The 55761-nt window shown below is 48.0% G+C and carries 66 protein-coding genes and 1 riboswitch (2 of these 67 running past the window's edge); of the genes, 53 read left to right on the forward strand and 13 right to left on the reverse strand.

The window, feature by feature from the left end:
* Positions 1-164 carry the 3' end of a DNA polymerase III subunit delta gene (holA, locus tag SB752_RS23580; RefSeq protein WP_410717971.1) on the forward strand. Its footprint begins 871 nt before the window's first position, so 164 of the gene's 1035 nt are visible here — the last part of the coding sequence; its start codon lies off the left edge, out of view; the stop codon is at positions 162-164.
* 77 nt (positions 165-241) lie between these two features.
* On the opposite strand, the gene rpsT is transcribed toward holA, so the two are convergent.
* Positions 242-517: a 30S ribosomal protein S20 gene (gene rpsT / locus SB752_RS23585; protein WP_049738049.1), complete on the reverse strand. Its 276-nt coding sequence runs from the start codon at positions 515-517 to the stop codon at positions 242-244.
* A gap of 156 nt (positions 518-673) precedes the next feature.
* On the opposite strand from rpsT, the gene gpr reads away from it, so the two are divergent.
* From gpr to SB752_RS23625, 8 genes are all read left to right on the forward strand, one after another.
* On the forward strand, positions 674-1774 hold the full coding sequence (gene gpr / locus SB752_RS23590; RefSeq protein WP_410717972.1) for a GPR endopeptidase: 1101 nt from the start codon (positions 674-676) through the stop codon (positions 1772-1774).
* A 150-nt stretch (positions 1775-1924) separates the two neighbouring features.
* Positions 1925-3103, forward strand: a complete 1179-nt coding sequence (gene spoIIP / locus SB752_RS23595; protein WP_410717973.1) for a stage II sporulation protein P — start codon at positions 1925-1927, stop codon at positions 3101-3103.
* Positions 3104-3108: 5 nt separating this feature from the next.
* The gene (locus tag SB752_RS23600) at positions 3109-3417 is read left to right on the forward strand and encodes a DUF3679 domain-containing protein (protein ID WP_410717974.1); all 309 of its coding nucleotides are present in this window, start codon (positions 3109-3111) and stop codon (positions 3415-3417) included.
* A gap of 313 nt (positions 3418-3730) precedes the next feature.
* Entirely contained in the window at positions 3731-4699 is a 969-nt protein-coding gene (locus SB752_RS23605; RefSeq protein WP_410717975.1) for an ABC transporter ATP-binding protein, read from the forward strand.
* A gap of 18 nt (positions 4700-4717) precedes the next feature.
* Positions 4718-5689, forward strand: coding sequence for an ABC transporter ATP-binding protein (locus SB752_RS23610; RefSeq protein ID WP_410717976.1), 972 nt, complete (start codon positions 4718-4720; stop codon positions 5687-5689).
* A gap of 111 nt (positions 5690-5800) precedes the next feature.
* Positions 5801-7465, forward strand: coding sequence for an ABC transporter substrate-binding protein (locus tag SB752_RS23615; protein WP_410717977.1), 1665 nt, complete (start codon positions 5801-5803; stop codon positions 7463-7465).
* Positions 7466-7575: 110 nt separating this feature from the next.
* The gene (locus SB752_RS23620; protein ID WP_410717978.1) at positions 7576-8586 is read left to right on the forward strand and encodes an ABC transporter permease; all 1011 of its coding nucleotides are present in this window, start codon (positions 7576-7578) and stop codon (positions 8584-8586) included.
* A gap of 15 nt (positions 8587-8601) precedes the next feature.
* On the forward strand, positions 8602-9495 hold the full coding sequence (locus tag SB752_RS23625) for an ABC transporter permease (RefSeq protein WP_410717979.1): 894 nt from the start codon (positions 8602-8604) through the stop codon (positions 9493-9495).
* A 49-nt stretch (positions 9496-9544) separates the two neighbouring features.
* Here SB752_RS23625 and SB752_RS23630 read toward each other — a convergent pair whose 3' ends face one another.
* A complete protein-coding gene (locus tag SB752_RS23630) occupies positions 9545-10309 on the reverse strand; it encodes an alpha/beta fold hydrolase (RefSeq protein ID WP_410717980.1) in 765 nt (254 codons plus the stop codon).
* A 126-nt stretch (positions 10310-10435) separates the two neighbouring features.
* Here SB752_RS23630 and SB752_RS23635 point away from each other — a divergent pair, with 126 nt between their 5' ends.
* The 7 genes from SB752_RS23635 (at position 10436) to SB752_RS23665 (ending at position 17506) form a co-directional block, all read left to right on the forward strand.
* The gene (locus SB752_RS23635; RefSeq protein WP_410717981.1) at positions 10436-11536 is read left to right on the forward strand and encodes a M24 family metallopeptidase; all 1101 of its coding nucleotides are present in this window, start codon (positions 10436-10438) and stop codon (positions 11534-11536) included.
* 17 nt (positions 11537-11553) lie between these two features.
* Positions 11554-11761: riboswitch (cobalamin riboswitch) on the forward strand.
* A gap of 269 nt (positions 11762-12030) precedes the next feature.
* Entirely contained in the window at positions 12031-13056 is a 1026-nt protein-coding gene (locus tag SB752_RS23640) for an ABC transporter substrate-binding protein (RefSeq protein WP_410717982.1), read from the forward strand.
* A gap of 42 nt (positions 13057-13098) precedes the next feature.
* A complete protein-coding gene (locus tag SB752_RS23645) occupies positions 13099-14136 on the forward strand; it encodes a FecCD family ABC transporter permease (protein ID WP_410718039.1) in 1038 nt (345 codons plus the stop codon).
* Positions 14133-14942, forward strand: a complete 810-nt coding sequence (locus SB752_RS23650) for a heme ABC transporter ATP-binding protein (RefSeq protein ID WP_410717983.1) — start codon at positions 14133-14135, stop codon at positions 14940-14942. Before SB752_RS23645 ends, SB752_RS23650 begins: the two co-directional genes overlap by 4 nt.
* A complete protein-coding gene (locus SB752_RS23655) occupies positions 14939-15943 on the forward strand; it encodes a methyltransferase domain-containing protein (protein WP_410717984.1) in 1005 nt (334 codons plus the stop codon). The genes SB752_RS23650 and SB752_RS23655 overlap by 4 nt, the downstream gene beginning before the upstream one ends.
* Before the next feature lie 67 nt (positions 15944-16010).
* Complete coding sequence (locus tag SB752_RS23660) at positions 16011-16559, forward strand: sigma-70 family RNA polymerase sigma factor (protein ID WP_410717985.1); 549 nt, start codon at positions 16011-16013, stop codon at positions 16557-16559.
* Complete coding sequence (locus tag SB752_RS23665; RefSeq protein WP_410717986.1) at positions 16529-17506, forward strand: hypothetical protein; 978 nt, start codon at positions 16529-16531, stop codon at positions 17504-17506. The genes SB752_RS23660 and SB752_RS23665 overlap by 31 nt, the downstream gene beginning before the upstream one ends.
* Before the next feature lie 79 nt (positions 17507-17585).
* On the opposite strand, the gene SB752_RS23670 is transcribed toward SB752_RS23665, so the two are convergent.
* Together SB752_RS23670 and SB752_RS23675 are read right to left on the reverse strand one after the other, a co-directional pair.
* Positions 17586-18455: a GNAT family N-acetyltransferase gene (locus SB752_RS23670; RefSeq protein ID WP_410717987.1), complete on the reverse strand. Its 870-nt coding sequence runs from the start codon at positions 18453-18455 to the stop codon at positions 17586-17588.
* Positions 18452-18898, reverse strand: coding sequence for an HIT family protein (locus SB752_RS23675; protein WP_410717988.1), 447 nt, complete (start codon positions 18896-18898; stop codon positions 18452-18454). The genes SB752_RS23670 and SB752_RS23675 overlap by 4 nt, the downstream gene beginning before the upstream one ends.
* 189 nt (positions 18899-19087) lie before the next feature.
* Here SB752_RS23675 and lepA point away from each other — a divergent pair, with 189 nt between their 5' ends.
* The 3 genes from lepA to SB752_RS23690 all read left to right on the forward strand — a co-directional run bounded on the left by lepA (position 19088) and on the right by SB752_RS23690 (position 21937).
* Positions 19088-20902, forward strand: a complete 1815-nt coding sequence (gene lepA, locus SB752_RS23680; RefSeq protein WP_410717989.1) for a translation elongation factor 4 — start codon at positions 19088-19090, stop codon at positions 20900-20902.
* 263 nt (positions 20903-21165) lie between these two features.
* Positions 21166-21450, forward strand: coding sequence for a DUF4183 domain-containing protein (locus SB752_RS23685; protein ID WP_410717990.1), 285 nt, complete (start codon positions 21166-21168; stop codon positions 21448-21450).
* Positions 21451-21556: 106 nt separating this feature from the next.
* Entirely contained in the window at positions 21557-21937 is a 381-nt protein-coding gene (locus SB752_RS23690) for a DUF4183 domain-containing protein (protein ID WP_410718040.1), read from the forward strand.
* A gap of 73 nt (positions 21938-22010) precedes the next feature.
* Here SB752_RS23690 and SB752_RS23695 read toward each other — a convergent pair whose 3' ends face one another.
* The 5 genes from SB752_RS23695 to SB752_RS23715 all read right to left on the reverse strand — a co-directional run bounded on the left by SB752_RS23695 (position 22011) and on the right by SB752_RS23715 (position 24261).
* Complete coding sequence (locus SB752_RS23695; RefSeq protein WP_103109090.1) at positions 22011-22100, reverse strand: YjcZ family sporulation protein; 90 nt, start codon at positions 22098-22100, stop codon at positions 22011-22013.
* 174 nt (positions 22101-22274) lie between these two features.
* A complete protein-coding gene (locus SB752_RS23700) occupies positions 22275-22451 on the reverse strand; it encodes a hypothetical protein (RefSeq protein ID WP_410717991.1) in 177 nt (58 codons plus the stop codon).
* 79 nt (positions 22452-22530) lie between these two features.
* The gene (locus tag SB752_RS23705) at positions 22531-22761 is read right to left on the reverse strand and encodes a hypothetical protein (RefSeq protein WP_410717992.1); all 231 of its coding nucleotides are present in this window, start codon (positions 22759-22761) and stop codon (positions 22531-22533) included.
* A 159-nt stretch (positions 22762-22920) separates the two neighbouring features.
* On the reverse strand, positions 22921-23307 hold the full coding sequence (locus tag SB752_RS23710) for a hypothetical protein (protein ID WP_410717993.1): 387 nt from the start codon (positions 23305-23307) through the stop codon (positions 22921-22923).
* A gap of 306 nt (positions 23308-23613) precedes the next feature.
* On the reverse strand, positions 23614-24261 hold the full coding sequence (locus SB752_RS23715) for a L,D-transpeptidase family protein (RefSeq protein WP_410718041.1): 648 nt from the start codon (positions 24259-24261) through the stop codon (positions 23614-23616).
* Positions 24262-24642: 381 nt separating this feature from the next.
* Between SB752_RS23715 and hemW the strand changes: the two genes are divergently transcribed.
* From hemW to SB752_RS23775, 12 genes are all read left to right on the forward strand, one after another.
* Positions 24643-25785, forward strand: a complete 1143-nt coding sequence (hemW, locus tag SB752_RS23720) for a radical SAM family heme chaperone HemW (protein ID WP_410717994.1) — start codon at positions 24643-24645, stop codon at positions 25783-25785.
* Positions 25786-25962: 177 nt separating this feature from the next.
* The gene (gene hrcA / locus SB752_RS23725) at positions 25963-26988 is read left to right on the forward strand and encodes a heat-inducible transcriptional repressor HrcA (protein ID WP_410717995.1); all 1026 of its coding nucleotides are present in this window, start codon (positions 25963-25965) and stop codon (positions 26986-26988) included.
* Positions 26989-27045: 57 nt separating this feature from the next.
* Entirely contained in the window at positions 27046-27588 is a 543-nt protein-coding gene (gene grpE / locus SB752_RS23730) for a nucleotide exchange factor GrpE (protein ID WP_410717996.1), read from the forward strand.
* Between the two features lie 53 nt (positions 27589-27641).
* The gene (gene dnaK / locus SB752_RS23735) at positions 27642-29471 is read left to right on the forward strand and encodes a molecular chaperone DnaK (RefSeq protein WP_410717997.1); all 1830 of its coding nucleotides are present in this window, start codon (positions 27642-27644) and stop codon (positions 29469-29471) included.
* Between the two features lie 155 nt (positions 29472-29626).
* Positions 29627-30757: a molecular chaperone DnaJ gene (gene dnaJ, locus SB752_RS23740; protein ID WP_410717998.1), complete on the forward strand. Its 1131-nt coding sequence runs from the start codon at positions 29627-29629 to the stop codon at positions 30755-30757.
* Positions 30758-30825: 68 nt separating this feature from the next.
* Positions 30826-31767 (forward strand): 50S ribosomal protein L11 methyltransferase, encoded by a 942-nt coding sequence (prmA, locus tag SB752_RS23745; protein ID WP_410717999.1) that lies wholly within the window; start codon positions 30826-30828, stop codon positions 31765-31767.
* Positions 31768-31785: 18 nt separating this feature from the next.
* The gene (locus SB752_RS23750; protein ID WP_410718000.1) at positions 31786-32538 is read left to right on the forward strand and encodes a 16S rRNA (uracil(1498)-N(3))-methyltransferase; all 753 of its coding nucleotides are present in this window, start codon (positions 31786-31788) and stop codon (positions 32536-32538) included.
* 31 nt (positions 32539-32569) lie between these two features.
* The gene (gene mtaB / locus SB752_RS23755) at positions 32570-33928 is read left to right on the forward strand and encodes a tRNA (N(6)-L-threonylcarbamoyladenosine(37)-C(2))-methylthiotransferase MtaB (protein ID WP_410718001.1); all 1359 of its coding nucleotides are present in this window, start codon (positions 32570-32572) and stop codon (positions 33926-33928) included.
* The gene (locus tag SB752_RS23760; protein WP_410718002.1) at positions 33925-34353 is read left to right on the forward strand and encodes an NUDIX hydrolase; all 429 of its coding nucleotides are present in this window, start codon (positions 33925-33927) and stop codon (positions 34351-34353) included. Before mtaB ends, SB752_RS23760 begins: the two co-directional genes overlap by 4 nt.
* A 3-nt stretch (positions 34354-34356) precedes the next feature.
* Positions 34357-35022 carry a deoxyribose-phosphate aldolase gene (deoC, locus tag SB752_RS23765; protein ID WP_410718003.1) on the forward strand — a complete coding sequence of 222 codons (666 nt, stop codon included), beginning with the start codon at positions 34357-34359 and terminating at the stop codon, positions 35020-35022.
* A gap of 123 nt (positions 35023-35145) precedes the next feature.
* Positions 35146-35541: a CidA/LrgA family protein gene (locus SB752_RS23770; protein WP_410718004.1), complete on the forward strand. Its 396-nt coding sequence runs from the start codon at positions 35146-35148 to the stop codon at positions 35539-35541.
* A complete protein-coding gene (locus SB752_RS23775; RefSeq protein WP_410718005.1) occupies positions 35534-36199 on the forward strand; it encodes an LrgB family protein in 666 nt (221 codons plus the stop codon). The genes SB752_RS23770 and SB752_RS23775 overlap by 8 nt, the downstream gene beginning before the upstream one ends.
* Before the next feature lie 6 nt (positions 36200-36205).
* On the opposite strand, the gene SB752_RS23780 is transcribed toward SB752_RS23775, so the two are convergent.
* Positions 36206-37150, reverse strand: a complete 945-nt coding sequence (locus SB752_RS23780; RefSeq protein ID WP_410718006.1) for a Na/Pi cotransporter family protein — start codon at positions 37148-37150, stop codon at positions 36206-36208.
* A gap of 164 nt (positions 37151-37314) precedes the next feature.
* Here SB752_RS23780 and SB752_RS23785 point away from each other — a divergent pair, with 164 nt between their 5' ends.
* Positions 37315-38610, forward strand: coding sequence for a class I SAM-dependent rRNA methyltransferase (locus tag SB752_RS23785; RefSeq protein ID WP_410718007.1), 1296 nt, complete (start codon positions 37315-37317; stop codon positions 38608-38610).
* A gap of 45 nt (positions 38611-38655) precedes the next feature.
* Here the strand turns inward: SB752_RS23785 and SB752_RS23790 are convergent, their stop codons facing one another.
* Positions 38656-38847 (reverse strand): DUF4177 domain-containing protein, encoded by a 192-nt coding sequence (locus tag SB752_RS23790; protein WP_410718008.1) that lies wholly within the window; start codon positions 38845-38847, stop codon positions 38656-38658.
* 71 nt (positions 38848-38918) lie between these two features.
* Positions 38919-39413: a hypothetical protein gene (locus tag SB752_RS23795; protein ID WP_410718009.1), complete on the reverse strand. Its 495-nt coding sequence runs from the start codon at positions 39411-39413 to the stop codon at positions 38919-38921.
* 237 nt (positions 39414-39650) lie between these two features.
* On the opposite strand from SB752_RS23795, the gene SB752_RS23800 reads away from it, so the two are divergent.
* From SB752_RS23800 to SB752_RS23810, 3 genes are all read left to right on the forward strand, one after another.
* Positions 39651-40775 (forward strand): D-alanine--D-alanine ligase, encoded by a 1125-nt coding sequence (locus SB752_RS23800; RefSeq protein WP_410718042.1) that lies wholly within the window; start codon positions 39651-39653, stop codon positions 40773-40775.
* Positions 40776-40879: 104 nt separating this feature from the next.
* Complete coding sequence (locus SB752_RS23805) at positions 40880-41023, forward strand: hypothetical protein (RefSeq protein ID WP_410718010.1); 144 nt, start codon at positions 40880-40882, stop codon at positions 41021-41023.
* A complete protein-coding gene (locus SB752_RS23810) occupies positions 41016-41246 on the forward strand; it encodes a histidine phosphatase family protein (RefSeq protein ID WP_410718011.1) in 231 nt (76 codons plus the stop codon). Before SB752_RS23805 ends, SB752_RS23810 begins: the two co-directional genes overlap by 8 nt.
* A gap of 59 nt (positions 41247-41305) precedes the next feature.
* Here the strand turns inward: SB752_RS23810 and SB752_RS23815 are convergent, their stop codons facing one another.
* Entirely contained in the window at positions 41306-42688 is a 1383-nt protein-coding gene (locus tag SB752_RS23815) for a UDP-N-acetylmuramoyl-tripeptide--D-alanyl-D-alanine ligase (protein ID WP_410718012.1), read from the reverse strand.
* A 190-nt stretch (positions 42689-42878) separates the two neighbouring features.
* On the opposite strand from SB752_RS23815, the gene SB752_RS23820 reads away from it, so the two are divergent.
* The 18 genes from SB752_RS23820 to glyS all read left to right on the forward strand — a co-directional run.
* Entirely contained in the window at positions 42879-43202 is a 324-nt protein-coding gene (locus SB752_RS23820) for a histidine triad nucleotide-binding protein (RefSeq protein ID WP_410718013.1), read from the forward strand.
* 113 nt (positions 43203-43315) lie between these two features.
* The gene (gene rpsU / locus SB752_RS23825; RefSeq protein ID WP_007727630.1) at positions 43316-43489 is read left to right on the forward strand and encodes a 30S ribosomal protein S21; all 174 of its coding nucleotides are present in this window, start codon (positions 43316-43318) and stop codon (positions 43487-43489) included.
* Between the two features lie 17 nt (positions 43490-43506).
* Entirely contained in the window at positions 43507-43953 is a 447-nt protein-coding gene (locus tag SB752_RS23830; protein ID WP_049738098.1) for a GatB/YqeY domain-containing protein, read from the forward strand.
* Between the two features lie 177 nt (positions 43954-44130).
* Positions 44131-45474, forward strand: coding sequence for an NfeD family protein (locus SB752_RS23835; protein ID WP_410718014.1), 1344 nt, complete (start codon positions 44131-44133; stop codon positions 45472-45474).
* A 7-nt stretch (positions 45475-45481) separates the two neighbouring features.
* Complete coding sequence (floA, locus tag SB752_RS23840) at positions 45482-46486, forward strand: flotillin-like protein FloA (protein ID WP_410718015.1); 1005 nt, start codon at positions 45482-45484, stop codon at positions 46484-46486.
* A gap of 11 nt (positions 46487-46497) precedes the next feature.
* Complete coding sequence (locus tag SB752_RS23845; protein ID WP_410718016.1) at positions 46498-47001, forward strand: hypothetical protein; 504 nt, start codon at positions 46498-46500, stop codon at positions 46999-47001.
* Between the two features lie 150 nt (positions 47002-47151).
* Positions 47152-47349 carry a sigma-70 family RNA polymerase sigma factor gene (locus SB752_RS23850; protein ID WP_289142279.1) on the forward strand — a complete coding sequence of 66 codons (198 nt, stop codon included), beginning with the start codon at positions 47152-47154 and terminating at the stop codon, positions 47347-47349.
* Positions 47350-47517: 168 nt separating this feature from the next.
* Entirely contained in the window at positions 47518-47814 is a 297-nt protein-coding gene (gene yqfC, locus SB752_RS23855) for a sporulation protein YqfC (RefSeq protein ID WP_049738103.1), read from the forward strand.
* Between the two features lie 26 nt (positions 47815-47840).
* Positions 47841-49055: a sporulation protein YqfD gene (yqfD, locus tag SB752_RS23860; protein ID WP_410718017.1), complete on the forward strand. Its 1215-nt coding sequence runs from the start codon at positions 47841-47843 to the stop codon at positions 49053-49055.
* 38 nt (positions 49056-49093) lie between these two features.
* Positions 49094-50065, forward strand: a complete 972-nt coding sequence (locus SB752_RS23865) for a PhoH family protein (RefSeq protein WP_410718018.1) — start codon at positions 49094-49096, stop codon at positions 50063-50065.
* A gap of 9 nt (positions 50066-50074) precedes the next feature.
* Entirely contained in the window at positions 50075-50578 is a 504-nt protein-coding gene (gene ybeY, locus SB752_RS23870; RefSeq protein WP_410718019.1) for an rRNA maturation RNase YbeY, read from the forward strand.
* Positions 50579-50587: 9 nt separating this feature from the next.
* Entirely contained in the window at positions 50588-50965 is a 378-nt protein-coding gene (locus tag SB752_RS23875) for a diacylglycerol kinase family protein (protein ID WP_410718020.1), read from the forward strand.
* Positions 50966-51032: 67 nt separating this feature from the next.
* Positions 51033-51431, forward strand: coding sequence for a cytidine deaminase (locus SB752_RS23880; protein ID WP_410718021.1), 399 nt, complete (start codon positions 51033-51035; stop codon positions 51429-51431).
* Positions 51424-52341: a GTPase Era gene (gene era / locus SB752_RS23885; RefSeq protein ID WP_103109121.1), complete on the forward strand. Its 918-nt coding sequence runs from the start codon at positions 51424-51426 to the stop codon at positions 52339-52341. The genes SB752_RS23880 and era overlap by 8 nt, the downstream gene beginning before the upstream one ends.
* 100 nt (positions 52342-52441) lie before the next feature.
* Positions 52442-52597: a YqzL family protein gene (locus SB752_RS23890; protein ID WP_410718022.1), complete on the forward strand. Its 156-nt coding sequence runs from the start codon at positions 52442-52444 to the stop codon at positions 52595-52597.
* Complete coding sequence (gene recO / locus SB752_RS23895; RefSeq protein ID WP_410718023.1) at positions 52588-53364, forward strand: DNA repair protein RecO; 777 nt, start codon at positions 52588-52590, stop codon at positions 53362-53364. Before SB752_RS23890 ends, recO begins: the two co-directional genes overlap by 10 nt.
* A gap of 286 nt (positions 53365-53650) precedes the next feature.
* On the forward strand, positions 53651-54583 hold the full coding sequence (gene glyQ / locus SB752_RS23900; protein WP_410718024.1) for a glycine--tRNA ligase subunit alpha: 933 nt from the start codon (positions 53651-53653) through the stop codon (positions 54581-54583).
* Positions 54576-55761, forward strand: partial view of a glycine--tRNA ligase subunit beta gene (gene glyS, locus SB752_RS23905; protein ID WP_410718025.1) — the 5' portion only. It continues 884 nt past the right edge of the window; only the first 1186 of its 2070 coding nucleotides appear in the window; its start codon is at positions 54576-54578; its stop codon lies beyond the right edge, outside the window. The genes glyQ and glyS overlap by 8 nt, the downstream gene beginning before the upstream one ends.

A 55761-nucleotide genomic window follows, 5' to 3' on the forward strand; every position in this document is an offset into this window, starting at 1 on the left:
AAAAGGCGATGGAGCAAGCCAGACATTTTTCGGAGAGTTCATTGAAAAAACTGCTTGGCATACTGGCAGAGGATGATTTCCGGATGAAGTCCGGGCAGGTGGACAAGCGCCTGGCTCTGGAGCTGTTCATTACTCAGGCGTATGCAGAGCGGCAACAAGCCTGAGGACAAACCATTTTTTCATACAAGAAAGAAAAAACCCCAAGAACATGATGTTCACGGGGTTTTTTGCGGTTGGTCTCTTACGCTACAGGAGCGCTCAGAACGTTAAGCTTTTTCATCAAACGAGACTTTTGACGGTTTGCTGCGTTTTTATGAATGAGACCTTTCGAAGCGGCCTTGTCCAGCTTTTTCACAGCCACCAGAAGAGTAGATTTAGCCAATGCTACATCGGAAGCGGCAACAGCTTTCTCAAAGCTTCTTACGGAAGTGCGCAGATCAGACTTTTGAGAAGCACGTTGAGCGCGACGCTTTTCGATTGTTTTGGTGCGTTTAATCGCGGATTTAATGTTTGGCATGTGTGTCACCTCCTTAGACGACCATAGACATACAGTCATACAACAAAGTAATTCTAGCATGCACAGAACCCATTTGCAAGAAAGGATTCGGAATAAAAATGGGGGATTCAAGCAAGCTAGTAGCAGGAACAAAATGGAGGAGGGAGTCTATACAAGATGGAACACAACATTGATTTGTCGGGATATTCGATTCGTACCGATTTGGCGGTGGAAGCACATGAGCTCGCACAGCAGCAAAACGAAAGCAATATTCCTGGTGTATGGCTGCAAGCAGACGATACGGAAGCAGATATAAGAGTGACACGGCTTCATGTGCAAAATGAAGAAGCAGCAAAACAAATCGGCAAAATGCCAGGGAACTACCTGACAATTGAGGTACCCAAGCTGCGTGACAATGATACAGCCATTGAGGAAAAGGTGGCGCAACGCTTCTCGGTTGAATTCGCGAACTTCTTGCAGCAGCTGGGGATCACTGAGGACAAAAAGGCTTTGGTGGTAGGACTGGGCAACTGGAATGTAACACCTGATGCTCTGGGACCGATGGTTGTAGAAAATTTGCTGGTCACCAGGCACCTCTACATGCTCGCACCAGAGACGGTGGAAGAAGGCTATCGCGATGTCAGTGCGCTATCTCCGGGGGTACTCGGGATTACAGGCATAGAAACGAGTGAAATCGTCTTCGGCGTCGTGGAAAAAAGCAAGCCCGATTTCGTGATCTGTATTGATGCGCTTGCCTCGCGTGCCTTGCACCGCGTAAATACAACGATTCAAATATCGGATACGGGAATCCACCCTGGATCAGGAGTGGGCAACAAACGCAAAGCTATAGACCAGTCGACCCTTGGCATACCGGTGATTGCGATCGGTGTCCCAACCGTCGTTTTTGCCTCAACGATTGTAAATGACGCCATCACCTACTTGCTTGGTCATTTTGGTCAATCGATGGTGGAAAGTAAACGAGCTTACAACAAGCTGTCACTCAGTTCATTGCCTGAACGCAAGGAGCCATACACCGAAGACGATCTGCCGGATATGGAGTCACGAAAGACATTCATGGGTTTAGTAGGCTCGTTGCCAGAAGAAGAGAAGCGGCAACTGATTCACGAGGTGCTAAGGCCGCTTGGACAAGATCTGGTGGTTACGCCAAAAGAAGTAGATGACTTCATGGAAGGGGTCGCCAATGTGATTGCAACAGGCTTAAACCGCTCCTTGCACAGAGCTGTAGACGAAGGAAACAGTGCATCGTATACACACTAACTAGGGAAAATCAATCCGCTAGAGTTGGAAGAGAAAAGCTAGAAAAGGGTTCTATCGTCTCTATGACGCTCATAGGCTAAAGCATAGACAAGCGTGAACGGCTAATAGCCACTGCGCAAGGTCAATGGCTCAGCTAGAGGAGTGAGACAGATGGCGACCCTAATTCAACGCCAATTCGTAGTACTTTCATTTATAACAGCGATTCTATTTGTATTAACCGGGGTACTTTCACTTGGGGGCAGTCGCTTTATTATCGCCTCCTCTACCATTCAACAGGCAGCTTCGCATGTTTCCAGCCTGGCTATACTCAACTGGATGGGAAGAGAGATACCCGTATTGACCGATACCGTACAGGTCAATTCCGATCGACGGACAAATAGCGTGTCAGGCTTTCTATTTCAACTAGCAACAAGCATTCAGCCTGGTGATTTGCGCAGTCTTTTAGGAAGAGAGCTGCCAGGGATGATGACAACGGAGGATGCCAGATATGTCGTAGCGGGGAAAGGTGCCACGCTTGCTGATTTTTACGTGGAGTACCCTCCGCATCCGAAGCAGGTCATCGATGCTTCCCAGTCTATTCCGATCTCGCAGCCGACAGATCAAGACACCCCTGATCAGATGGAAGAAAAGCCCGCACCAATCGCGAAGCCAAGCACTGGTGACAAGAAGATCGTGTTTGTGTATAACTCACACAACAGGGAGTCCTGGTACAGCGAGACAAAGCCTGTCGGAAGCTCTGTTGACCACCCGACAAAAAACATTTCGCTGGTTAGCAAGCGTTTGGCAGAAGCATTGAATGAGAATGGAATCGGGGCTGACGTGAGTACAGAAGACATTTATCAGCAGCTCTTGAACAATAATCAGAACTTCGCACTTTCTTACGCCCAATCTCTCAAGGTGCTAAAAGCAGCAACGGAAAAGAACAGGGAGCTGCACTATTTCTTTGATCTCCATCGCGACACAGCACCAAGAGATCGGACCACTGCTACAATCAAGGGAAAAAGCTACGCCAGAGTGATGTTTGTCATCGGTAAAATGAACAAGAATCATGAGAAAAATGAAGCGTTTGCGACCGAGCTGCACAAGCTGATGGAGAAAATGTACCCGGATCTCTCGCGTGGCGTGATGGAAAAAGGAGCAAAAACTGGTCATGCCGAGTATAACCAGTCCATCTCTCCGGGAAGCCTGTTAATGGAAATAGGTGGAACGGAAAACACGCTGCAGGAAAGCCTGAACACGGCAGAAGCTTTGGCAGATGTCTTCGCCGCGTATTATCTGCAAGCGGAAAAAGTGGAAAAACCGGTAGCGGAAGAGCCGGCGAAGAGGTGACGGGTATGAGTGTGACAGTAAGGCTGACAGGACTTCTGGTGGTACTACTTATCGGTGTAGTTATTGGCTTGCAAACAGCTGAGCGTGGTATATCCAAAGTAAGCGGGATACCAGAAGAGGCGGCGCAGACCTTTTATATTAAAAAAGTAGAGCAGGGACAAATGGAGATTGCGGTCATGGGCAAGCAGGTACAAACGGCTGATCCTAACAAAATGGTCAACTACGTCAGTCGGATGGGCTTGACTCTTGGCGGCAGTATCAAGGATGGCGCGAAAACGTTTGTCGATTGGATAGGCGAATTTTTTGAACCGTAGAGATTGTTTACGCGCAAAAAGATGGGATGTAAAAAGTCTCAGAGACAAAAGGCCCGTTCCGACGGGTTTTTTGCGTGTGAGCCAGTCCTTATCTAAAAACTGGAAAATATTGAGCGGCGTAGGCATGGCTTGACCCCATTACACTATGAAAGGTATTTTTCCTATGCAAAGCGTTAATGGAAACAAGCGAGAATATTGTTGGCAAAAATATAATTTTTTGAATTTATTGTGTTGCCAAAAAATTGAATAAATGTAATAATGTCTACTGATAGATCTTTTTTTACTTCATATTTCGGTGTGAGAGGTGAGCCACGTGTCACATCCTGTCCTTCAAATTGAAAACCTGCAGACGCATTTTTTTACGGACCGCGGCCAAATCCCAGCCGTTGACGGTGTTTCGATCACGGTAAACAAAGGGGAAGTAGTTGGTATTGTAGGGGAGTCCGGCTGTGGAAAAAGTGTTACCTCCCTCTCTGTAATGAAATTGGTGCCAAACCCTCCTGGGAAAATTGTCGGAGGGGCAATCAAGTTCAAAGGGGAAGATCTCGTTTCTGTAGATGAAAAGCGGATGCGAGCCATACGCGGTAACGAAATCGCGATGATTTTTCAGGAGCCGATGACCTCGCTCAATCCCGTTTTTACGATTGGCGATCAAATCGGTGAATCCGTCCGATTACATACGAAGGCTGGCAAAAAGGAAGCGAAGCAGCGAGCCGTTGAAATGCTGAGAAAGGTTGGGATTCCAAGAGCAGAGGCAATCGTGGATGAATATCCTCATCAGCTCTCTGGAGGGATGCGTCAGCGTGTCATGATCGCCATGGCGATGGCCTGTAATCCTGAGCTGTTGATTGCGGACGAGCCTACAACTGCACTGGATGTGACGATTCAGGCGCAAATTCTTGACTTGATGCGTCAGCTCAATCGGGAAGCGGATACCGCCATTTTATTGATTACGCATGATCTTGGTGTCGTTGCGGAGATGTGCCACCGTGTTGTGGTTATGTATGCAGGTAATGTGATTGAGGAAGGTGACGTTCGGAGTATTTTGAAAAGTCCGAAACATCCGTACACAATCGGTCTGCTTCACTCGCTTCCAAGATTGGAAGAATCACAGCAACGCCTGTATTCCATTCCGGGAAATGTACCTATTCCGGGCTCGCTTACCGTTGGTTGCCGATTTGCGCCCAGGTGTGAACAGGTAACAGACAAATGCCGCCAAGAGATGCCTGAGCTGAAGGTCGTCGGGGAAAATCATCGATCCCGATGCTGGCTGGGCGAATAACCCGAGAGGAGCATGCTGGTGACTGAAGAACTTCTTGTTGTCAAAAACTTAAAAAAGTACTATCCCATCACAGGCGGTGTTCTTGGGGGGGAAGTAGGTCTGGTAAAGGCGGTTGACGATGTGTCGTTTACCGTGCGGCGGGGAGAAACATTGGGGCTGGTTGGCGAAAGCGGATGCGGAAAGTCAACGACAGGACGATCCTTGCTGCGATTGATCGAGCCGACAGAAGGGGAGATTACCTTTGACGGTGTCAACGTCATGTCTCTCTCGGCGGATGATATGCGCAAAATGCGTCGAGACATGCAGATCGTTTTCCAAGATCCGTTCGCCTCTCTTAATCCTCGTCATAATGTTGAGAAGATTCTGGAAGAACCACTCATCGTACATAATATCGGAACAGCAGCGGAGCGCAAAAAAAGGGTGCAGGAAATGCTAGAGGTCGTTGGGCTGAGCAGCTATCACGCCAGACGCTATCCTCACCAATTCAGCGGAGGCCAGCGGCAGCGTATCGGAATTGCACGTGCCCTCATGTTAAATCCAAAGCTGATAGTGGCTGACGAACCAGTCTCAGCACTCGATGTCTCCATCCAGTCACAGGTGCTGAACCTGATGCAGGATCTGCAGCGCGATTTGGGTCTTACCTACTTGTTCATCGCTCATGATTTGAGTGTAGTGCGTCACATTAGCGATCGTGTCGGTGTGATGTATTTAGGGCGAATCGTCGAGCTTAGCTCAAGCAGCCAGCTCTACAGCAATCCGCTCCACCCTTACACACAGGCATTGCTGTCAGCCGTGCCCACTCCAGACCCGGACGCTGCGAGAGAGAGGGTAATCCTCCAAGGCGATGTTCCGAGCCCGGCCAATCCTCCAAGTGGATGTACCTTTCATACGCGTTGTCCACATGTGACTGACGAATGCCGCAATGTTCGGCCTGTTTTCCAAGACGTGGGAGACGGACATTTTGTTGCCTGTCATTTATACAAGGCATAGCTTGCGATCATCGTCATTTGTGTAGAAGCGCTTTAAAGGGGGGATGCGCGGGAGATTCTACTCTATCTACCATATGGTACTAGCTGTCATTTTAGAAGAGGGGGTTATTTCATGAAGAAGAGAGTACTCTCCGGAGCTATGACCAGTCTGTTGGCATTGTCCATGCTTCTTGCTGGTTGCAGTGGAGCTCAAACGTCAACAAAGGCGCCGGAACAACCAAAGACAGAAGCTCCGGCAACTACGCCAGCTGCAGAACCGGCAAAAGCTGGTCCTAAGCAGCTGATCATTGGCCGCGGCGGCGATACAGTTGGACTGGACCCAATTGCACAGACGGATGGTGAATCCTTCAAGGTAACGGAAAACGTATTTGATACGCTGGTTGGCTACGCTGAGGAAACGACTGAGGTCGTACCATCCCTTGCAGAGAAATGGGAAATCGCTCCGGATGGTTTGACGTATACTTTCCATTTGCGTAGCGGAGTAAAATTCCACGATGGAACTGATTTCAATGCGGAAGCAGTAAAATGGAACTTTGAGCGTTGGAGCGACAAGAGCCATCCACAACATAACAAGGAAGGCTTTGAGTACTACAACGATATGTTTGGCGGATACAAGGGAGACGAGACTCATGTAATCAAATCCGTTGAAGCTGTGGACGCACAAACCGTGAAATTTACGTTGAACCGTCCATTGGCACCATTTATTCAAAACCTGGGCATGTCCTGCTTCGCGATTGCTTCTCCAAAAGCAGTGCAAGAAGCGGGTCCCGAGAAATTCAATGAAAAGCCTGTCGGTACTGGCCCATTCAAGTTCGTAGAGTGGAAGCGTAACGACACCATTACATTGGAAAAAAACCCCGATTACTGGAATGCTGGCTTCCCGAAACTGGATAAGCTCGTGTTCAAAGTGATTCCTGAGAACACAGCTCGTTTGACAGCGCTTACTTCCGGTGAGATCGACATGATGGACGGTCTGAACCCGGATGATGCTCAAACGGTAAAAGACAACAGTGATCTCCAGCTGATCCTGCGTCCTTCCATGAACCTCGGCTTTGTTGGCTTCAACATTGAGAAAAAGCCACTCGACAATCCAAAGGTACGTGAGGCGCTTGCCTACGCAATTAACAAACCGGCAATCATCGAAGCATTCTTCGCAGGTCTGGGTCAACCAGCAGTGAACCCAATGCCGCCTTCTATTTGGGGTCACAACAACGAAATCAAGGATCGTGAATTCAGCATCGACAAGGCTAAGCAATTGCTGAGTGATGCAGGCTTCCCGAACGGCTTCAAAATCAAGTTCTGGGCTATGCCTGTAGCTCGCCCATACATGCCAGACGGTGTGAAAATTGCCGAAGCGATCCAGCAAGACTTGAAAAAAATTGGCGTAGAAGCCGAAATTGTAACGATGGAATGGGCTACCTACCTGGAAAAAACCAAAAAAGGTGAGCAAGAAATGTTCATGCTTGGCTGGACTGGTGACAACGGAGACCCAGACAACTTCCTCGCAACCTTGCTCGACAAAAACAATATCGGTGGTAACAACCGTACACGTTGGGCAAACGAAGATGCACACAAGCTGCTGATGGCTGCACAATCTGCAACCACAAAAGAAGAGCGCGAAAAACTGTACTATCAAGTTCAGGAAATCATCTTCAAGGATGTGCCAATGGTACCGCTGGCTCACTCCACACCAGCGCTGGCTGCCAGAGCAAACATCATCGACTACAAGCCGCATCCTAAAGGATCGGAGAGCTTGGAAAAGGTTGATCTGAAGTAAAAGCTGTGAAGCAGGGCTAACGTAGTTTATAGGGTAAGAGGAGAAACACCCTCTTCTTACCCTTTCTTTTTTCACCCCAGCACTTATTTTTTTGCAAGGAAAGCGAGGAGATGGCATTGCTATCTTACAGCATCCGAAGAGTTCTTATGCTCATCCCCGTTCTACTGGGCATGTCCATCGTCGTATTTTCCATCATCCGTGCTATTCCAGGCGATCCGGCCCTTACGATTTTGGGAGAAAAAGCAAGTCCCAAGGCTATTGAAGATTTACGAGAAGTACTAGGCTTGAACAATCCGTGGTATATCCAATATTTTGACTATCTGAAGCAAATTATCACTGGCGATTTGGGAGTGTCACTGCACTCGGGTGCAAGTATTACACAGGAAATCGGTCCTTATTTGGCGGCAACCACAGAACTGACGATTGTCAGTATGTTATTCGCTGTAATAATTGGAGTGAATGCGGGGATATTGTCCGCTTGGAAACAAAACTCCTGGTTTGACTACTGTGCGATGTTGATCGCCTTGATCGGTGTATCCATGCCAATATTCTGGCTGGGTCTGATGGAGCAATGGTTTTTTGCCCAAGAACTCAAATGGCTGCCATCAGTTGGTCGTGACAATTCGCGTAATCCCATAGAGGCAATTACGCAGTTTTATATACTGGATACGATAATCGCAGGGCAATGGGATCAGCTGTGGGAAGTAATCAAGCACTTGATTTTGCCTGGAATCGCTCTTGGTACGATCCCGATGGCAATCATAGCCCGGATTACTCGCTCCAGCATGCTTGAAGTGATGCGTGCTGACTATGTACGTACGGCTCGTGCAAAAGGCTTGGCCCAGTTTTGGGTGGTGTACAAGCATGCCTTGAAAAATGCCTTGATTCCTGTGCTAACTGTGATCGGTTTGCAGACGGGCTTGCTGCTTGGCGGGGCCGTGTTGACGGAAACGATCTTTGGCTGGCCAGGCGTTGGTCGATACATTTTCACGGCGATCGGGAATCGTGATTATCCCGTGATTCAATCTGGTATTCTCGTAATCGCTACTATCTTTGTTTTGATCAATCTGTTAGTGGACATGTTGTATGCCTATGTAGATCCGCGCATCAAATACCGCTAGGGAGGTGGAGGAGACATGGCAGAAACTCAAGTACAGACCTTGCCTTTACAAGTAAAAAATGAACAAGTAATCTCTCCTTGGCGGGAAGCATGGAGAACGCTGCGAAAAAACAAATTAGCGATGGTTGGACTTGCGATCATCATCTTTTTCGTCGTGATTGCTGTATTGGCACCGGTGATTGCTCCCTATCCTTACGATCAAGGCGAGCTGGTGATGAAAAACAATCCGCCCTCTGAGGAGCATTGGTTTGGTACCGACTACAATGGTCGTGACGTACTGAGCCGTGTTGTATACGGGGCGAGAATTTCGCTGTGGGTGGGTACCTTTTCGGTCATTGGATCAGTAGTAGCAGGGACGATCCTTGGACTTTTGGCGGGTTATTACGGCAGATGGATCGACATGATCATTTCGCGTGTTTTTGACATTATGCTGGCATTCCCGAGTATTCTCTTGGCTATTGCGATTGTTGCCATCCTGGGACCTTCCCTGCAAAATGCGTTGCTGGCCATTGCGATTATTAACATCCCTACTTTTGGTCGGTTAGTTCGATCACGTGTACTCAGTTTGAAAGAGGAAGAGTTTGTAATGGCAGCACGTGCGATCGGGATGAAAGATTCACGCATCCTGATGCAGCACATTTTGCCGAATAGCTTGGCGCCGATCATCGTTACCGGTACGATGGGGATTGCGACAGCGATTATTGAGGCGGCTGCACTTGGTTTTTTGGGCTTGGGTGCACAAGCTCCCGAGCCGGAGTGGGGAAAAATGCTCTCCGATTCACGTCAGTATATTCAAAAAGCACCGTGGACCGTTATTTTCCCAGGTCTCTCGATTATGCTGACGGTGCTCGGTTTTAATCTGATCGGTGATGGCTTGCGCGATGCACTAGACCCTCGAATGAAAAATTAAGAGAAACGTAAAAAGACAGGAGGGGATCGGCTCTCCTGTCTTTTTTCTTTTATTGCATGAAATCACGGCACAGCTGGTTAAAGGCAGGTGCAGCGTGAGTGATAACTTGGTGATGAACACGTGGGATGTACAGAAGGTTGGCCTCGGGCAGCTGCTTTTTTAACAGCTGAGCGTACGGCAGCATCTGTCTATCTTCTTTGCCGTATACGAGTAAAGCGGGCATGCGCAGCTCGTCCAACCGCTCTGTACAGCGATAGCGATGACCAGCTGCATAAAGAGAGGCAAGACTGCGGGCATCTGTTCGACTGGCATGCTCGACCCATTTGGCATGCATAGCAGGATCGGTTACATGAGAGGATGCAATTGAGCGGGCAAGAAGTGGAATACCGTGTAGCCAGGACATCGTTTGTGCCATGAAAAACCGACCGTGCAAATAGAGATCCTTTACTTCAGAAAACGCACTGACCAAAATGACACCTTTTACTTTCTCAGGATAACGGAGACAGTATTCCAAGGCGATCGATGCTCCTTGGGAATAGCCCAGAATGTAAGATTTCTTAATATCCAGCTCTTGTGTGAGCTGATTCAAATAGTCTGCAAGCTCGCCAATGGAAAAACGCCCTCCAAATGAGGAGCTTGATCCATGTCCGGGCAAGTCTGGCACGATGAGCTGGTAAGTATCAGAGAGAGCATCCTGATAGCTGAAATTCATAGAGCCGATGCAGGGGGCATGAATACATAAAACAGGAGTGCCTTTGCCTGAGAGAGTACATGCAAGCTGACCGTTTTTTAGCTGTACCACAACTTGTTCCACAGATCATATTCACCTCTTTCATATGTTCTCCAATACATGGCAAAATTTTTACGAGAACTCTTCTTTTTTTTATGAGGAAATGTTATCCTCGCAATAGAATATTAGGCGAAAGCAGGGTGAAGTAAGGTGACAAAGGTATTTCAAGAGCGCATTTCGAAGCTGCATGATTTTTTGACGAAGCAAGAGCTGGACGCGGTGCTCATCACCTCTCCCAAGCATGTATATTATTTGACAGGCTTTTTTACAGATCCACATGAGCGCTTTTTGGGCTTGGTCCTTCCTGTGCAGGGCGAACCAGCCTTGATCGTACCAGCACTTGATCGTCAGGCAGCGTCGGAGGCTTCATCCGTCCAAAACATCTACACACATACAGATACGCAAAATCCGTACGAAGTATTAAAACAAACACTGCCAAGCGGTTTGTCTAAGCTCGGTATCGAAAAAAGTCATATGACAGTCGAGCGATTTGAAGCGATGGGACAAGTTGTCTCTGCTACTAGCTTTGTAGACGTGGAAGCACCGCTTCGCGAAATGCGCTTGATCAAATCCGCTGACGAGGTTGAGCGGATGAAGCACGCTGTTGTGCTCGTTGAAAAAGCACTGACAGAGACGCTGAAAACCGTGAAGATCGGCATGACCGAAATGGAGATTGTCGCTGACCTGGAATACCAGATGAAGCGTGTAGGAGCAGAGGGTCCTTCCTTCTCCACAATGGTTTTGGCTGGGGAAAAATCAGCTTTGCCACATGGAAATCCTGGAACGCGCGAGATTCAAGCAGGGGATCTGCTCCTGTTTGATATCGGGGTAGAAGCTGATGGGTACGTCTCTGATATTACCCGTACATTCGCAGTTGGTGAAATTAGCGAACAGCTTCACGAAATTTACGAAACGGTATTGGCAGCCAATGAAGCAGCGATTGCCGAAGTTCGCCCGGGCGTAACCTTTGCGCATATCGACAAAACCGCACGCAATGTCATCGCGGCAAAAGGCTATGGGGAGTACTTTATTCACCGTCTGGGACATGGACTCGGCATGGATGTCCACGAGTATCCTTCTGTGCATGAGCAAAATGAGGAGATACTTCGCCCAGGGATGGTTTTCACTATCGAGCCAGGAATTTATTTGCCAGGCGTAGGCGGCGTCCGTATCGAGGATGATGTGGTCGTAACCGAGACAGGGGTAGAAGTATTGTCGAGCTTCCCGAAAAAATTGACTGTAATCGGTTAAATTGCACGAAATAAACAACTTCATAAGCATTTCATGGTGCTGACTGGACGTATCTAATACGTCCCCTCAGCTTAATAGGGAAGACCGGTGAAAAACCGGCGCGGTCCCGCCACTGTAACGAGGAGTACCTAGCCAAGACCCACTGTTTCGTCTTATTGGAATGGGAAGGAGGCTAGTGTGCGACGATTCGTAAGCCAGGAGACCTGCCATGAAATCAGATACAATCGACCCACGAGGATGGGGCAGATGTGGAATTTAGGCATAATTCTAGAACTAGGCACAAAAAGCCAGATCTATAGCTGTGTCCACGTTTGTCAAGCACCTCCCGATTGAGAAAAAAGGGGGGTGCTTTTTTGTGCGGAAAAGGGGGTTGAAGAAAAGAATTGCAAAAGCATTAACGCACGCGTATAGTGATAAAAGTAAATAAAACGTAATGATTACGATTCGCAAAAATTAATTATCATTTCAAATCCATAAAGAGGGGTTAAGCAAACATGAAAAAAGTTTTACAAGGATTTTGGATTGCAGCAGTAATGGCGCTGGTACTCATTGTTTCGGCTTGCGGTTCTGCTGCACCAAGCACGACTGAGTCGAAAACGGGAACAGAGCAGGCTGCTAAAACGGAAACGAAGACCGAGCAGCCTGCTGGCAATAAGTCTGTCACTATCACGACAAACGGCATTGAAATGACCTATCCAGAAGCGCCAAAACGTGCGGTTACCTTAAACCAACACGTGACGGAAATCATGCTTGCACTGGGTCTTGCAGATAAAATGGTAGGAACAGCATATTTGGACGATCAGATTTTGCCTGAGCTCAAGGAAGCGTACGACAAGGTACCAGTGTTGGCCGATAAATATCCAAACAAAGAAGTGCTGATGGCAGCAAACCCTGATTTTGTCTACTCTGGCTGGAAGAGTGGTTTTGGTGATAAAGGAGTAGGCTCTATGGAGGATTTGGACAAGGCTGGAATCAAATCGTACCTGCAAGAGTCATCCAATAAGCCAGGCCCAACCGTAGAAGATGTCTTTGCAGATATTCAAAACATCGGTAAGATTTTCCGTGTTGAGGATAAAGCCAATGAATTGATTGGAAAAATGAAGCAGGAAATGGATCAAACAGTGAGTAAAATCGGTTCTGTGGACAAGCCGTTGCAGGTTTTTGTATATGATAGCGGAGAAGATAACCCCTTTACAGCAGCGAACAATTACATGACATCCCTGATTAAAATGGCAGGCGGTAAAAACGTATTTGATGATATTCAAAAGGGTTGGGCAGAAGTTAGTTGGGAAGAGGTTGTCAATCGCAAGCCTGACGTGATTGTAGTCGTGGACTACGGGGACAAAACGGTAGATCAGAAAAAGAACCTTTTGCTGACGAAGCGCGAGCTGGCAGATATTCCAGCCATTCAAAATAAAAGATTGATCGTCTTGCCACTGTCCGCAGCATCAGAGGGAGTTCGCGCACCGATTGCACTGAAAATCCTGGGAGAAGGGCTCTACCCGGACAAATTTAAATAAAGAGTTCTACTAGAGGAGGGAATGACTCTGCATCGGATCAAAATGCCTCTCATTATCATCAGCCTGCTAGTCGGGCTGGTGCTTTCCATCACGATCGCTGTCACCTTGGGCTCTGTAGATATCAAGCCTGCGACGGTATGGAAAATTGCCTTGTCGCAAGTTCCGGGAGTGGGTCAGTGGATTCCCATTGATTGGTCAAAGGGTGAGCAAACGATCATCTGGGATATTCGTTTTCCAAGAGTACTGCTAGGGGCAATTGTAGGAGCAGGCCTTTCGGTAGTAGGTGTAGCTATTCAGTCTCTTGTACGAAACTCACTAGCAGACCCGTACATACTGGGAGTTTCTTCGGGTGCTTCGGTTGGCGCCACACTGGTTATTCTCTTCGGAGCCTTCAGCATGTTTGGGCAATTCGCCCTGTCACTTGGAGCCTTTGCAGGTGCGCTTTTGTCTATCCTGTTGATCTTTTCCCTATCGCGGATCGGTGGACAAAACTCGACAGTACGTTTGCTTATGTCGGGGATCGCGATCTCGGCCATTCTGTCAGCAGTTACCAGCCTGATCATCTTTTCCGCACCGAATGAGCACGGTATTCGGTCCGTTCTGTTCTGGATGAGTGGTAGCCTGGCGGGAGGAAAATGGGAATACCTCACAATTCCGACGTTAGTCGTGCTGATCTGCCTGTTTGTATTGATGGCGCAATATCGCTCGCTCAATGCGATGCTGATGGGGGAAGAGTCTGCGGGAACACTCGGTGTCAATACGGTCCAATTCCGCAAGCAGCTTTTGATGATCACAGCTTTGCTGACTGGGGTGATCGTTGCGATTAGTGGAGCCATCGGGTTCGTGGGGTTGATGATGCCGCATATCGTGCGAGTAGTCGTCGGATCGGATCATCGCCGTGTCCTGCCTGTAAGTGCTCTATTTGGAGCAATCTTTCTGATTTGGGCTGACTCCATTGCACGGCTAGCCTTTGCTCCAGAAGAGCTGCCGATTGGGATCATTACGGCTCTATGTGGCGGACCGTTTTTTATCTGGTTGATGCTGCGCAATTCATATTCCTTTGGAGGTAGCGGACGATGAAGCTGGTTGCGGATAACTTATCAGTCAATCTGGAGAAGAAAACGATCCTGTCCAACGTGGGGCTTGAGGTCGCAGCTGGTGAGTTCGTTGGACTGATCGGGCCAAATGGCAGCGGGAAATCCACACTGCTTAAAAGCATCTATCGTACGATGAAGCCTCATGCGGGGTGGATTTCGCTGGACGGAGACGATGTATATAAGCTGTCCGCCAAGGAAAATGCCCAGCGCATGGCTGTTGTCCGTCAGGAGTCTTCGATCGAATTTGATTTTACTGTGATGGAAATTGTCTTGATGGGGCGCGCACCTCACAAGCGGCTGTTTCAGCAAGACACAGAAGCAGACCACGACATTTGCGAGGAAGCGCTTGTACGGGTTGGCATGGATGCCTATGCAAATCGCAGCTTTTTTAGCTTGTCAGGGGGAGAAAAGCAGCGTGTATTGATTGCCCGCGCGCTCGTGCAGCAGGCTAAATTTCTCGTCCTGGACGAACCGACTAATCACTTGGATGTTCGCTATCAGCTGCAGGTAATGGATTTAGTCAGGGCGCTTGGGATCACAGTCTTGTCAGCTTTGCATGATCTCAATATCGCTGCGATGTACTGTGATCGTTTGTATGTGATTAAAAAAGGGGAGATCTTTGCGAGTGGAACTCCTGAACAAATTTTGAGTCCGCCATTAATCCGTGATGTATTCGGTGTGGAGACCGAAGTGACAACGCATCCGATTACGGGAAAAAAGCATGTGTACTTTTTTTCGGAAGCTTTTAGAATCAAGCAATCACCGCAGGAGGTGTCCAAAGCATTATGAGTGTGTATAGCTGCACGGTATGTAAGTTTCGTTACGATGAATGGCTGGGTGATACGAAAAATGGCGTCCCTCCTGGGGTGCCTTTTCCACATTTGGCGGGGTCTGTTTGTACGACCTGTGGCATGGAAGGAGAGGGGCGACATCAGCCACTTTCTGAAACGAAGTACGCCGGGCTGGAGGCAACCTACTATGATCAGTTTGCGGGCAAGGCCGGAATTGCCTTTTATCGCGACTGGCTGCTTCAGGAAAACGAAAAAAGTCCAGTCTCGGTGCTAGAGCTCGGGGTAGGAACAGGACGAATTGCCATCGAGCTCGCTCGAAATGAGCTGCCTGCATGCGGAGTGGATTGGAGCCCGGAAATGCTTGAGCTGGCGGAGAAAAAGAAGCGGCGTATGTTGAAGAAAAAAGAAGACCTGCTGGAGCTGATTGAGCAAGATATGCACGAGCTCGATTTAGGGCGGACGTTTTCCCACATTTTGCTGCCGGAGGGGATCTTTCAGCAAGCCATCTGTAGGGAGCAGCAACGACAATTGCTCGGAAGAATCAGGGAGCACACAACGGAGGATGGCGTTGTGGCGATTGATTTGCTTTTGCCGCCTTTGAAAGACAAATGGTCGTTTTTACAGCGCAAATATGTATTTCCAGATCGCATGGTTTACCAGCGGGTGGAGGGAGAAACCTCGCTGTCTCAGCAGCAGTTTCGTTATACACTTACCTATGAGACGTTTTTGGAACAAGTCGAGCAGCATCGGTATCGTGTTGAACGACAGCTGGCATTGCTTGTGCCGGGGGAGCTTTCGCTTCTACTGGAATCAGAAGGCTTTCAGGTCATCAACAGCTTTGAAAATGTTCCGCGCAGCCAACAAATAGATCGGGATTTGCAGACAGACGGCTATGACATGGATCGCTGGCAGTATGGAGGCTATCCTTTTGCAGAACTGACTGTCTCTGCTGGGACAGCTACTCGCTGGACCATTTTTGCCAAAAAAATAAATCGCTGAGCCTTGTAACAAAATGGTGTCTGCCGCATCTAACCAGTAAGAAACCAAGTGAAGGAGGACACTTCCTTTGGAGAAATTGCAGCCTACGCTAGATGCTGCATTCGAGCAAATCATGCGGGAATACGGGACGCGTGTGCTGCGGCTTGTTACTTTTCTGGTGAAGGATAAAAATCTGGCAGAAGACATCACTCAGGATGTATTCGTGAAGGTGTACCGCCATCTTCCGGGGTTTCGTCAACAGAGCAGCATCCATACGTGGGTTTATCGCATTGCTGTAAATGAATGCAAAGGTTTTTTACGCTCCTGGGCATTTCGCAACCTCCTGTATAGTGCCTGGATCAAAAAGGACGGAGAAGTGTCTACCGAGCACCTTGTGCTGGACCAAGCCGCACGAGATCAATTAGTCGCTCACGTTCTGGAGCTTTCCCCGCCCTATCGCAGGGTAATCGCTTTGCACTATTATGCCGATTTGTCGATTGCCGAAGTAGCCGAGGTTCTTTCTGTATCAGAAGGTACGGTCAGGACGAGGCTGACTCGGGCGCGACAGCAGCTCAAAAAGCGAATGGGAGATGGGAGGGACTGGGAGTGGACGAGACCAAATGGCTCGAGCAGTTAAAGGAGCGGGCGGATCGAACGGTGCTGCGGGACGTACAGTTTACATCCGCTATGGAAGAGAGAGTTCGTGAAAAAATCAGGAAAAAAGCAGGCTGGAGACCGCTTTTGGTACCTGCTGTAGCCGTTATCTTTTGCTTGATCTTGTGGCAAGCCTTGCCCAAAGAGGTGGGAAATGACCAAGCAGCGAAGCCTGGGACAGTGATGAATTCTACACCTAGCTTGCTGCCAGGTGGCGTATTGGAAACCCCGGTGCTTTGGAAGCCATCGACACCAGTGAAATCTACTTATCAAAACCAAACCTTCACCTACCTGGGAGAGAAGCCTGTTCGGATCATTACCGACGAAAAAGGCTTTTATGAAGGGCAGGCGCAGCGCATCGTCTGGTTGTTGGATGAGACCACAGCTTCTACGGTAGAGATTGTTGCCTATAGCAGTGAAGGAAGTAGAGTACCAGTGGGCACCTTTCAAGTCATGGATCCACTGTTTGATGCAAAGGGACATTTCCCAATGCTGGTTGCTCTACCTGATCCAGGTATTTGGAAGCTACAGGCTTTATCAGAGGGGAAGCATTTGGGGCAAGTGTTCGTACAAGTACAGGAGGGAATCTCACCTGCCAATCGCACCTTGGTGGAGCCGCTCATCTACGAATTTCTCAATGCAGAGGGGAAAAAACTGGGATGGCTGGGCCCTGACAGAAAAGTCGAGGTGGAATTGCTTGGTGTTGACGCTCCCAATGCCGAGAGCAGAACGGTGTATGCCTGGGTAAAGATTCTTGGAGAAGCGTCATCTTCATCTGGGATCAGCTCGCCCATGGTTTTTTCGATTGCTTACAATGGAGACAAGTATCGCGTAACGGGTTTTCAGATTCCGAGTGATGGAAGTGAATATCAAAGCAGTATGAAAAAGCTGTTGCCACCGAAAATATTGGAGAAACTGCGCAACAGATAGAAACAAATGATGAAACCGATCCATGAAAAAACGGACCTTTCGTAGAGGGTCCGTTTTTTGATGCACAAAGACGAATGATTTAGCCAAAAATTTGGGCGGCTATGCCAAAATAGGTTCTATTGCGATCGGGTAAGCGATTCGTATTTGCGACCATGACAGGAGGCTCAGAGACTTTCGTAAATCTGTTCTGCTGTAAAAAGTGGAGGAAAGCCTCTTGTCCATTCGGAACATCGATGCGAATCTTCCCTGTATGCCCTGCGGTTAATTGGCAAAGTAGGCGTATGGCTGTGGTGGAATCAGGCGCAACGAGAGGACCGACAATTAGATTGACTGGGCCTTGGACAGCCATGCCATATCCTACGGTTTTACCGCTACCGTCTTTGACAACGAGACATGTAGCTGCTTGCTCCATCCGGGCTTGAACAAAGCGGGAGCGTCTGCTGCCTACAGCAAGACGATCGAGCTCGATGACGTCCGCTACATCTGCGACCTCTATAGGGAGGATGACAGGATAAATTTCGCCCTGTCCACAGGAGCCAGCAGAGGGAGCAAAATGGTCGCTCAAGCATTTGTGAATCGTCTCAGCTGTCGTAAACCCCAAGCTTTCATATAAAGGCTTCCCGGCAGGGGTAGAGACGAGCATGATGTTCGTGTCGCTGGGGACAGATGACATGCATGCCTGCATGAGCTCCCGTCCTAAACCATACCCTCTGCATGAATCGTGTACAATCACCATCCCGATTGTTGCCAGCCGTTCTTCGTAGACGAGAATGGCTGAGCAGGAAACGAGCTGATCGGCTCCGTTTCTGTGTCCAAAAACTTTTCCAGTAGTCAAAATGGTGCGAAGCTCTGCCTCATCATAGTCCCAGCCAACAGAGTCCGAGAGTTCGATCAGAGCAGGGATATCATTTTCCATTAAAGCATGTAGTCGAAACGAAGTGCTATTCAAGTGTAACGATCCTCCTTTAATGCCTGGATAAGCAGGGTACGAGTAGTGGACAAACGAGTTTCTGCCCCATGAGCCTGTATAGTTTCACTCCATGTAAAGCCATCCCCATCGAATCGGGGAATGACATGCATATGAAAATGGGCAAGCTCATTAAAGATGCCGCCATTTTGGCAAATGGTAATGCCTGCTGGCTTGTACACATTTTTGAGTGCTTCCGATAGGAGTGAAGCTGCTTTCGTTATCTGTTCCATCATGAGGGGATCTACTTCTGTCCATTCCTCGTAATGGTGTTTCGGTAGAATGAGTGTATGCCCTTCATTAAAAGGCTCGATATCTAGCAGACAGGTGACCCACTCATTTTCATAAACGATGTGAACGGGCTGGGCAGCATGGGCTAAACGACATCCTAGACAATGAGACTGCTTCTGATAATCCTGCTTCATATCGAAACCTCCCTGTGTCCTCACTCTAGCATAGGGAATAATTGGTGGCGAGAAAAAATCATGTCAACCGCCCAATTCTCTTTTGTTGCTCCGGTTTCCCCCGTTTGTTATAATTACCGTTAGTGTATTTTTTGCGAGACGCAATCTGAAACGTTTGTATGGATTCGCGTGGGAGGGAACGAACAACACATGGATCGCCGTGAAAGACAAAAAAGGATTCGAAATTTTTCCATCATCGCCCACATTGACCATGGCAAGTCAACGCTGGCAGACCGGATTTTGGAATTGACCGGAGCACTGACTGCACGTGAGATGGAAGCCCAGTTTCTGGATACTATGGAGCTGGAAAAAGAGCGCGGGATTACAATTAAACTGAATGCCGTGCGTTTGAACTATAAAGCAGATGACGGAGAGGAGTATATTCTCCACCTCATCGACACCCCTGGTCACGTCGACTTTACGTATGAAGTATCACGCAGTTTGGCTGCCTGTGAAGGAGCTATTCTGGTTGTGGATGCGGCACAAGGTATCGAAGCGCAAACGTTGGCCAACGTTTATTTGGCGCTGGACAGCAATCTGGAGATTATCCCGGTTATCAACAAGATCGATTTGCCGAGCGCAGAGCCTGAGCGAGTCAAGCAAGAGGTTGAGGATGTTATCGGACTGGATGCCAGTGATGCTGTACTGACCTCCGCGAAAGCAGGAATCGGAATCAAGGAAGTGCTGGAAGCGGTTGTACAAAAGGTTCCGGCACCAGAAGGCGATCCGGATGCACCACTGCAAGCGCTTATTTTTGACTCTTATTTTGATGCTTACCGCGGCGTTATTGCTTCCATTCGTGTCCTTAATGGAACGCTGAAAAAAGGCATGAAAATCAAAATGATGGCGACAGGAAAGTCGTTTGAAGTTACCGAAATCGGTACTTCGATGCCACGTCAAACACAAGTGGAAGAATTGACTGTTGGCGATGTAGGCTATGTAGCTGCCTCGATCAAAACAGTAGGGGATACGAGTGTTGGTGATACGATCACAGATGCAAGCCGTCCTGCCGCTGAACCTCTCCCGGGCTACCGCAAGATCAACCCGATGGTTTTCTGCGGACTGTATCCGATTGAGACCAATGAATACAATGACCTGCGTGATGCATTGGAAAAGCTGCAGTTAAACGATGCTTCGTTGCAGTTTGAACCGGAGACGTCCCAAGCACTCGGGTTTGGTTTCCGCTGCGGTTTCTTGGGGCTCCTGCACATGGAGATTATCCAGGAACGCATCGAACGTGAATTTGACATTAGTCTAATCACGACCGCGCCAAGTGTTATTTACCGCATTACCAGAACCAATGGCGAGGTTATCGAGATTGACAACCCGTCGAAAATGCCAGATGCCCAAAAGATCGAAATGGTTGAGGAGCCATACGTGACCGCTACTGTAATGGTACCGAAAGAATACGTGGGCGACGTGATGCAGCTATGTCAGGGCAAGCGTGGCGATTTCCTCGATATGCAGTACCTTGGAGAGAATCGTGTGCAGCTGAAGTATGACATGCCATTGTCCGAGATCGTCTATGACTTTTTTGATTTATTGAAGTCTGGCACAAAAGGGTATGCATCTTTTGACTACGAATTGGCTGGCTACAAGGCTTCCAAGCTGGTGAAAATGGACATTCTCTTAAACAGCGAAGTAGTCGACGCCCTGTCCTTTATTGTTCACAAGGATACCGCTTATGCGCGTGGTAAGGTTATTTGCGAAAAGCTGAAGGAACTGATTCCTCGTCAGCAATTCGAAGTGCCAATCCAGGCAACGATTGGGCAAAAGGTTGTTGCTCGCGAAACGATCAGTGCCCTGCGTAAAAACGTACTTGCTAAATGTTACGGTGGGGATATCTCTCGTAAACGCAAGCTGCTTGAGAAGCAAAAAGAAGGTAAGAAGCGCATGAAGTCCGTTGGTTCCGTAGAGGTACCACAAGAAGCATTTATGGCTGTATTGCGCATGGATGAAAAGTAATAGCAGTAAAAGTAAACGATGCTTTGCCCCCACTCGGTTAAATAGTGGGGGATTTTTTATGTCCATGGTACCGAGTGAGATACCTGATCGACTTATACTGATATTCAATCGTATTTTCAAATATATCCTCAGTTTGACTAGGATTTGTTAGCTAAAATATACGGATCTCTTAAGGATATATGTCCGTTACATAAGTAAGAATCAATTCATTTACTAAAAGGTAAGGATATTCCTTATATTTACAATATAGGGAGGTGTTTTAAATGCCGATTATTAAACCCTTTATCACCTCAGTGAGATTTAATTCAACGATGGGAACCGGGACAGGCACTGGTGCAACATTTGCTATTGCAGCAACTGCTTTTAACAATGATGCAGGAGCAGCAGCCACCGCATTTCCCAGTACGTTTGCTTATTACAATCTCTACATTAACGGAGTGCTACAACAAGGAAATACCTCGACAGTCACAACAACCACTATAACTATTCCAGACGGAGATGCTGAAAATGGAGGTACACCAGTAACTATAGAATTTGTTGTCAACTAAAGAGAATCAAAAGAGTAAACCCGGAGCTGATATTTTATCCAGGGGTTTACTTGCTTGTCCAAGAAAGGAGATTGGAATGAGATACTATTTGGCCAAACAACAAAATATGGTGAATAACGTAAATGCGAGAAGCACGGGTTATCTTATAATCCCACCGTTAGGTTGTCCAGATGTGTATCCGGGACAGCCATGTCCTACTTGTCCTCCTTGCCCCTGTACACCTGGTTTACTACAAACGGAGATATTCCAATATACGGCTATTTCTGACGGCGTGAAAAACGTATATACAAATAGCGATGCTGTCATTCCATTTAGTACGTCTGGAATTCTCGATCCCAACTCAGTATCAGTTGTTAACCTATTTATTAATGGGATTCTTCAGTCATCCAATTTATATACGGTACAACCAGGTGCATTGATTCTAAGTGATGTTCCGGTGCAGGGGGTTCCACTCATTTTGCAGTTCATCAAAATAACCACTTCATAACGAATCTCCAATTTCTCTTGCTTTATACAAGTTGAAAAGGGCAGCTTTATAAGCTGCCCCTAAACATAAAAAATTAGTCACAATCACAACCGACAATAACTAAAAGGACGAAAAGAACTAAGACCAATGCAAAGTTATCACCAAAAAATCCACCCACACCCATTCATATCACCCCTGAAATGAGATTGAGGATAGCCTCAAAACAAGGTATTCAGTAAAACCAATAAGGTACGGGCGTTCGTTTACAAATTTAAAATTTGGGTTTATAGCGTAAGTTATTGGTGGATTTACACAACGCTTAACCAGGTAGGAAAATGCAGTTTCATTCAGGGGAGTGTTAAATTCGTTCTAAATTCATTAATCGGCAAACGATGGCTTGGATTTTTTCATAAATAAAATTCCGCTCATGCCAAGTTACGTCAATAGAGTGGGCATTAGAAGCTAATTCCTCTCTCATTGACTCCAATACGATGGTATCCGTAATTGAATTCAATTCAAGATGAAAATCTTTCATCGCCATATCCCCTTTAATGAATTTACTAACAAGATATGATGAGAGGGGGAGATGCGAATGGACTTATGACCTTCAATTGTTATGTATTTTCAGTAATGAAATAATTGAACAACCAAAGGAGAAAAACTAAGAAAATTGTACCAAAAAGGAACCATACCCAACGAGGCTTTTTCTTATGTTGATCTTGAGTGTGGTTGTCTTCTTGTTGACGTCCATTTCGCAACAACAATGGTATTTGGGATACAGCGATAGCCACTATTCCAGAAACGATCCAAAACCGCATCGTCCTTTTAGTCTCATCTTTTCCCATATAGTTAGACCCCCTATCTATTAGGATTATGTCCATCTTAGAGGGATTTCATTTGGAGTAGGTGAGAGGGAGGGGGACCGTTAGTAAAAGGTATAACCCTGCAGGAGCTTTTCCGCAGGGTTATCCATCAATGTAGCTGAAAGAAACCAGCCGAGTCATTTAAAAAGGTCTTCTAATCACTTTGATTCTCCGTGCTCCATTGCGAAGAAGCCTTTGGGCTTGTTCCCGGTTGATTCTTACAAGTACTGAGGTATCGGTCGAGTTTTCAACGTCAAAGACTGAGAAAAACCGACCATTAGCAAACAATACACCTTTAAATTCAATGTCCAATCCAGGTCTGGGTCGGGGACGTGTATTTTGAATAGTTGTTCGCATCACACCTGCATTTAGGAGTCTTCGCGCTTGCTCGCGGGTTAAACGGACCGCAAATACTGGGTCAACTTCAACACCTGGTACTTTTGCCTCAACCTCAACAATCAGGAAAAAACGGTTGCCGATCCTTGCAATACTATTTGCTCCAATAAAAATTGGCGGGTTCATTGCCATGTTTTACCACCTCCTTGTACCAAAATATGCAGGAGGTGTTAAATTGGACAAGGGCATCTCCGCAACTTTTGATTTTTGGTATTTTGACCAGATGTATTACAGACCACGAGTCTTATTTACTTATTGGAAATTTTGCTAAACAAAAAAGCCCTATTCGGGAAAAATCCTCTATTTCCGTATGTTTCTCCATAAAACAAAGCAGATCAACGCAAGCAAGATTACTAAACTGATCAGAGCAGCTGTAATGGTGATCCCCCCAAAAAGGATACAGTAAGGTTAAAGTCCTTGTGTACTGGGTTTTATTACTTATTCCAGCAATCCCAATTCTTCGTAAACCTTGTTTGAAACAACACCATTTTGTGGTAAATTGCGATCGCGTTGAAATTTTTTTAAAGCTGCTGTTGTGCTCCGACGAAATTTACCGTCGCATGCGCCTTTAAAATATCCAGCACTTTTTAATCGGGACTGAATAAGTTGTACGTCTCCACCTACATCACCTTCTGCTAAAGCTCTTGGATTATGACCTGAATCTCCTAATACATGACCAAAGATCGTTACTTTTGTTCCAAGTGGAATTATCTCGTATAACTCAATAACGTCTCTGTTGAGCATTCGAATACATCCATGGCTTTTATGCTTGCCGATGGAATCTGGTCTGTTTGTCCCGTGTATGCCGTAAGTTCCCCAAGGAACGTTTAAACCGAGCCATCTTGGTCCGAAAGAAGAGCCCCAATCTTTTCCTTTATATACGATTTGGTATTCCCCAATTGGAGTTGGAGTGGAGGGATTTCCGACTGCAACAGTATATGTCTTAATTTTTTGCCCTTGCTTTCGAACGATTAATTGGTGTTTTTGAGGGTAAACCTCAATGGAAATCGTCCCGTGGTCTACTACAATCGGTAAAGATGGTTCAGCATAAGCTGATTTCAGAGCGTATCCTCCAGTTATGATCATAACTAGTAAAGCGATTACTGCAGGTCGAAATAAAGAGGTAACAGTATCTATCTTCATCAGCATTATTACCTTGTAGTTTAGTTTTGGTTATATCTAATCCGTACAATCAGTTTTTAGTTTGGAACCACTTATCAAATTTTATTCAGTAAGTGGAGAGGGAGCTAGTTCAGCATTATTTGCTTTCATTGTTACTTAAAACAAAAAGCTTCATTATATAACAAGCGTGTCACCGACTAGCCAACGCTGTGGGAGGGGAGAACTCTTGTTTGATGCGAAACAATCAAATACAATAGGATGAGGGCTATTAGAAGCATGAGTAGGCCTGACCTTGTGTCAGGTCTTTTCCATTCTGTTATTCGATGAAAAAGGAGGGAAAGGGACATGATGCCTCAATCGGTTTACATCCACATTCCCTTTTGCACAAATAAATGCTATTACTGTGACTTTAACTCGTTCGTGACGAACAATCCCCAGCTTATCTGGGATTACCTCGAAGCGCTGAAGAGAGAGATGGAGTTGACCTTTAGCCAGCAGCCTGCCACACAGGTCAAAACGATCTTTGTTGGCGGAGGGACTCCAACATTTTTAGACCATGAACAGATGCGTGCCTTTCTCGCCAACGTCCAGGAACAGCTCGGCAAGTACTGGACGCCAGATATTGAATTTACGATGGAGGCTAACCCGGGCACAACCGATGTGGAAAAGCTCAGAATCATGCGGGAGATGGGGGTCAACAGACTCAGCTTTGGGGTGCAGTCGTTTGATAATGCGCTCTTGAAGCGTCTGGGGCGCATCCATGATCGCGATGATGTATATCGAAGCATCGACAATGCCAAGAAAGTAGGCTTCGACAATTTCAGCATCGATTTAATGTTCGGCTTGCCTGACCAGACAGTAGAAATTTTCCGTGAGACGCTAGACAAGGCATTTGACCTTGGCACGACTCATTTTTCAGCCTATAGCTTGAAAGTAGAGGAAAACACGCTGTTCCATACCCTTTATCAAAAAGACCAGCTCCCTCTGCCTTCCGAAGACGCTGAGCTCCTTATGTATATGGTCTTAATTGAAGAAATGGAGAAGCACGGCTACCAGCAGTACGAAATCAGTAATTTTGCCAAACCAGGCTATGAAAGCAAACATAATAAAACGTATTGGCTCAATGATGAATACTATGGTTTGGGGGCAGGTGCCCACGGCTACGTTGGTGGAGAAAGACATGTGAATGCTGGTCCGCTCGCCATCTATTTGCAAAAGTGCAAGGAAGGCTTGCCACGTATTGATCAGTTCCCTGTTCCTCGTGAGGATGCGATGGAGGAGCAAATGATTTTAGGCTTACGTCTGCGCGAAGGAGTGGACCTTGAACGTTTTGCAAAACGCTTCGGTACAACCGTAGAGGATGTTTTTGGACAGATTGTTAAAGAAGAGATTGCCAAAGGGATGCTGCAAGAGCAAAACGGCTTCCTGAAGCTGACAAAACAAGGACTGCCCCTTGGAAATGAGGTATTTGCCCGTTTCTTACGCTAATATTTGCATAAAACTGGCGAAATTTGTTTCATTTTGACCTTCTAACTTACTCAAGTCCGTTGACAAATCCTTCTACTATTGATACCTTAGTAAATAGATTTAGCACTCGTTAGCATGGAGTGCTAACAAAGTATTTAGATACTCAAAGTGCACACCACAGGGAGGCGAGCGACATCTATGTTATCAGACCGTCAACAATTAATTCTTAATGCGATTGTCGATAATTACATTCATTCAGCCGAACCTGTTGGCTCCCGAACCATCTCGAAACGGGAGGGCATCGGCTTTTCTTCGGCAACGATACGTAATGAGATGTCCGATTTGGAAGAGCTGGGATACTTAGAGCAACCTCATACGTCGGCAGGACGAGTTCCTTCTACAAAAGGATATCGTTTTTACGTCGACAATCTGATTCAGCCGCATCTTTTGGATGACGGCGAATTGGGTAAACTGAAACAGTTGTTTGCCGAGCGTATTCTCCATTCTGAACAAGTGGTAGAATATACGGCTCAAATTCTTTCTCAGTTAACCAATTACACAGCGGTTGTACTGGGGCCAGAAATCTTTGAGCATCGGTTAAAACATATACAAATCGTTCCTCTCAATGAACAGCAAGCAGTAGCGATTGTGGTTACACATACAGGACGCGTGGAAAACAAGCTGATAGATTTGCCAGAGGGAATTGGAGCTGGAGAAATCGAGCGTCTGGTCAACCTTTTGAACAGCAGACTCGCCGACGTGCCACTATGGCAGCTCAGGCAGCGTCTCTATCAGGAAATATCTGGGGAGATGCGACGCCACGCAGAACAGTATGAGGAAATGCTTCGTGTCCTCGATCAATCGCTGACACAAGAAGAGGATCGAGTGTACCTTCGCGGTGCGACCAAAATCATGAACCAGCCTGAATTCCGGGATGTAGACAAGGTCAAGGACATTTTGGAGCTTTTGGAGCAAAACGATCAATTGCTTCATTTGTTCGGGATGCCAGCGGATGGGCTTACGGTACGCATCGGTCAGGAAAACCAGCTAGACGCGATCAAGCAATGCAGTATTATCACGACATCCTATTCACTAGGTGGCAAGCCGGTAGGGATGGTGGGGATACTTGGGCCAACGCGGATGGAATACGGCAGAGTCATTACTGTGCTCAACTATCTGGCAGAAGGCTTATCGCGCATGCTGACTTCGCAGTTTGAGAAATAAATGGATAGAAAGGCTGCCGGCATGAGGTGCCGGAGGTGAGCCGCAGGAGGTATCGACTTGAGCGACGAAAAATTGACGAAAGATTTGTCTGCCGATGAGGAGCAAGGGACTGCAGCAAGTGAGCAGCAGGAAGCGGTCGACGTAAACTGGGAGCAAGAAGCAGCCCAGTGGAAGGCACAGGCAGAGGAGCACGAAAACCGGATGCTTCGTGCTTTGGCCGACATGGATAACCTCAGAAGACGTGTGCGCAAGGAACAAGAAGATCTGGCCAAGTACGCTTCCCAAAAAATCGTGGAAGAGCTCTTGCCGGTTCTCGATAACTTTGAGCGGGCGCTTGCAGCTGACAAGGAATCGATGACTGTAGAATCACTGTTGACAGGGGTTGACATGGTTTACCGTCAGATGGTGCAGGCTTTCCAAAAAGAAGGCTTGAATGCGATTGAAGCAAAAGGACAGCCGTTTGATCCTCACTACCATCAAGCGGTCATGCAAACGCAAGATCCTGAATTCGACTCAGGTATTGTAGTGGGCGAGCTGCAAAAAGGGTACATTTTTAAAGACCGCGTCATTCGTCCGGCGATGGTTCAAGTAAACGAATAACCATTTTTTCATAATCTATAAATTGACAGTGAAGTGTTAGGAGGACATATTGTATGAGTCGCGTAATCGGAATTGACCTTGGAACAACTAACTCTTGTGTAGCAGTAATGGAAGGCGGAGAACCTGTCGTTATTGCCAACGCAGAAGGTAACCGTACGACCCCATCCGTCGTTGCTTTTAAAAACGGTGAGCGAATTGTCGGGGAAGCAGCAAAGCGTCAAGCAATCACTAACCCGGATAATACCGTAATCTCCATCAAGCGCCACATGGGTTCTACTCATAAGGAAACGCTGGAAGGAAATCCTTATACGCCAGAGCAGCTTTCTGCTATGATTTTGCAAAAGCTGAAATCGGATGCGGAAGCCTATCTGGGTCAACCAGTGACGCAGGCAGTGATTACGGTTCCGGCATACTTCAATGACAGCCAGCGCCAAGCAACCAAAGATGCTGGTAAAATTGCTGGTCTGGAAGTACTTCGTATCGTGAACGAACCAACCGCTGCAGCACTTGCATACGGTATGGAAAAAACAGAAGACCAAACCGTCCTCGTATTTGACTTGGGTGGTGGTACCTTTGACGTATCCATTCTTGAATTGTCCGAAGGCTTCTTCGAAGTAAAAGCAACCTCCGGTGACAACAAACTGGGTGGAGACGACTTTGACCAAGTCGTTATGGATTACCTCGTGAGCGAGTTCAAAAAAGAGCATGGCATCGACTTGTCCAAAGATCGCATGGCGCAACAACGCCTGAAAGATGCAGCGGAAAAAGCGAAAAAAGACCTCTCCGGCGTATTGACTACCACTATCTCTCTGCCGTTCATCACAGCAGATGCGACTGGTCCAAAACACTTGGAGATGAACCTGACTCGCGCGAAATTCGAAGAGCTGACTGCTGAGCTGGTTGAGCGTACAATGGGCCCAACTCGTCAAGCGCTGAAAGATGCTGGATTAACTCCAAGCGAACTCAACCGTGTAATCCTGGTTGGTGGTTCCACTCGTATTCCAGCGGTGCAAGAAGCAATCAAGAAATTCACAGGCAAAGAGCCTCATAAAGGCGTTAACCCGGATGAAGTAGTAGCACTGGGTGCTGCTGTTCAAGCAGGCGTACTGACTGGTGATGTGAAGGACGTTGTTCTTCTCGACGTTACTCCACTCTCCCTCGGTATCGAAACATTGGGTGGTGTATTCACCAAGCTGATTGATCGCAACACGACGATCCCAACAAGCAAATCCCAAGTTTTCTCTACTGCAGCTGACAACCAAACATCCGTAGAAATTCACGTGCTGCAAGGTGAGCGTCAAATGGCGAATGACAACAAATCGCTCGGACGCTTCACATTGTCTGATATCCCACCAGCTCCACGCGGCATCCCGCAAATCGAAGTTTCCTTCGACCTTGATGCCAATGGTATCGTGAACGTGCGTGCAAAAGACCTGGGTACAGGTAAAGAGCAACGCATCACGATCACATCCAACTCTGGTCTGTCTGACGATGAAATCGATCGTATGGTAAAAGAAGCAGAGCTGAATGCTGAAGCTGACAAACAGCGCAAAGAGCAAGTAGAAATTCGCAACGAAGCTGACCAACTCGTGTTCACTACTGAGAAAACACTGAAAGAAGTGGAAGGTAAAATCGATCAAGCAGAGATCGATCGTGCGAATGAAGCAAAAGACAAAGTGAAAAAGGCGCTGGAAGGCGGCAATCTCGAGGAAATCAAGTCTACGAAAGACGCATTGTCCGAGATTATTCAACAAATTTCTGTGAAGCTGTATGAGCAAGCTGCTCAAGCACAGCAAAATGCGCAAGGCGGAGCAGAAGGCCAAGAACCGAAGAAGGACAATGTAGTGGACGCTGACTATGAAGTGGTAGACGACAAAAAATAAATTCGTTGGAAACGGTGAGGGAGGGATCATCCCCTCCCTTGCTCTGTACGATGTGACCCATGAAAGTCAAAGTCACTTAACTGCTGACTTTGACTTTTTTTCAAGTCTGTCACATGCTATGATAACAGTTGACTGTCATGGGAGTGATATAGGAGATGAAACGCGATTTTTACGAGGTACTCGGAGTCTCCAAGGAAGCGGACGCTGAGGAAATTAAAAAAGCGTATCGCAAGCTTGCGCGCCAGTACCATCCAGATGTAAATAAAGCCGCTGATGCGGAAGAAAAGTTCAAAGAAGTAAAGGAAGCGTATGACGTCCTTTCCGAGCCACAAAAGCGTGCACAATACGACCGTTTTGGTCATCAGGACCCGAATCAGGGCTTTGGCGGCGGTGGTTTTGATGCCTCTGGAATGGGCGGCTTCGGTGACATTTTTGACATGTTCTTCGGTGGCGGCGGTGGCAGAAGAGCGAATCCAAACGCGCCTCGTAAAGGTGCCGATTTGCAATTTGGTTTGAGCATAGATTTCACGGATGCTATTTTTGGAAAAGAAACCGATGTGGAAATTCCGAAAGAAGCAGAGTGCGACACTTGTCTTGGTTCTGGTGCAAAACCGGGAACGAGTGTGGACACTTGTAAGACATGTAATGGTACAGGACAACAAGAGGTTGCAGCGAATACGCCATTTGGCCGTATCGTAAATCGCCGCGTTTGTACGGCTTGTGAAGGAAAAGGGAAGGTCTACAAGGAGAAATGCCCTACCTGCCGTGGAAATGGACGCGTCAAAGTACGCCGCAAAATTCACCTCAACATACCAGCGGGTGTGGATGACGGTGCACAGCTGCGCGTATCTGGCGAAGGCGAGCCGGGAGCAAATGGTGGGCCTCCAGGTGACCTGTATGTTGTATTGCGTGTGAAGAGCCATGAGTTTTTTGAGCGGGAAGGAAATGATATCTATTGTGAGGTTCCACTCACCTATGCGCAGGCTGCGCTTGGGGATGAGATCGAGGTGCCGACAGTCGATGGCCGTGTAAAGCTGAAAATCCCGTCTGGAACACAGACAGAAACCTTCTTCCGCTTGCGGGGTAAAGGTGTACCTCACCTCCGTGGCAGTGGTCGCGGGGATCAGCATGTGAAAGTACGCGTAGTGACTCCGACCAAGCTTAGTGACAAACAAAAGGAGCTTTTGCGTGAGCTTGCTGAGTTGTCAGGTGAAAAGCCTGGGCAACACGGTGGAGAAGACGAAGGCTTTTTCGAAAAAATGAAACGGGCATTCCGCGGCGAATAAGTCGCGGATTTTGTCCGATTACTTGATGAAAATCCCGATTGGGAGCTTACGTGGGGAGTGGTAGATTCGTGAAATGGTCAGAAGTGAGTATCCATACAACAGCGGAGGCTACGGAGGCGGTGTCCAACCTCTTGTATGAAATGGGTGCCAATGGTGTCGTGATTGAAGACCCAGAGGTGCTTTATCGCGAGTGGGATACACCGTTTGGTGAAATCTACCAGCTATCTCCTGATGATTTTCCGGCCGAGGGCGTATTCGTCAAAGCTTACTTGCCCGTAGACAGCAGTGAACTGCTTGATGTGGTGGAAGAGCTGAAGGAGCAATTGGCCCAGTTAACAGAGTACGGTCTGGACATTGGCAAAGCTACCATTGCTGTCAACGATGTTCACGAAGACGAGTGGGCCCACGCCTGGAAAAAGTATTACAAGCCGGTGTATGTTTCGGATCGCATGACGATCAAGCCGGTCTGGGAAGAGTATGAGCCGAAAACGCCGGACGAAATCATTATCGAGATGGACCCGGGAATGGCTTTTGGTACCGGAACACATCCAACGACGATTCTGTGTCTGCGTGCATTGGAAAAGTATTTGGCAAAAGGCGACCGTGTCTACGATGTGGGAACCGGAACGGCCATCTTGAGCATTGCGGCTATCAAGCTGGGGGCGGCAAATGTTTTGGCGATGGACCTGGATGAGGTTGCGGTCCGTTCTGCGCAAGCTAATACAGAGTTAAACAAGGTACACGAGCACATCGTTGTGAGACAGAACAATCTTTTGGATGGCATCGAAGAGCAGGTAGAGGTCGTCATCGCCAACATTTTGGCGGAAGTGATTTTGCGGTTTACGGATGATGTATTCCGAGTGCTGAAGCCTGGTGGTACCTTTATTGCCTCAGGGATCATTGAAGCGCGTGCAGACGACGTAAAAGCAGCACTGACAGCTTCTGACCTTCAGATCGTGGAAACCATTTTCATCGATGACTGGGTAGCAATTGTAGCGAAAAAACAGTAGAATAGTGAGGTTGGCGAGATGCAACGATATTTTGCCGAGCCACATCTCTTTACCGAACAGGAGATTACCATTATCGGAGACGATGTTCATCATATCGTAAACGTAATGCGAGCTCGCGTCGGCGAAGAAATTCTTGTTTCGGATGGAGCAGGTAAAACGGTAAGAGCCAAGCTTGTCTCCCTTTCTCCAAAAGAAGTAAAGGCGGATGTGGTAGAGGTGCTCGTAGAAGAGCGCGAACTCCCAATTCGGGTAACGATTGGACAAGGGCTGCCAAAAGGCGAGAAGATGGAGTGGATCTTGCAAAAGGGGACGGAACTTGGAGCGTACTCTTTTTTTCCGTTTTCCTCTGAGCGTACCATCGTGAAGCTGGATGCAAAAAAAGAGGCAAAAAAGCTAGAGCGCTGGCGCAAAATTGTTAAAGAAGCAGCAGAACAGTCCCATCGGGCCGTTTTGCCAGAGCTGCTGTCACCTGTTTCTTTTAGAGAAGCACTGCAAGCGGCAAAGAGCTACACAAGATGTGCCATCGCTTATGAAAAAGAAGGCAGCACGACTCTTCATCACGTGCTGGGGGATATGTCTGCAGATGATTCCTTGCTCGTCTTAGTCGGACCAGAAGGCGGTTTTTCTGTGGACGAAGTAGCACAAGCGGAGAAGATGGGATTTCTAACCGTCTCACTGGGTCCACGCATTTTGCGTACCGAAACAGCCAGCCAGTACATTCTGGCCTGTGCTTCCTATCAGTTTGAACGGAAAGGCACATTACTTCGCTAAGGCCCGAGCAGGAACGAAAGGAGGAATCGCAATGTCTACCGTTGCTTTTCATACATTAGGTTGCAAAGTAAACAGCTATGAGACAGAAGCCATTTGGCAGCTGTTCAAAGCAGACGGCTATGAGAGGGTCGACTTTGAGCAGGATGAGGCAGATGTCTATGTCATTAACACTTGTACCGTTACCAATACAGGTGATAAAAAGAGTCGCCAAGTAATTCGTCGTGCCATTCGCCGAAATCCTGAGGCGATTGTCGCGGTTACAGGCTGCTATGCACAAACCTCCCCGAGTGAGATTGCGCAAATTCCGGGAGTCGATATTGTCGTAGGGACACAAGGCCGCGAAAAGCTGATCGAATACGTGGATCAAATTCGCCAGGAGCGGACACCGATTAATGCAGTCGGCAACATCATGAAAGCTCGTGAGTTTGAGGAGCTGGATGTACCGAACTTTATGGATCGTACACGTGCTTCCCTGAAAATCCAGGAAGGCTGCAACAACTTCTGCACATTTTGCATTATTCCGTGGGCGCGTGGCTTGATGCGCTCCCGCAAGCCGGAAAGTGTAATTGAGCAAGCACAGAAGCTGGTAGAGGCAGGCTATTTGGAGATCGTTCTGACGGGAATTCACACTGGTGGATACGGCGAAGACCTGGAAGATTATAACCTCGCCAAGCTTTTGGTAGACCTGCATCAGGTAGAGGGACTGAAGCGCATTCGCATCAGCTCGATTGAAGCCAGTCAGATTACGGATGAAGTGATTGAGGTTATCAATAAATCTGATCGCGTCGTTCGCCATCTGCACGTACCTCTTCAAGCCGGTGATGACGATGTTCTCAAGCGCATGCGCCGCAAGTACACAACTGCTGAATTCTACGAAAAAATGGTCAAGGTTCGTGAAGCGTTGCCAGGCGCAGCTATTACGACAGACGTGATTGTAGGCTTCCCGGGAGAAACAGAAGAGCAGTTTATGAACGGCTACGACTTTATCAAAAAAATCGGTTTCGCTGAGCTGCATGTATTCCCTTACTCCATGCGAACAGGAACACCAGCTGCTCGTATGACCGATCAAATCCCTGAAGAAGAAAAGCATCGCCGTGTAACCCAGTTGCTGGAGCTGAATCAAGAGTTAACCATGACCTACTCCAAGCAATTTGTTGGCGACGTATTGGAAGTCATTCCAGAACGTCCATTTAAGGATGCTCCAGAAAGCGGCCTTTTAATGGGCTATTCCGATAACTACCTGAACGTCATTTTCCCGGGTGATGAGAGCATGATCGGAAAAATCTGCAAGGTACGCCTTGACGAGCCAAGCTCCGAATACTGCAAAGGAACCTTCGTCCGTGTCGTTGAAAACGATATGCTACCTTACTTGAAGGAGCGGGCGATATGAAAGAGATTTCGGCTGGAGGCGTAGTGTACCGCGAGCAGGATTCAGCGTACATGCTTCTGTTGATCGAAGACCGCTATGGCAAGGTAACGCTCGCAAAAGGCAAGCAGGAGCTGGGCGAGACAATTGAAGAGACAGCTCTTCGAGAGGTGCTGGAAGAAACCGGAGTGGCTGGCCGTCTGGATAAAAAGCTGGATATGATTACGTATGAGTACCATCATCCAGTAACAGGCGAAAACGTGAACAAGGAAGTCCATTATTATTTGGTTGAAGCTTATAACACAGAAATTACCGTGCAGCTGGAAGAAATCAACGATGTGCATTGGCACACGGCTGCTGAGGCGTGGGAGCTCCAGCTTAAACGGGGATACCGCAACAATGATAATGTTTTCCGCCTTGCCTTCCAACAATTAGGGATTGAGGTGTAATTCATGAAAATGAATAAATATATTGATCACACTCTTTTGAAGCCGGAAGCGACGCAAGCGATGATTGACAAGCTGTGTGCAGAGGCAAAAGAACACGATTTTGCCTCCGTTTGTGTAAATCCGTACTGGGTGAAGCGTTCTGCTGAGCTTTTGGCAGGTACAGATGTGAAGGTCTGCACGGTTATCGGTTTCCCTTTGGGCGCCAGCACATCAGAAGTAAAGGCAGCAGAGACACGTGATGCGATTAGAAGCGGAGCTACTGAGGTAGATATGGTACTCAACGTGGGCGCCTTGAAATCCGGTGATCTGGAAACGGTGAAAGCGGATGTTGCAGCAGTAAAAAAGGCAGCAGGAGATGTTCTCCTCAAAGTGATTCTGGAAACAGGTCTTTTGACAGACGAAGAAAAAGAAACAGCGTGCAAGCTCTGTGTGGAAGCAGGTGCTGACTACGTGAAAACGTCCACCGGTTTTGGTCCTGGTGGGGCAACAGTAGAAGATATTGCTCTCATGCGCAAGACGGTTGGCGCTAATGTAGGCGTAAAGGCTTCTGGTGGCGTACGTGATGGCGAAGCAGCCTTGGCGATGATCGAAGCAGGTGCGAGCCGGATCGGGACTAGCTCTGGTGTGTCTATTGTCACTGGTGCAAAACCGACAGGAAGCGGATACTAGTAAGTGGAGAAAAGCCTGGCCAAGGATAGGCCGGGCTTTTTCCGTGATCAAGGCTCCATTCAGTTTGCTACAAATTTACAATAGCTTAAGAGAGGCAGGAGTTTGGGAGAAGGGGGAACAGCAATGAAGATCGTTAAAGGGATCATGATCTTGCTTGCCTTTTATGGAGCGGGAATCGCTGCGAGCAAATGGCTTCACATCCCTCTGCCAGGAAACCTGACGGGGATGCTGCTATTGACACTAGGGCTTTGTATGGGTTGGATACGCATGGATTGGGTCGAGCAGGCAAGCTCCTTTCTTATACGACACATGATGCTTTTTTTTGTGCCGATCATTGTTGGTGTTGCCTCGTACATGAATTTGATTTCCCAAGATCCATGGCCAATTCTGATTGCGCTTGTCGCAGGTCCGATGCTTGTCATGCTAGTTACCGGTCGAGTGGTTCAATGGTATCTAAAGCGACAAAGGCAAAAAGAGAAGCCGTCCATACAGCAAGAAGGGAGGGCTCTCGATGTTTAGTCAATTGTTTGCGATCTTAGTTACGCTCGCAGGTTACAGAGGCGCTACGTCGATCTCAGCACGCTTCCCCCGCTTGCAACCCCTGATTGTTGCGGTTGTCCTCGTATGGGTATTGTGGTGGGCGCTCAGTGGCGACTGGGAGGCGTTTTCTGCTGGAGGCCAATGGATCTCGTTTTGGCTTGGTCCTGCTACTGTAGCGTTGGCAGTACCTTTAGCAAAACAAATCAGAGAGTTCGCGCATATTTGGCGGGGCGTTGTGCTCGGTATTTGTGTTGGCTGTGCGGTAGCGATTTTAACGGTCTATGTGATTCATTGGTGTTTTGGGTCAGATGAAGTCCTTCTTAAAAGCATGCTCAGCAAGTCAGTGACTACACCCATCGCGTTGGAGCTTGCGCGCTCGGTAGGTGGAGTCCCCGCATTGGCAGCCTTTTTCACTGCGCTGACAGGAATGATCGGGGTTCTCATCGCCCGACCTGTTCTCAAATGGGGTGGGATCACAGACGATTGGGCAATCGGGATTGCAGTCGGCACAAGCGCTCATGCGATCGGTACTGCCAGCTTGAACCGGATATCCCCTGTCCAGACGGCAGCCTCTAGTGTCGCAATGATTGTAGCGGGTGTAATCACTTCGCTCTATTTGATTCCATTTACGCTGTAGCACCGCTTATCTGCTGAATTTTCGTTTATCCGGAATTAGCCACTGGATAAAGCGAGCGATGTGCGCAGCAAAAGGCAAGGCGACAAGGGAGCAGACCAAATTAAAAATCGTCTGGGAGTGGGCGATCTGCATCGAAGGATTATCCGTTAAAAAAGCACTCACCAGGGCAAGCTGGGGAAGTATGGGTAAAAAGACGAGTGCACCTGCGACATTAAATAACGTATGGCACCAGGCGACTTGCTTGGAGGCAATATTGGTTCCGATGCTGGCGATGACTGCAGTAAAGCAAGTGCCGATATTGGCGCCAAGTACGATCGCGAGAGCAGTTTCCATCGATAATACTTGATGCGTCAACAGCCCCATCGTAATCACGGTAGTTGCTGAACCACTATGAATCAGAGCGGTAAAGACAATCCCAGTGATGAGCCCGACCCATATGGAATGACTGCTTTCCATAAACAGGGATCGGAAAGTTTCAGATTGCTCCAAAGGCTTTGCCATGATCTTCATGGTGTCAATACCGAGGAAAATCAGTCCGAACCCGGCAACAACGAGCCCGATGCAACGGATGTTTCGGCGGGGCATCAACCATAGTGCGACACCTACGAGCAGCATAGGTATGGCAAAGGACTCCAGCTTGAGCGCGATCAGCTCGGTGGTAACGGTCGTACCTAGATTCGTACCGAGTATAATTCCGACGGTCTGCGTAAATTGGATCAATCCCGCATTGGTCAGCCCGATAGTCAAAACAGTTACGGCGCTGGAGCTCTGCAAAACAAAGGTGGTCAAAAGCCCAATCCAAAAGCTGTGGACTGGTGTTCGTGTGAAGCGTGACATCCATTCTTCCATTTTCTTGCCTGCGAGATTTTGAAAGCCAGTCCGCATGGCATACATACCGAACAGAAAAAAGCTAAGCCCGAAGGTAAAAGGAGCGAGGATGGAAACGATCACTGCTATGGGTCCTCCTTCTTTACAGGGTCAAAAGAGATACTATAACGCTATGCCTGTACCAGGTCGGGCATGACAATTGCCTGTACAAAGTCAGGCATGAGTATTGCCTGACCAGGTCAGCGAGGAATCGCATAGGAAAGCCAGATCAGAGGAGGATTAACAGCATGGCAAAAGTATTGTTGAACCAACATCGTAAAAAGCGATTGGAAACAGGGCACCCATGGATTTTCAAATCAGAGGTGCTGGAAATTCAAGGTGACGTCGTACCAGGTGACATTGTTGAAGTTGCCAATCATAAAGGGCATTTTCTTGCAAAAGGATATATCAACCCGGCTTCGCAGATGATTGTACGCATCCTCAGCTACGACCAAAAAGAGACGATTGAATACGATTTCTTTCTGAATAAAATCAGACAAGCAGCTGAGTTTCGTACCCGTTTTGTGGACAACCCTAGAGCGTGTCGCGTCATTTACGGGGAAGCAGACTTTTTGCCAGGACTGATCGTCGATCGCTACGAAGATATTTTGGTGGTCCAGGTTCTTTCACTCGGAATGGAGCAACGTATTACTTGGATTCGTGATGCTTTGGTTGAAGTGTTTTCGCCAACGGGGATCTATTTGCGTAATGATGTACCAGTGCGGGAGCTCGAAGGCTTGACGCAAAGCAAAGAGGTGCTCTACGGCGAGTGTCCGCGTGAGGTCATGATTGAGGAAAACGGACTCAAATATTTCGTGGATATCGTTGAGGGACAAAAAACAGGCTTTTTCTACGATCAGCGGGAAAACCGTGCTTCGATCGCACCGCTTATGAAGGGCTGGGGTGACAAACACGGCATCACGCTCTCGAATGTAGAAGTAGAGGGAGAACAGAAGCTGCTTCCTGTCGACAAGCGTGGCAAAGTCGTTAAAAACCCGTTTTGGGACGGAGCAGAGGTGCTGGAGTGTTTTACCCATACTGGTTCCTTCACGCTGAACGCGTGCAAGCACGGGGCCAAAAAAGTGACTGCATTGGACATTTCCGAGCATGCGATTGAAACTGCGAAACGCAATATTACGCTCAACGGCTTTTTACATCGGGTCGATTTTGTAGTAGCTAATGCTTTTGATTACCTGCGTGAAAATGTAGAGGCAGGGAAAAACTGGGATGTTGTGATTCTGGACCCACCAGCCTTTGCAAAATCTCGTGGCGCAGTAAAAGGGGCGATCCGTGGATACAAGGATATTAACCTGCACGGTATGAAGCTGGTTCGGCCAGGCGGGTTCCTCGTAACCGCATCTTGCTCCTATCATATGTCCCCTGAGCTGTTTCTGGATACAATTCAAGAGGCCGCTGTGGATGCGAAGAAAATTTTGCGTCTGATTGAATGGCGTGGGGCGGGCAAGGATCATCCTCAGATTAGCGGGGCTGATGAAGCGCATTACCTCAAGTTTGCCATTTTTGAAGTACGGGATCGTCGCTAGTTGGACGATAAAAGGAAAGAGCGCCTCATAACGGGGCGCTCTTTATCATCCTGCTTTAGGTTTTTCAAAGATCAGCTCAAAATAATTGGCCATTCCGTCACCGCCAGTGCTAGGGGCAAATATTTGCACAAGCCGCCAGCCCTCTTCTGCATGCTGGTTCACGATGGCCTGATAATCTTCTTTTGGGCGTCTGCGAAAGGATGACAGCTCCACCCGCACAAAATGATATTCGTACATAAACGTACCCTCCCGAGGAAAATAGTCTCCCTTTCTTATACGGGAATTGTGTCGGAAGGGTTGCAAATCCGTCATTCTGCAAATTGCTTATCGTTTATGACACGATGCACCAGATCGAGCGATTGCTTAATGCCAAGCTCTTTTCCGAGAATAACTTGTCCTTCTGCCGGGGTAGCAGCCCGTACATGACTCAAGGCTTCCAGCTCGTGCGAAATCAAATGCTCAATAAGATATAGCTGTACCTGGCCAATTTCCCGCTCGCTTTTTCGATCTCGTTCGTAGTACTTTGCACGGTCTCGGCTTTCTTCCACGTATTTGTCTATATCGTTCTCCAAAAAACGGGAGGCAGTGCAAATAATTTCACGGTAGTCGTCCGTTTGCGAGGGAATGCTTCGGATCGTATGGCCAAGATGCGCTAGTAAGAACTTGTTTAGCACGATGCTGTTTCGTGTGTACTCGTTGTGCAAAAGGGAATACTCCCCCAAAAAAGACCCACTTTCTTTGTCAAAGCTGTGCAAGAGTGTGTAAGAAGAGCAATACGAGCAAAACAGTAGATAGTCTCTCATGGACATTCCCCCAACCCAAGTGCTCCATGACAGCAAGTTTATTACCCATGATATGATAAAGGTAGTCGTTGGGTGATACTTGTGTCTCTTGTATTTGACGTTTGGTTTGTGTATGCTAAATGACGTACTTTAGCCTGATAAAAGAGCATCTGATGGGCTTTTGCATAGCATAGGAGAGGAACCGAAACGGGATAGACGCTTTTGTGTGTCCGTGGAGAGGAAGGGAGCATGGCACAGATGGGAAACGAAAAGATTCGCCTGGGCATCATTTATGGAGGAAAATCCTCGGAGCACGAGGTTTCATTGCGCACTGCTATGTCGATTATGAGGGCAGTGGATGCAAATAGATATGAAGTAACCCCGATATACGTTCAACTGGATGGCTCATGGGTAAAGGGAGAGGCAGTTGCAGGTCAATTGCCTGAAAAGATTGAAGCGTTGCGCTTGTCCGCAGGTGAACCTGCTGAGAATGGAGATGAGCGCGGACAGGAAGTGGTTGCGTCGAGCAGACCGGCTTCTCTATTTGCCATCGGGCAGCAGGTAGATGTCATCTTTCCGGTCGTTCATGGACCAAATGGTGAAGATGGCACGATTCAGGGGATGCTGGAGCTTGCGAACCTGCCTTACGTGGGAACAGGTGTTATGGCCTCAGCGGTCGGTATGGACAAATGGATGATGAAAACGGTATTTGCCCAAGCTGGGTTGCCGCAAGTCAAATATGTGGGCTTGCTACGTTCACAATGGGAAAGAAATCAAGATGAAGTAATTGACAAAATCGAGCGTGAACTCGGTTATCCGTGCTTCGTGAAGCCAGCTAATATGGGCTCTAGTGTAGGGATCAGCAAAGCAAAAAATCGCAGCGAGCTGGCACATGCACTTGAGGTTGCAGCCAAGTTTGACCGTCGATTGATTGTCGAGGAGTTTGTTGTTGCGCGAGAGCTGGAGATTGGTGTCCTCGGAAATGAAGACCTCGTTACCTCTGTCGTAGGTGAGGTCATAGCGGCAAAGGAATTTTATGACTATGAAGCCAAATACAAAGGCGCAGGCACAGAGCTGTCCATTCCAGCAATCATTCCAAACCATGTAGCTGATCAAATTGCAGAGGTTGCCAAAACAGCTTTTCACGCATTGGATGGCTCAGGGCTTTCTCGGGTTGACTTTTTCTGGGATGAGAAAAACGATCAGCTCTACATCAATGAAGTGAATACGATGCCAGGCTTTACACCGTTCAGCATGTATCCGATGCTCTTCCAGGCTGCTGGAGTAAGCTACAGTGAGCTGATTGACCGCTTGGTGCAGCTGGCGCTTGAGCGTCACGCAGATAAGCAACGCAACATCGTGGATGCAGAGGAATTGGAATAGTATACAAAGAACGCAAAAGAAAGAAGGGATGCCGCCCTGTGCTGGCATCCTTTTTTGCTATAGTAGTTTATATGTTTCCACATGAGTGAGCAGGAGTGAAGTGGATGTTGACACATGTTTACATGGTACGCCATGCAGAATCGCCGTTTGCACCAGATCAGGAGGAAATCCGCGGCTTATCCGAGAGAGGGTGGGAAGATGCGAAGCGAGTAGTTGAACGGTTAAAGCCAGAACAAATCGATGTATGAAGTGGCTCGCAGCAGAGCTGTTGCGGCACTGCAGGAAATACTGGACCGATATCGGGGGAAGAAGATCGCCATTGGCACACACGGCAACATCATGACGATTATGATGAATCATTATGACAAGCAGTATGATTTTGCCTTCTGGAAAAAGACAACCATGCCCGATATATACAAGCTGAGCTTTGATGAGGATACGCTTGTGAACGTCAAGCACTTGTGGGAGTGATTATCCAGACTATAAAAAAGACGCCGTCCCCTTAAGTGAAGAGCGGCGTCTCGTGTTTATTACGCATGATCCTCTAAATCTGTCAGCATTGTCCATAGCTCCATGCCGCGCGAAGCCTTGAACAAAAAGGCGTGGCGGGCATCCCGGAGCGGAAAAAGTACGGTCAAAGCGTCTGCTTTCTTCAGAAAGTGTAGCTTGGGTCCTTTGTAGGCATCATGGATGCAGCGACTTTCATCACCAATGGTTACCAGCAGCTCGAAGCGATCAGCAAGATCATTGATGTTGGCCCCAACCTGGGCGTGCAGTGCTTTGCTATCTGGTCCCATTTCAAACATGTCACCGAGCACAAGCACCTTTTTCCGATCAGAGAACAGCTCTGCGAATGTACGAATCGCAGCTTCCATAGTGGTCGGACTGGCATTGTATGCGTCGCTAATGTAAATCGAGCCGTGGCGTGAGTCGACCTGTTCAAAGCGCATTGCCGAAAGCTTGATGGTCGCCAGTGCATCCACGATTTGCTGGGTGCTCATCCCCAGACGTTTGCCGATCGCTACGGCCGGCAACGAATTGAGCACACTATGCTTTCCGTACAGAGGGATAAAAGCAGTGGTGCGTTCACCAGTAGGGAAGCATATATCAAACTGAGTGCCGGCTTCCACAGCTGTAATGTGCTCTGCCCATAAATCAGCTGGCTCCGTTATTGAGTAATACATGATCTCACCAGAATACAGATGAGCAACCATCTGTAAATACTCCGAGTCCTTATTTAAAAGAACGAGTCCATCAGGAGCGGTATGCGGGAGCAGCTCTGCCTTTGCGAGAGCAATTTTTTCTCTGGTGCCAAAAAACTCGAGATGGGATTCACCAATATAAGTAATGACACTGATATTCGGTTTTGTGAGAGAAGCGATGAGGTCGATTTCTCCCGCATGATTCATTCCCAGCTCCAGCACTGCTGCTTCATGCTGCTCATCGATCTGCAAGAGGGACAAGGGGACCCCGAGATTGTTGTTTAAGTTTTTGTACGTTTTGTAGACAGGGGTCTGACTTTCCAGAACGTGAGCTACGATATCCTTAACAGTCGTTTTACCGATGCTCCCTGTGATTGCGATAAAAGGGAACGAAAAATCTTTACGATAGGCAGCAGCGAGCTTTTGAAAAGCACGCTCTGTGTCGTTGACCAGAATCAGACCGAAGTCCTTTGGTAGCTCGGCAGGAATTTTTTCCTGGTTGGAAACAATCGCAGCGGCTGCACCTTGTTCAACGGCTTGCAAAAGAAAATCATGTCCATCACGAACACCGCCCGTTAACGCCACAAACAAAGACCCCGACGTCAGCTGTCTTGTATCAAAGTGAACGGACGACAACACAAGTTCCGGCGAACCAGTCAGTACCAGACCCTCTGCTCGTTTCGCTGCCAAATCCAGTGCAATAGGTTTCATGTCCACGGACTCCTTTTTTTCTTCGGTTTCAATCCAACCTCGAAGTCATGCTACCACGCACTTTGTACCGTCGCAAGACAAAAGTGGAGGATGAAGCATTGCTTTTCATCGAGATTGTCCGCTATCATTGTACTATCTTTGCATACATAAGAGGTCAGACTGGAAATACATCAATGGAAGGAGCATATTCATGAAAAAAAGCATTTTCACCAGAATCATGGAGGGTGAAATCCCTGCAAAAGTGGAGTATGAAGACGAGCAGGTCATCGTCATTCACGATATCGCACCGAAAGCTCGTGTTCACTTGTTGATTATTCCGCGTAAGCCGATCGCGACGCTGATGGATGTGACGCCAGAGGATTTACCTTTGATTGGCCATATTCACCAGGTGGCGCAGACTCTCGCGAAAAAGCTTGAATTGCCAGGATTTCGCTTGATTAACAACTGTGGCAAAGAAGGCGGACAAGAAGTATTCCATATTCATTATCACTTTTTGGCAGGCTTTACCGAATAAAAATGAACTAAAGGTTGACCTTCGTTGGGTCTGTATCCTATAATGAAGTGTGACAGTCTGTTCGTACGATCGACTCAGGCGTCCCACGGTTTTAGCGGAGGGAGGGAAGACAAATGGCAGAAATTCGAGTCAAGAAAAACGAGTCTTTGGATAGCGCACTTCGCCGCTTCAAGCGTGAAAGCGCAAAATCCGGGGTGATGGCAGAACTGCGTAAACGTCGTCACTTTGAGAAGCCTAGCATTAAGCGCAAGAAGAAATCCGAAGCAGCTCGGAAACGTAAGTTTTAATTGACGGAGGGCTCATCATGAGTGTAATGGAGCGACTCGATCAAGATATGAAGCAAGCAATGAAGGACAGAGCTGTTCTAAAACTCTCTGTTATTCGCATGGTGAAAGCCGCGTTAAAGAATGAAGAGATTAACAAAGGCAGACTTTTGTCTGAAGACGAAGTGCTGACCATCTTGACTCGTGAGTTAAAACAACGCCGTGAATCCCTCCATGAATTTGAAAAGGCAGGCCGCGTGGAACTTGCCTCGAAATCGCGCGAAGAGATCGACGTGCTCTCCGCCTACTTACCCGCTCAGCTTAGCGAAGATGAAATTCGTGATATCGTTCGGGAAGGTATCGCAGCGACAAATGCCTCCTCCAAAAAGGAGATGGGCAAAGTAATGGGTGCGATCATGCCGAAAGTGAAAGGCAGAGCAGACGGAAACCTCGTGCAGAAGATTGTATCTGAGGAACTACCATCGTAGACGAGTAACACCTCATATAGATACGAACAGAGAAACTCAACCCGATGAAGGTTGGGTTTCTCTTTTTTTCTGGATTTTTGTCGAGAATGCCGTAAAAAAATGAAACAAATTTCTTCCACCTCCGTATACCCTATTAGGCATTCGTTGAATCTGATAGGAGGAAAGGAGGAAATAGCGATGAGTTCAACATGGCCAACCGTCCGCCACGTACGCTTGCTGATCTCACTTCTGTGTCTGATGATGGGAATGACAATGTTTGTAACTGCACCAGCCACAACTGCCCAGTCTTACCAAAAGGCAGTCTGGATACCGGTTGATAATACAATCGAGCGCGGCTTGGAGAGTTTTTTGCGTCGAGCCTTTACAGATGCAGAAAAGATGCAGGCAGATCTCGTCATCTTGCATATCAATACACCGGGTGGTGAAGTTGGTGCTGCGGAAAATATAGGGCAGTTAATTCGGCAATCCCCGATGCATACGGTTGCTTACATCGACAATCAGGCCTTCTCAGCAGGGACTTATATCGCCCTGAATGCAAACGAGATCGTGATGACTCCGGGCAGTACCATAGGGGCAGCTACACCGATTGATATGGCAGGAAATGCTGCAGATATCAAGTTTATCTCCGGCTGGAGTGAGCAAATGAAGGCCGCTGCCAAGCTGAATAATCGCAATCCGGATGTTGCAAGGGCGATGGTAGAGATTGAGAACGAATTCCCAGGACTCAAACCAAAGGGGACGGTGTTGTCTCTCGATGCTCACAGGGCAAAGGAATTAGGCTATGCTGATCAGGTTGTTACCGGTAAGGATCAACTATTGGCCCATTTGGGTGTAAATGCAGATTCACTTGAAGCGATTGAACCGACAGGCGGGGAGAAGGTTGCCCGATGGGTTACGAGTCCGGTAGTGATGAGCTTGCTTTTGGTCGTTGGATTGGTCGGAATCGTAGTGGAGCTGTTCGCGCCAGGATTTGGAGTTGCAGGAACGATTTCGCTAGTGTCGTTTGGCCTGTATTTCTTCGGACATTATCTTGCTGGCTTTGCGAACTGGCTGCATATCGGATTGTTTGTTATTGGTATCTTACTAATGATTCTCGAAATTTTTCTCCCAGGTGGCATTGTCGGGGCAATCGGTTTTATCAGTATCGTTACCGGTTTGGTGATGGCAGCCTATGACACCAAGCAAGGGCTGGCTTCGCTTGGCGTAGCTGCACTGATTACAGCGATTGTGACATTTCTGCTCATAAAGCGATACGGCATCAAGGGCTTGTTTAGCAAGTTTATCTTAGGTGACGCGCAACGCAACGAGGAAGGATATGTCGCACCACGTGATCAGAGTGAGCTTTTAGGAAAAACGGGTATTACGCTTACTCCACTACGTCCTGCTGGTGTAGTAAAAGTGGAGGGCAATCGCGTCGATGCCGTATCTGTTGGAGGTTTTATTGCGGCAGGAACAACGGTTGCCGTCGTACAGGTAGAAGGCACGCGCGTAGTCGTTGCGGAACAAGAACAAAAGGAGTGATTGATTTATGTTGGAAAGTGGCTTGATACCTCTCATATTTATGGTGGCAGTAGCTATTGTCGCCCTCTCGATTTTCTTCTCATTCGTTCCAGTGATGCTCTGGATTTCCGCGCTGGCATCAGGCGTGAACATCGGGATCATTACACTGGTTGCGATGCGTCTGCGTCGCGTCGTTCCATCCCGGATTGTCAATCCGCTGATTAAGGCTCGCAAAGCGGGACTTCAGCTCGATACCAACCAGCTTGAGAGTCATTACCTCGCTGGTGGTAACGTCGACCGTGTAGTAGATGCATTGGTTGCTGCTCAACGTGCAGACATTCCACTCGGCTTTGAACGTGCGGCAGCGATTGACCTCGCTGGTCGTGACGTATTGCAAGCGGTACAAATGAGTGTTAACCCAAAAGTAATTGAAACGCCAGTCGTAGCTGCTATGGCGAAAGACGGGATTGAGCTGCGTACAAAAGCGAAAGTAACCGTGCGCGCAAACATCGACCGATTAGTCGGTGGTGCGGGTGAAGAAACGATTATCGCACGTGTAGGGGAAGGGATTGTCTCTACGATTGGTTCGTCCAATAGCCATAAAGATGTATTGGAAAATCCGGATTTGATTTCGAAAACGGTACTGAACAAAGGTCTGGATGCTGGAACAGCGTTTGAAATTCTCTCCATTGATATTGCTGACGTGGATGTAGGAAAAAATATCGGTGCCCAGCTGCAAACCGACCAAGCGGAAGCGGACAAACGAATCGCTCAAGCGAAAGCAGAAGAGCGCCGCGCCATGGCGGTTGCAACCGAACAAGAAATGAAGGCGCGCGTACAGGAAATGAAAGCAAAAGTTGTGGAAGCCGAGGCACAAGTACCGTTGGCATTGGCAGAAGCGTTGACATCTGGAAAAATGGGTGTAATGGATTACTACAACATGCAAAATATAGCGGCAGATACCCAAATGCGTCAAACCTTCGGGCATACAGGTGACAAACAAGATCTTGTAACGCCAGACGACAAGGAATAAAGGTAAATTCTATGGATGATCTCCTAGATCTTGTCTTTGACCTGATTGGTTGGGTATTGCCGCTGATTGGCAAGTTTTGGTTTGTAATCTTAGCGTATTTGGGCTATAGGGTATTTGGGAAGGCGAGCAAAAAAGTTACCCAAGGCAAAGTTTCACCCACGCTCACACCAGTGAGTGGCCCTACGAGCTTTCCAATGACGCCTGCGTTTGAGGATGAGGAAGAACGCAAGCCTGTGCGTGCATCGGCTAAATATGAGCCGATTGAGCCTGAATCCATGGAAGGAGTCGGGGTAGAGCAAGAATGGGCATTTACAGAGCCTGCTCGCGCTTCTAACGGGCCTTCTCTGCGATTGGGAAGCGCTTCTGAACAGATGGTGCTAACTGAATCCAAACGGACAGAGTCGAGTCCGCTTGATATTAGTCCTCGGGAGGGCATGAAGTGGGCGCTCATCTTCGGAGAGCCTCGTTCCAAAGCGCCGTATGTTTCCCCAGCTTCACGTAAAAGAAATGGATAACACAGGAGAAAAACAGATGGACAATCGTTCATCTGTTTTTTCTTTTGTCGAAACTTAGCGAATCTCTTGTCTTGTTTCTTGTACATGTGTTTACTATCCTAATAATATAGAAAATTCTACCAACAATGAGTGAAGGGTAGTGGACTTATATTGAATCAGCAACTATATGAACAAATGGGTCGTTTCCGTCAAAAGGTGATTCGTCTTGTCGTCCTCGAAAATAAATCGATTTATGAGACGGCGATTGCTTGCGGTTGTTCAGCTGACAAAGTGAGACGGGTCATGAAAAAATGGAAGGCGCTTTCAAAATACAACAACTCAGCATCGGCTGAGGTCATAGAGAAATGAGGATAGCCCTTGCCGCTTAACGAAGCGTCAGGGGTCTTTTTTTGGAGTAATGCCTTTTTAATCCGTCGCATACGCATAGGTAAGAATGGTTTTGTTCGTAGTATTTGCGAAAGGTAGCCGAATGTAAAGATACCAGGCGCCATGCGCCGATAGAAGGGGGGCTTATCCATGAAGCGTTGGAGCCGCCGTCTGCGCCAACTGGCTGGAGGGGTGCTGGATCTGCCGCAAGATGTGGTCCTGGAAGTCCCGCGCATTACCATGATTGGTCATTTGCAAATGTACATAGAGAACCACCGGGGAGTCCTCCACTTTAGTGAAAAAGAGCTCCGCTTGCTGCTCACGAATGGGCAAATGATTGTGTCCGGTGAACAGTTGGTCATCAGGGCGATCTTGCCGGAGGAAGTGCTTTTGGAAGGAAGAATTGGCGGAGTAAAATTTCTGGAAACAGGGCCTCAAGGCTCCTAAAACTGGGGAAGGTGGGAATCACACAAATGCGAAATGGTCTGAGAGAATGGGTGGACGGACATATTACCATCACAGTGCGCGGAAAACGATTTGAACGCATGCTGAATATGGCTGTGCGTGACGGCATCCGGATTTGGAACATTCGCAGGGTTGGTTTGGAGGTGAGCCGCTGCGACATCCTAATACGGGATTATTTCCGTTTGCGTCCGTTATTAAAAGAGACAGGCTGTCGCAGCCATGTAGAGCGTCGGGATGGATTGCCGTTTTGGCTTCTTCGCTTGCGCAGACGTTCTGGACTGGCCATCGGAGCCGCTCTTTTTTTCATCGGATTGTACATGCTTTCTACGTTTGTGTGGAGTGTTGAAGTCAGTGGTACGAAAATGATCGACCCTCAAAGGGTCATTCGAGCTGCGGCACAGATCGGGATTAAAGAAGGGGCTTGGAAGGTCAAACTAAAGGAACCACTGCTTTTGCAAAAAGAGCTCATGAGCCTGCTGCCGGAAACGACCTGGATCGGAATTGAAATGAGTGGGACGAAGGTCAAGCTGCAGGTTGTGGAAAAAGATGAGCCAACACTCCCCCTACCTACGGGACCGCGTCATCTCGTAGCAAAAAAACGGGCAGTCATACACAAGATCCTGCCAGAGGTAGGGCGCAGTCAAGTGACGAACAATCAAGTGGTCGAAAAGGGGCAGGTCCTGATCTCTGGTATTATCGGGAATGAAACGCGTCAGCAGGCAGTGTCGGCGCGCGGGAAAGTACAGGGCGAAGTGTGGTATATTAGCAATACTTCTGTTCCACTGAATCAGACACACTACCAGCTCACGGGCGAGAAGCTGCAGCAGCAATATTTGCTGGTCGGCCCTTATGCCGTTCAACTTTGGCCCTTTAAAAAGCAGTCCTTTGCTCTTGCAGAAAGCTCTGAAGAACGTTTTGTCCCCTCTTACGCCGGCTTTACCTCACCACTCGGATGGAAGACGGTTACCCAGCTGGAGACAGAGCCGATTTCCAAACAAATGACGGTAGAGGAAGCAAGTGAGCTAGCGAAAAAATTCGCCAGAGAGGATATCTTGCAAAAGGCGGGGGCAGATGCGTTCATTCAGGACGAAAAAGTTTTGCACGTCACATCAGAGAATGGTAAAGTTTACGTAAGCATTCATTTTTCCGTCATTGAAGATATTGCCGTTGAACAACCTCTAGTGGGATTACCCCAAGCACCAGCGAATAACGGCAATCGATGACGAATTGCTGATAACCGTTGCAAGGAGATGGAAGCCTGTTGCACGTACAAGATGAGGTAAGAATCCCGTTTTCAGACGCATCTGAGGCCTTGCTGTTGTTTGGACCGCATGACGCGTACTTGAAGCTGATTGAGGAAAAGTACTCCGCCAAAATCATGACCCGAGAAGGCGAACTGGTGATTAGTGGGGACAAACAAGAAGTAGACCTGCTCACCGAGCTCATCACGATCCTGCTCCAGTTGATTCGAAGAGGAATAGCTCTGTCTGAGCGTGATATTTCTTATGCGACCATGCTGATCGACCGGGGCGAAGCGGCAGCGCTTTTGGATGTTTATGACGAAGAGGTTGCCCGCACTCAGAGAGGCAAGCTGATTCGTGCAAAGACATTGGGGCAGCGCCATTACCTGTCCGCGATCAAAAAGCACGATATCGTTTTTGGAATCGGGCCTGCGGGAACAGGGAAAACGTATTTGGCGGTCGTTACGGCAGTTGTCGCTCTGAAAAGCGGACGAGTCAAGCGAATCGTTCTCACCAGACCGGCGGTAGAAGCAGGGGAGAGCCTCGGTTTTTTACCAGGGGATTTGCAGGAAAAAGTAGATCCATACCTACGTCCACTCTATGATGCCTTGTACGACATGCTTGGCAATGAACAGGTGGCCAAAATGATGGAGCGTGGTCTGATTGAGGTGGCTCCGCTTGCCTATATGCGCGGTCGCACACTCGAGGATTCCTTTGTCATTTTGGACGAAGCGCAAAATACCACTCCGGAGCAAATGAAGATGTTTTTGACTCGTCTTGGATTCGGCTCAAAAATGGTCATTACCGGAGATGTCACCCAGGTCGATTTGCCCAAAGGCAAGAAGTCTGGTTTGCGAGAAGCTGAGCGCATCTTAAACAGGATTACCGATGTTGCCTTCATCCATTTCCAAGAAGGGGACGTTGTGCGCCACAGCCTTGTACAAAAAATCATTTCTGCGTATGCCAAAGAAGAAGCCGACCACGGGTATTGATAAATCGCAATGGAAAAAGGGGATCGTTCATCTGTGTTAGCTGTTGAAATTCTTCATGAAGAAATCGAACCGATCGATGAGGGCTTGCAAAGCTTGCTAGTGCGTTGTCTCGAAGCGGCAGCAGTCCTGGAAGAGGTGAGCGGTGAAGTCGTGGTTACACTCGTTACAAACGAGCGAATTCACGAGCTGAATCGAGATTATCGTGGCGTAGATCGTCCGACTGACGTCTTGTCCTTTGCTATGAATGAGCCTGGAGAGGGCGAGATGGAGATTTTCTTCGACGAGAGCGAAGCGGATGAAGTTCCGAACATGCTGGGGGATATCATTATTTCCTTGCCAAAGGCACATGAGCAAGCAGAGGACTACGGTCATTCGTTTGAACGCGAGCTTGGTTTTCTCGTTGTACACGGTTTTCTTCACCTTCTGGGTTACGACCATGGCACTCCGGAAGAAGAAAAAGAAATGTTTTCCCGTCAAGAAACGGTTTTGGAGCAAATTGGCTTGACGAGGTAGGAGATTACATTGAAAGAATGGCGTCGTCTTGTGCGTAGCTTCTCTTACGCGCTGCAAGGAATCGTCTATACCGTAAAGACACAGCGAAACATGCAAATCCACGTAGCCGCTGCCACACTTGTGCTGGCGGCGGCTTGGTGGCTGCAGATTCCCCGCAGCGATGTTTTGCTGGTCTTTTTTTCTATCGGGCTGGTTTTTTCGTTGGAGCTGATGAATACAGCAGTGGAGGCTGTCGTTGACCTCGCCTCCCCAGAGTGGCACGCCAAGGCCAAAATTGCCAAGGATGCCAGTGCCGGTGCTGTGTTAGTCGCTGCCATTTTGTCCGTTGGTATCGGGATCATGGTCTTCGGGCCTCCCTTGCTGGAAAAAATGACGGGCTGGTTTTAGCACCCACCGATGAACCTCTTGCAAACGCTCGCTATGATAGAGATTAACGATATGAGGAATGATGAGAATGGATAAACAATCATTGGTGGCTAAGGCCATTGAAGCGCGAAAGCTGGCTTATGTGCCTTATTCCAACTTTCAGGTGGGAGCTGCCCTCTTGACTGAAAGTGGTAAAGTATATTTGGGCGGCAATATCGAAAATGCTGCATATTCATTGTGTAATTGTGCAGAGCGTACCACATTGTTCAAAGCATTTTCTGAAGGGGACAAGACCTACGCAGCGATCGCAGTTGCAGCAGATACGCCACAAGCTGTATCTCCATGCGGAGCGTGCAGACAAGTAATGGCTGAGCTATGTCCGCCTGACATGCTGGTCATCTTAACGAACCTAAAGGGAGATGTATGGGAAACGACAGTATCAGCCCTGCTCCCAGGGGCTTTCACCAAGGAGGATTTACGTGGATAATCGCAAGACCAAGAAAGCATTTAAATCGGGCTTTGTTTCTATTGTGGGCAGACCGAATGTTGGAAAATCAACGCTGTTGAACCATATCGTCGGACATAAGATCGCCATCATGTCCAACAAGCCGCAAACGACTCGCAACAAAATTACGGCTGTTCACACGTCCGAGGAAGGACAAATCATTTTCATTGATACGCCAGGTATTCACAAGCCCCAATCGAAATTGGGCAACTACATGGTTTCCGTGGCTGAAAATACGCTTAATGAAGTAGATCTGGTGCTGTTTGTCGTGGACGCAACAGAAAAGCGTGGTGCTGGTGACGAGTACATTATCGAGCGATTGAAGCAAGTAAAAACGCCGGTATTCTTAGTTATCAACAAGATTGACAAGGTGCATCCAGAGGCGCTGCTGCCGATTATTGACGATTACCGCAAATTGTATGATTTCAAGCAGATCGTGCCGATTTCCGCTTTGGAGGGCAACAACACGGGCTCCCTTACCGAAGCCATCATGGGTGAGATGGAAGAAGGGCCGATGTATTATCCGGCAGATCAGGTAACCGATCATCCGGAGCGTTTTGTCGTGGCAGAATTAGTTCGGGAAAAAGTGCTGCATTTGACTCGTGAAGAAGTTCCTCACTCAATTGCTGTTGTTGTGGAAGAGATGAAACGCGGAGAAAACGGGAAAACTCTCTACATTTACGCAGCGATCTACGTGGAGAGGGATTCGCAGCGTGGTATTTTGATCGGAGAAAAAGGCCAGATGCTCAAAGAGATCGGGCGACGCGCGCGCAAAGACATTGAGCGTCTCATGGGCGACCAGGTCTTCCTGGAGCTGTGGATCAAAGTGAAAAAAGACTGGCGCAATCAAGAGCGAATGCTTCGCAATTTTGGTTTCTACAACGAAGAATAAGGATTTTATAACCGTTAAAATTTCCAAGGGATAGAATAACGGGCACAGGTGATTCTAAGAAGGAAGTGGATAGACCCGATGTAGGAAAGGATGATGCTCCATGCTTCGTGACTTTTCTTGGAGAGTTTTCGCTTCAACCGGTGACATCCATGCGTACCTTCTCTACCGGGATCACCCCCAAGCGGATGGGATCATTGAAGAGACCTCGCTTGAGTTTGCCCAGGAGGAATTGGGTGACACGCAGGCATGCTTGTAAAGTGGGAAGGAATTGTCATCCGCAGTGTGGACTATGGTGAGTCCAGCAAAGTGGTAACATTGTTTACCCGGGAGAACGGCAAACTAGGCTTGATGGCCCGCGGTGCCAAAAAGACAAAGAGCCGTCTTGCTGCCGTCTCCCAGTTGTTTTCACATGGCTACTACTTATGCAAGGCGGGACCCGGTACGGGGATGCCTGATCTCTCTCAGGGAGACATCGTAAATTCGTTCCGGGAATTGCGGCAAAGCTTGAATACGACAGCTTATGCCGCATACATAGCAGAGCTCTTGGATCGTTTGACACATGAGCGAGAGCCCAATCCCTTTTTGTTTCAGCTATTGCTGCAAACCTTTCGCCATCTGGACGAAGGGCGGGATCCGGAGATTCTTTGCCGGATTTTCGAGACCAAGATGCTGATGGTAGCAGGGATTTCCCCGCAGCTATCAGCATGTGTAAGCTGTGGTGCACAGCGCGAGCCCTATGCAATCAGTGTGACGCAGGGCGGATTGCTGTGCCCCGTTTGTCTGCCTTCTGATCCGTATGCGATCGCGGTAACTCCCTCCACCTGGAAGCTGCTCCGGCTGTTCCAGGTATTTGATTTGGAGCGTCTAGGTGATATCGAGGTGAAGCCAGCCACACGCAATCAGCTCAAGCATGTGACGCGCAGCTTCATGGATGAGCATCTGGATATCCGGCTGAAAAGTCGCGCATTTTTAGAGCAGCTGGAGAGAATGGAAAGAATGACCCAGCCCGATCAAAGTGATTAATTGACATCCGAATTTCTTTTCGATATGATAAATACCAACTTGATAAGAAAAGCATGCTATGAAGGAAAAGAGTAGTCAGTCGATGGCTGTAAGAAGCGAACCAGGGACAGTGAAAGCCTGGTCACCAAGCTGATGAAGGGCGTTCTGGAGCAACTGGAATGGTTTGAAGGTGGGCGAACATCTGATTCGCCAAGTAGGGTGGAACCGCGAGAATCCTCTCGTCCCTACACTGTCGCTACGAGGCAGTGTAGAGGCGGGAGTTTTTTTACTTGGAGGAGGAAAAAGCATGAAAATGACATTTCAAGACATCATTTTGACGCTGCAAAACTTTTGGGCAAAGCAAAATTGCCTGATTGTCCAGCCGTACGACGTAGAAAAAGGAGCGGGTACATTAAACCCGATGACATTCCTTCGCTCCATTGGACCTGAGCCGTGGAATGTGGCTTACGTTGAGCCTTCCCGTCGCCCGGCAGATGGCCGTTACGGGGAGAATCCAAACCGCTTGTATCAGCATCACCAGTTCCAGGTCATCATGAAGCCGTCGCCTGACAATATTCAGGAGCTGTATCTCGAGAGCTTGCGCCAGCTGGGTATCGAGCCATTGGAGCACGATATTCGCTTCGTTGAGGACAACTGGGAGCATCCAGGACTTGGTGCATGGGGTCTTGGTTGGGAAGTGTGGCTGGACGGTATGGAAATTACGCAGTTCACTTACTTCCAGCAAGTCGGCGGACTGGAGTGCAAGCCGGTAGCAGTAGAGCTGACATACGGCTTGGAGCGTTTGGCTTCGTACATTCAGGAAAAAGAAAATGTGTTCGATCTGGAATGGGTAAATGGCGTTACTTACGGGGACGTGTTCCTGCAACCAGAATACGAGCACTCCAAATACACGTTTGAACTGTCTGATGTAGACATGCTGTTTTCGCTCTACAACACATATGAGGCGGAAGCGAAGCGCCTGATGAAGGAGCGCCTCGTGTACCCGGCCTATGACTATGTACTGAAATGCTCCCATACCTTCAACCTGCTCGATGCGCGTGGTGCAATCAGCGTGACGGAGCGTACCGGATACATTGCCCGTGTTCGCAACCTATCCCGTGAAGTGGCGCAAACCTATTATGCAGAACGCGAGCGTCTCGGTTTCCCGCTTTTGCAAAAAGATAATGTACAAGCGGATGGTCAAGTGGTGAGTGCGAAGGGAGAGGATACGAATGAGTAAGCGCGATTTGCTTGTCGAGGTTGGTTTGGAAGAAATGCCTGCGCGCTTTGTAGCGCAGACTGCTGCTCAATTCAAAGAAAAAGTGGAAAAATGGCTAGCTGCTGAACGCATCCCATTTGATCAGATTACCGCATTGGAAACACCTCGCCGTTTCGCTGTTCTCATTAATGGCTTGGCTGAAAAGCAGCCTGACCGCAACGAGGAAGCAAAAGGCCCTGCACGCAAAATTGCTCAGGATGAAGCAGGCAACTGGTCGAAAGCTGCACTGGGCTTTGCCCGTAGCAACCATGTAGAGGCAGATCAGCTCTACTATAAAGAAGTGAACGGTATTGAATACGTACATGCGCGCAAATCTGAAGCGGGCAAGGCGACAACCGAATTGCTTCCACAGCTGGGCGATGTCATCACCAGCATGAACTTTCCTAAAAACATGCGTTGGGGAGCAAGAGACGTAAAGTACGTGCGTCCGATTCGTTGGCTGGTAGCGCTGTTTGGCGAAGAACTGGTTGCACTAGAGGTGGCAGGAGTAAAAAGCGGTCGCGTCTCCCGTGGACACCGTTTCTTGGGTACCGAAGTGGAAATTAGCCAGCCAGGTGAATACGTAAGCAAGCTTGCTGAGCAGCATGTATTGGTGAATCCAGAGGAGCGCCGTGCGATCATCGTGGAACAGATCAAACGAATGGAGCAAGAAAAGGGCTGGAACATTCCGATGGACGAAGGTCTGCTTGATGAAGTCGTGCATCTCGTCGAGTATCCAACTGCTCTCTACGGTACGTTTGAAGAGGAGTTCCTTACCATTCCGCGTGAAGTATTGGTGACCTCCATGCGTGAGCATCAGCGCTACTTCCCGGTGGAGGATGCAAAGGGTCAGCTCTTGAATCATTTTGTCACCGTGCGAAATGGTGACAGCCGAGCATTGGAAAATGTAGCAAAAGGGAACGAGAAAGTACTGCGTGCCCGCCTCTCTGACGCTCGCTTCTTCTATGTTGAGGATCAGAAGCTGACGATTGACAGCTGCCTCAAGCGTTTGGAAACGATCGTTTTCCACGAGGAATTGGGAACAATTGGAGACAAAGTACGTCGCGTCCGCAAAACGGCAGAACAAATTGGTTCCAAGCTGGGAGTAACTCAGGAGGAAGCGAAGCAGGTTGACCGGATTGCAGAAATCTCCAAATTTG

The organism is Brevibacillus sp. SIMBA_040 (assembly GCF_046535075.1).
GTDB lineage: Bacteria > Bacillota > Bacilli > Brevibacillales > Brevibacillaceae > Brevibacillus.

Excerpts from the sequence above, each read along its gene's own strand:
- dnaK (WP_410717997.1), top strand. The coding sequence starts at position 27,642 with ATGAGTCGCGTAATCGGAATTGACCTTGGAACAACTAACTCTTGTGTA.
- glyQ (WP_410718024.1), top strand. The coding sequence starts at position 53,651 with ATGAAAATGACATTTCAAGACATCATTTTGACGCTGCAAAACTTTTGG.
- SB752_RS23805 (WP_410718010.1), top strand. The coding sequence starts at position 40,880 with ATGTTGACACATGTTTACATGGTACGCCATGCAGAATCGCCGTTTGCA.
- rpsU (WP_007727630.1), top strand. The coding sequence starts at position 43,316 with ATGGCAGAAATTCGAGTCAAGAAAAACGAGTCTTTGGATAGCGCACTT.
- rpsT (WP_049738049.1), bottom strand. The coding sequence starts at position 517 with ATGCCAAACATTAAATCCGCGATTAAACGCACCAAAACAATCGAAAAG.
- SB752_RS23655 (WP_410717984.1), top strand. The coding sequence starts at position 14,939 with ATGAGTGTGTATAGCTGCACGGTATGTAAGTTTCGTTACGATGAATGG.
- SB752_RS23810 (WP_410718011.1), top strand. The coding sequence starts at position 41,016 with ATGTATGAAGTGGCTCGCAGCAGAGCTGTTGCGGCACTGCAGGAAATA.
- SB752_RS23695 (WP_103109090.1), bottom strand. The coding sequence starts at position 22,100 with ATGGGTGTGGGTGGATTTTTTGGTGATAACTTTGCATTGGTCTTAGTT.
- SB752_RS23640 (WP_410717982.1), top strand. The coding sequence starts at position 12,031 with ATGAAAAAAGTTTTACAAGGATTTTGGATTGCAGCAGTAATGGCGCTG.
- SB752_RS23830 (WP_049738098.1), top strand. The coding sequence starts at position 43,507 with ATGAGTGTAATGGAGCGACTCGATCAAGATATGAAGCAAGCAATGAAG.
- SB752_RS23785 (WP_410718007.1), top strand. The coding sequence starts at position 37,315 with ATGGCAAAAGTATTGTTGAACCAACATCGTAAAAAGCGATTGGAAACA.
- recO (WP_410718023.1), top strand. The coding sequence starts at position 52,588 with ATGCTTGTAAAGTGGGAAGGAATTGTCATCCGCAGTGTGGACTATGGT.
- SB752_RS23800 (WP_410718042.1), top strand. The coding sequence starts at position 39,651 with ATGGGAAACGAAAAGATTCGCCTGGGCATCATTTATGGAGGAAAATCC.
- SB752_RS23795 (WP_410718009.1), bottom strand. The coding sequence starts at position 39,413 with ATGAGAGACTATCTACTGTTTTGCTCGTATTGCTCTTCTTACACACTC.
- SB752_RS23690 (WP_410718040.1), top strand. The coding sequence starts at position 21,557 with ATGGTGAATAACGTAAATGCGAGAAGCACGGGTTATCTTATAATCCCA.
- SB752_RS23650 (WP_410717983.1), top strand. The coding sequence starts at position 14,133 with ATGAAGCTGGTTGCGGATAACTTATCAGTCAATCTGGAGAAGAAAACG.
- yqfC (WP_049738103.1), top strand. The coding sequence starts at position 47,518 with ATGAAGCGTTGGAGCCGCCGTCTGCGCCAACTGGCTGGAGGGGTGCTG.
- SB752_RS23705 (WP_410717992.1), bottom strand. The coding sequence starts at position 22,761 with ATGGGAAAAGATGAGACTAAAAGGACGATGCGGTTTTGGATCGTTTCT.
- SB752_RS23620 (WP_410717978.1), top strand. The coding sequence starts at position 7,576 with ATGGCATTGCTATCTTACAGCATCCGAAGAGTTCTTATGCTCATCCCC.
- SB752_RS23645 (WP_410718039.1), top strand. The coding sequence starts at position 13,099 with ATGCCTCTCATTATCATCAGCCTGCTAGTCGGGCTGGTGCTTTCCATC.
- ybeY (WP_410718019.1), top strand. The coding sequence starts at position 50,075 with ATGGAAAAAGGGGATCGTTCATCTGTGTTAGCTGTTGAAATTCTTCAT.
- SB752_RS23820 (WP_410718013.1), top strand. The coding sequence starts at position 42,879 with ATGAAAAAAAGCATTTTCACCAGAATCATGGAGGGTGAAATCCCTGCA.
- SB752_RS23600 (WP_410717974.1), top strand. The coding sequence starts at position 3,109 with ATGAGTGTGACAGTAAGGCTGACAGGACTTCTGGTGGTACTACTTATC.
- mtaB (WP_410718001.1), top strand. The coding sequence starts at position 32,570 with ATGTCTACCGTTGCTTTTCATACATTAGGTTGCAAAGTAAACAGCTAT.
- lepA (WP_410717989.1), top strand. The coding sequence starts at position 19,088 with ATGGATCGCCGTGAAAGACAAAAAAGGATTCGAAATTTTTCCATCATC.
- SB752_RS23715 (WP_410718041.1), bottom strand. The coding sequence starts at position 24,261 with ATGATCATAACTGGAGGATACGCTCTGAAATCAGCTTATGCTGAACCA.
- SB752_RS23760 (WP_410718002.1), top strand. The coding sequence starts at position 33,925 with ATGAAAGAGATTTCGGCTGGAGGCGTAGTGTACCGCGAGCAGGATTCA.
- SB752_RS23675 (WP_410717988.1), bottom strand. The coding sequence starts at position 18,898 with ATGAAGCAGGATTATCAGAAGCAGTCTCATTGTCTAGGATGTCGTTTA.
- hrcA (WP_410717995.1), top strand. The coding sequence starts at position 25,963 with ATGTTATCAGACCGTCAACAATTAATTCTTAATGCGATTGTCGATAAT.
- SB752_RS23845 (WP_410718016.1), top strand. The coding sequence starts at position 46,498 with ATGGATGATCTCCTAGATCTTGTCTTTGACCTGATTGGTTGGGTATTG.
- dnaJ (WP_410717998.1), top strand. The coding sequence starts at position 29,627 with ATGAAACGCGATTTTTACGAGGTACTCGGAGTCTCCAAGGAAGCGGAC.
- SB752_RS23815 (WP_410718012.1), bottom strand. The coding sequence starts at position 42,688 with ATGAAACCTATTGCACTGGATTTGGCAGCGAAACGAGCAGAGGGTCTG.
- gpr (WP_410717972.1), top strand. The coding sequence starts at position 674 with ATGGAACACAACATTGATTTGTCGGGATATTCGATTCGTACCGATTTG.
- SB752_RS23615 (WP_410717977.1), top strand. The coding sequence starts at position 5,801 with ATGAAGAAGAGAGTACTCTCCGGAGCTATGACCAGTCTGTTGGCATTG.
- SB752_RS23790 (WP_410718008.1), bottom strand. The coding sequence starts at position 38,847 with ATGTACGAATATCATTTTGTGCGGGTGGAGCTGTCATCCTTTCGCAGA.
- SB752_RS23700 (WP_410717991.1), bottom strand. The coding sequence starts at position 22,451 with ATGAAAGATTTTCATCTTGAATTGAATTCAATTACGGATACCATCGTA.
- SB752_RS23770 (WP_410718004.1), top strand. The coding sequence starts at position 35,146 with ATGAAGATCGTTAAAGGGATCATGATCTTGCTTGCCTTTTATGGAGCG.
- SB752_RS23710 (WP_410717993.1), bottom strand. The coding sequence starts at position 23,307 with ATGGCAATGAACCCGCCAATTTTTATTGGAGCAAATAGTATTGCAAGG.
- SB752_RS23890 (WP_410718022.1), top strand. The coding sequence starts at position 52,442 with ATGCTTCGTGACTTTTCTTGGAGAGTTTTCGCTTCAACCGGTGACATC.
- hemW (WP_410717994.1), top strand. The coding sequence starts at position 24,643 with ATGATGCCTCAATCGGTTTACATCCACATTCCCTTTTGCACAAATAAA.
- SB752_RS23775 (WP_410718005.1), top strand. The coding sequence starts at position 35,534 with ATGTTTAGTCAATTGTTTGCGATCTTAGTTACGCTCGCAGGTTACAGA.
- SB752_RS23625 (WP_410717979.1), top strand. The coding sequence starts at position 8,602 with ATGGCAGAAACTCAAGTACAGACCTTGCCTTTACAAGTAAAAAATGAA.
- SB752_RS23750 (WP_410718000.1), top strand. The coding sequence starts at position 31,786 with ATGCAACGATATTTTGCCGAGCCACATCTCTTTACCGAACAGGAGATT.
- SB752_RS23685 (WP_410717990.1), top strand. The coding sequence starts at position 21,166 with ATGCCGATTATTAAACCCTTTATCACCTCAGTGAGATTTAATTCAACG.
- SB752_RS23880 (WP_410718021.1), top strand. The coding sequence starts at position 51,033 with ATGGATAAACAATCATTGGTGGCTAAGGCCATTGAAGCGCGAAAGCTG.
- spoIIP (WP_410717973.1), top strand. The coding sequence starts at position 1,925 with ATGGCGACCCTAATTCAACGCCAATTCGTAGTACTTTCATTTATAACA.
- yqfD (WP_410718017.1), top strand. The coding sequence starts at position 47,841 with ATGCGAAATGGTCTGAGAGAATGGGTGGACGGACATATTACCATCACA.
- floA (WP_410718015.1), top strand. The coding sequence starts at position 45,482 with ATGTTGGAAAGTGGCTTGATACCTCTCATATTTATGGTGGCAGTAGCT.
- SB752_RS23835 (WP_410718014.1), top strand. The coding sequence starts at position 44,131 with ATGAGTTCAACATGGCCAACCGTCCGCCACGTACGCTTGCTGATCTCA.
- deoC (WP_410718003.1), top strand. The coding sequence starts at position 34,357 with ATGAAAATGAATAAATATATTGATCACACTCTTTTGAAGCCGGAAGCG.